This is a genomic window from Thermanaerosceptrum fracticalcis (genome assembly GCF_000746025.2).
Lineage (GTDB): Bacteria > Bacillota > Peptococcia > DRI-13 > DRI-13 > Thermanaerosceptrum > Thermanaerosceptrum fracticalcis.
In genome coordinates this window covers 3,012,844-3,070,514 of sequence record NZ_CP045798.1, presented here as the reverse complement: position 1 = coordinate 3,070,514, position 57,671 = coordinate 3,012,844, and the positions used below count along the sequence as shown (strand labels likewise).

52 protein-coding genes, 6 tRNA genes, 1 pseudogene, 1 riboswitch and 1 other annotated feature (2 of these 61 only partly in view) are annotated in these 57,671 nt (G+C 46.7%); of the genes and pseudogenes, 9 read left to right on the top strand and 50 right to left on the bottom strand.

Features of this window, described 5'->3' with window-relative positions:
- The 4 genes from BR63_RS15630 to BR63_RS15615 form a co-directional block, all read right to left on the bottom strand.
- Window positions 1-563 carry the 5' portion of an SPOR domain-containing protein gene (locus BR63_RS15630; protein WP_034425325.1) on the bottom strand. Its footprint begins 256 nt before the window's first position, so only the first 563 of its 819 coding nucleotides appear in the window; its start codon is at window positions 561-563; its stop codon lies off the left edge, out of view.
- A gap of 56 nt (window positions 564-619) precedes the next feature.
- Window positions 620-1,918 (bottom strand): bifunctional folylpolyglutamate synthase/dihydrofolate synthase, encoded by a 1,299-nt coding sequence (locus BR63_RS15625; RefSeq protein ID WP_034425323.1) that lies wholly within the window; start codon window positions 1,916-1,918, stop codon window positions 620-622.
- Window positions 1,919-1,922: 4 nt separating this feature from the next.
- Window positions 1,923-4,565 carry a valine--tRNA ligase gene (locus tag BR63_RS15620; RefSeq protein WP_034425321.1) on the bottom strand — a complete coding sequence of 881 codons (2,643 nt, stop codon included), beginning with the start codon at window positions 4,563-4,565 and terminating at the stop codon, window positions 1,923-1,925.
- 217 nt (window positions 4,566-4,782) lie between these two features.
- Window positions 4,783-5,000 (bottom strand) — a binding site (T-box leader).
- A gap of 90 nt (window positions 5,001-5,090) precedes the next feature.
- The gene (locus tag BR63_RS15615; RefSeq protein ID WP_034425319.1) at window positions 5,091-5,588 is read right to left on the bottom strand and encodes a TIGR04086 family membrane protein; all 498 of its coding nucleotides are present in this window, start codon (window positions 5,586-5,588) and stop codon (window positions 5,091-5,093) included.
- A gap of 186 nt (window positions 5,589-5,774) precedes the next feature.
- Between BR63_RS15615 and BR63_RS15610 the strand changes: the two genes are divergently transcribed.
- A complete protein-coding gene (locus BR63_RS15610) occupies window positions 5,775-6,815 on the top strand; it encodes an ABC transporter substrate-binding protein (protein ID WP_161781903.1) in 1,041 nt (346 codons plus the stop codon).
- Window positions 6,816-6,885: 70 nt separating this feature from the next.
- Complete coding sequence (locus BR63_RS15605) at window positions 6,886-7,746, top strand: DMT family transporter (RefSeq protein WP_034425317.1); 861 nt, start codon at window positions 6,886-6,888, stop codon at window positions 7,744-7,746.
- 201 nt (window positions 7,747-7,947) lie between these two features.
- Here the strand turns inward: BR63_RS15605 and yihA are convergent, their stop codons facing one another.
- The 3 genes from yihA to lonB all read right to left on the bottom strand — a co-directional run bounded on the left by yihA (window position 7,948) and on the right by lonB (window position 12,885).
- Window positions 7,948-8,568 carry a ribosome biogenesis GTP-binding protein YihA/YsxC gene (yihA, locus tag BR63_RS15600; RefSeq protein WP_034425315.1) on the bottom strand — a complete coding sequence of 207 codons (621 nt, stop codon included), beginning with the start codon at window positions 8,566-8,568 and terminating at the stop codon, window positions 7,948-7,950.
- On the bottom strand, window positions 8,549-10,891 hold the full coding sequence (lon, locus tag BR63_RS15595) for an endopeptidase La (RefSeq protein ID WP_243270007.1): 2,343 nt from the start codon (window positions 10,889-10,891) through the stop codon (window positions 8,549-8,551). Before lon ends, yihA begins: the two co-directional genes overlap by 20 nt.
- A gap of 296 nt (window positions 10,892-11,187) precedes the next feature.
- The gene (gene lonB / locus BR63_RS15590; RefSeq protein WP_081908306.1) at window positions 11,188-12,885 is read right to left on the bottom strand and encodes an ATP-dependent protease LonB; all 1,698 of its coding nucleotides are present in this window, start codon (window positions 12,883-12,885) and stop codon (window positions 11,188-11,190) included.
- Between the two features lie 298 nt (window positions 12,886-13,183).
- On the opposite strand from lonB, the gene BR63_RS15585 reads away from it, so the two are divergent.
- Entirely contained in the window at window positions 13,184-13,360 is a 177-nt protein-coding gene (locus tag BR63_RS15585) for a small, acid-soluble spore protein, alpha/beta type (RefSeq protein ID WP_081908308.1), read from the top strand.
- A 124-nt stretch (window positions 13,361-13,484) separates the two neighbouring features.
- On the opposite strand, the gene clpX is transcribed toward BR63_RS15585, so the two are convergent.
- The 24 genes and pseudogenes from clpX to BR63_RS15470 all read right to left on the bottom strand — a co-directional run bounded on the left by clpX (window position 13,485) and on the right by BR63_RS15470 (window position 33,814).
- The gene (clpX, locus tag BR63_RS15580; protein WP_034425311.1) at window positions 13,485-14,747 is read right to left on the bottom strand and encodes an ATP-dependent Clp protease ATP-binding subunit ClpX; all 1,263 of its coding nucleotides are present in this window, start codon (window positions 14,745-14,747) and stop codon (window positions 13,485-13,487) included.
- Window positions 14,748-14,759: 12 nt separating this feature from the next.
- Window positions 14,760-15,398, bottom strand: a complete 639-nt coding sequence (gene clpP / locus BR63_RS15575; protein WP_051966211.1) for an ATP-dependent Clp endopeptidase proteolytic subunit ClpP — start codon at window positions 15,396-15,398, stop codon at window positions 14,760-14,762.
- Between the two features lie 105 nt (window positions 15,399-15,503).
- Complete coding sequence (tig, locus tag BR63_RS15570) at window positions 15,504-16,796, bottom strand: trigger factor (protein WP_034425309.1); 1,293 nt, start codon at window positions 16,794-16,796, stop codon at window positions 15,504-15,506.
- 285 nt (window positions 16,797-17,081) lie between these two features.
- Window positions 17,082-17,156 (bottom strand) — tRNA-Gly (locus tag BR63_RS15565).
- A gap of 13 nt (window positions 17,157-17,169) precedes the next feature.
- Window positions 17,170-17,252 (bottom strand) — tRNA-Leu (locus BR63_RS15560).
- A 98-nt stretch (window positions 17,253-17,350) separates the two neighbouring features.
- Window positions 17,351-17,426 (bottom strand) — tRNA-Lys (locus BR63_RS15555).
- 73 nt (window positions 17,427-17,499) lie between these two features.
- A tRNA-Gln gene (locus BR63_RS19390) sits at window positions 17,500-17,575 on the bottom strand.
- A 191-nt stretch (window positions 17,576-17,766) separates the two neighbouring features.
- Window positions 17,767-19,004: pseudogene (locus BR63_RS15550) on the bottom strand (IS110 family RNA-guided transposase).
- Between the two features lie 277 nt (window positions 19,005-19,281).
- A tRNA-His gene (locus BR63_RS15545) sits at window positions 19,282-19,357 on the bottom strand.
- Between the two features lie 6 nt (window positions 19,358-19,363).
- Window positions 19,364-19,440 (bottom strand) — tRNA-Arg (locus BR63_RS15540).
- A gap of 174 nt (window positions 19,441-19,614) precedes the next feature.
- A complete protein-coding gene (locus BR63_RS15535; RefSeq protein WP_051965981.1) occupies window positions 19,615-20,085 on the bottom strand; it encodes a YfcE family phosphodiesterase in 471 nt (156 codons plus the stop codon).
- 8 nt (window positions 20,086-20,093) lie between these two features.
- Window positions 20,094-20,705: an XTP/dITP diphosphatase gene (locus BR63_RS15530; protein ID WP_034423733.1), complete on the bottom strand. Its 612-nt coding sequence runs from the start codon at window positions 20,703-20,705 to the stop codon at window positions 20,094-20,096.
- Window positions 20,695-21,426: a ribonuclease PH gene (gene rph / locus BR63_RS15525; protein WP_034423734.1), complete on the bottom strand. Its 732-nt coding sequence runs from the start codon at window positions 21,424-21,426 to the stop codon at window positions 20,695-20,697. Before rph ends, BR63_RS15530 begins: the two co-directional genes overlap by 11 nt.
- Before the next feature lie 15 nt (window positions 21,427-21,441).
- Complete coding sequence (locus BR63_RS15520) at window positions 21,442-22,221, bottom strand: MBL fold metallo-hydrolase (RefSeq protein ID WP_161781892.1); 780 nt, start codon at window positions 22,219-22,221, stop codon at window positions 21,442-21,444.
- Between the two features lie 222 nt (window positions 22,222-22,443).
- Window positions 22,444-23,253, bottom strand: coding sequence for a glutamate racemase (gene murI / locus BR63_RS15515; protein WP_243270006.1), 810 nt, complete (start codon window positions 23,251-23,253; stop codon window positions 22,444-22,446).
- Window positions 23,254-23,368: 115 nt separating this feature from the next.
- Window positions 23,369-23,914, bottom strand: coding sequence for a DUF2179 domain-containing protein (locus tag BR63_RS15510; protein WP_051965983.1), 546 nt, complete (start codon window positions 23,912-23,914; stop codon window positions 23,369-23,371).
- Window positions 23,915-24,092: 178 nt separating this feature from the next.
- Entirely contained in the window at window positions 24,093-26,006 is a 1,914-nt protein-coding gene (locus tag BR63_RS15505; RefSeq protein ID WP_034423739.1) for an N-acetylmuramoyl-L-alanine amidase family protein, read from the bottom strand.
- A gap of 274 nt (window positions 26,007-26,280) precedes the next feature.
- Entirely contained in the window at window positions 26,281-26,886 is a 606-nt protein-coding gene (locus BR63_RS15500) for a GerMN domain-containing protein (protein ID WP_051965985.1), read from the bottom strand.
- A 71-nt stretch (window positions 26,887-26,957) separates the two neighbouring features.
- Window positions 26,958-28,208: a Ger(x)C family spore germination protein gene (locus BR63_RS15495; RefSeq protein ID WP_034423741.1), complete on the bottom strand. Its 1,251-nt coding sequence runs from the start codon at window positions 28,206-28,208 to the stop codon at window positions 26,958-26,960.
- Window positions 28,189-29,289 carry a GerAB/ArcD/ProY family transporter gene (locus BR63_RS15490; protein ID WP_034423743.1) on the bottom strand — a complete coding sequence of 367 codons (1,101 nt, stop codon included), beginning with the start codon at window positions 29,287-29,289 and terminating at the stop codon, window positions 28,189-28,191. The genes BR63_RS15495 and BR63_RS15490 overlap by 20 nt, the downstream gene beginning before the upstream one ends.
- A complete protein-coding gene (locus tag BR63_RS15485) occupies window positions 29,282-30,994 on the bottom strand; it encodes a spore germination protein (protein WP_051965987.1) in 1,713 nt (570 codons plus the stop codon). Before BR63_RS15485 ends, BR63_RS15490 begins: the two co-directional genes overlap by 8 nt.
- 238 nt (window positions 30,995-31,232) lie before the next feature.
- The gene (gene lgt, locus BR63_RS15480) at window positions 31,233-32,003 is read right to left on the bottom strand and encodes a prolipoprotein diacylglyceryl transferase (protein ID WP_243270005.1); all 771 of its coding nucleotides are present in this window, start codon (window positions 32,001-32,003) and stop codon (window positions 31,233-31,235) included.
- 72 nt (window positions 32,004-32,075) lie between these two features.
- Complete coding sequence (locus BR63_RS15475; RefSeq protein WP_034423744.1) at window positions 32,076-32,507, bottom strand: ACT domain-containing protein; 432 nt, start codon at window positions 32,505-32,507, stop codon at window positions 32,076-32,078.
- A gap of 8 nt (window positions 32,508-32,515) precedes the next feature.
- Window positions 32,516-33,814, bottom strand: coding sequence for a phenylacetate--CoA ligase family protein (locus BR63_RS15470; protein WP_153802132.1), 1,299 nt, complete (start codon window positions 33,812-33,814; stop codon window positions 32,516-32,518).
- A 160-nt stretch (window positions 33,815-33,974) separates the two neighbouring features.
- Between BR63_RS15470 and BR63_RS15465 the strand changes: the two genes are divergently transcribed.
- Complete coding sequence (locus BR63_RS15465; RefSeq protein WP_243270004.1) at window positions 33,975-34,880, top strand: YitT family protein; 906 nt, start codon at window positions 33,975-33,977, stop codon at window positions 34,878-34,880.
- A 79-nt stretch (window positions 34,881-34,959) separates the two neighbouring features.
- Here the strand turns inward: BR63_RS15465 and BR63_RS15460 are convergent, their stop codons facing one another.
- The 17 genes from BR63_RS15460 to BR63_RS15380 form a co-directional block, all read right to left on the bottom strand.
- Window positions 34,960-36,630: an FAD-dependent oxidoreductase gene (locus BR63_RS15460; RefSeq protein ID WP_034423745.1), complete on the bottom strand. Its 1,671-nt coding sequence runs from the start codon at window positions 36,628-36,630 to the stop codon at window positions 34,960-34,962.
- Between the two features lie 115 nt (window positions 36,631-36,745).
- Window positions 36,746-37,402 (bottom strand): redox-sensing transcriptional repressor Rex, encoded by a 657-nt coding sequence (locus tag BR63_RS15455; RefSeq protein WP_034423746.1) that lies wholly within the window; start codon window positions 37,400-37,402, stop codon window positions 36,746-36,748.
- On the bottom strand, window positions 37,402-38,937 hold the full coding sequence (locus tag BR63_RS15450) for a 4Fe-4S dicluster domain-containing protein (protein WP_034423748.1): 1,536 nt from the start codon (window positions 38,935-38,937) through the stop codon (window positions 37,402-37,404). The genes BR63_RS15455 and BR63_RS15450 overlap by 1 nt, the downstream gene beginning before the upstream one ends.
- Complete coding sequence (locus tag BR63_RS15445) at window positions 38,924-39,187, bottom strand: NAD(P)H-dependent oxidoreductase subunit E (RefSeq protein ID WP_161781893.1); 264 nt, start codon at window positions 39,185-39,187, stop codon at window positions 38,924-38,926. Before BR63_RS15445 ends, BR63_RS15450 begins: the two co-directional genes overlap by 14 nt.
- A gap of 14 nt (window positions 39,188-39,201) precedes the next feature.
- A complete protein-coding gene (locus BR63_RS15440; RefSeq protein ID WP_034423750.1) occupies window positions 39,202-40,347 on the bottom strand; it encodes a SpoIIE family protein phosphatase in 1,146 nt (381 codons plus the stop codon).
- On the bottom strand, window positions 40,344-42,023 hold the full coding sequence (locus tag BR63_RS15435) for a [Fe-Fe] hydrogenase large subunit C-terminal domain-containing protein (RefSeq protein ID WP_051965992.1): 1,680 nt from the start codon (window positions 42,021-42,023) through the stop codon (window positions 40,344-40,346). The genes BR63_RS15440 and BR63_RS15435 overlap by 4 nt, the downstream gene beginning before the upstream one ends.
- Window positions 42,020-42,262 carry a (2Fe-2S) ferredoxin domain-containing protein gene (locus BR63_RS15430; protein ID WP_034423754.1) on the bottom strand — a complete coding sequence of 81 codons (243 nt, stop codon included), beginning with the start codon at window positions 42,260-42,262 and terminating at the stop codon, window positions 42,020-42,022. Before BR63_RS15430 ends, BR63_RS15435 begins: the two co-directional genes overlap by 4 nt.
- A gap of 133 nt (window positions 42,263-42,395) precedes the next feature.
- Entirely contained in the window at window positions 42,396-43,436 is a 1,041-nt protein-coding gene (gene cobT, locus BR63_RS15425) for a nicotinate-nucleotide--dimethylbenzimidazole phosphoribosyltransferase (RefSeq protein ID WP_243270003.1), read from the bottom strand.
- A gap of 74 nt (window positions 43,437-43,510) precedes the next feature.
- Window positions 43,511-43,689: riboswitch (cobalamin riboswitch) on the bottom strand.
- A gap of 139 nt (window positions 43,690-43,828) precedes the next feature.
- Window positions 43,829-44,662: a deoxyribonuclease IV gene (locus BR63_RS15420; RefSeq protein ID WP_051965994.1), complete on the bottom strand. Its 834-nt coding sequence runs from the start codon at window positions 44,660-44,662 to the stop codon at window positions 43,829-43,831.
- 346 nt (window positions 44,663-45,008) lie between these two features.
- Window positions 45,009-47,156 (bottom strand): L-lactate dehydrogenase (quinone) large subunit LdhH, encoded by a 2,148-nt coding sequence (gene ldhH, locus BR63_RS15415; protein WP_034423757.1) that lies wholly within the window; start codon window positions 47,154-47,156, stop codon window positions 45,009-45,011.
- A gap of 29 nt (window positions 47,157-47,185) precedes the next feature.
- The gene (locus tag BR63_RS15410) at window positions 47,186-47,776 is read right to left on the bottom strand and encodes a LutC/YkgG family protein (protein WP_034423759.1); all 591 of its coding nucleotides are present in this window, start codon (window positions 47,774-47,776) and stop codon (window positions 47,186-47,188) included.
- A 160-nt stretch (window positions 47,777-47,936) separates the two neighbouring features.
- Entirely contained in the window at window positions 47,937-49,064 is a 1,128-nt protein-coding gene (locus BR63_RS15405) for a DUF362 domain-containing protein (protein WP_034423761.1), read from the bottom strand.
- A complete protein-coding gene (locus tag BR63_RS15400) occupies window positions 49,054-49,554 on the bottom strand; it encodes a methylated-DNA--[protein]-cysteine S-methyltransferase (protein ID WP_034423762.1) in 501 nt (166 codons plus the stop codon). Before BR63_RS15400 ends, BR63_RS15405 begins: the two co-directional genes overlap by 11 nt.
- 107 nt (window positions 49,555-49,661) lie before the next feature.
- The gene (locus tag BR63_RS15395; protein ID WP_034423764.1) at window positions 49,662-50,081 is read right to left on the bottom strand and encodes a hypothetical protein; all 420 of its coding nucleotides are present in this window, start codon (window positions 50,079-50,081) and stop codon (window positions 49,662-49,664) included.
- Between the two features lie 168 nt (window positions 50,082-50,249).
- On the bottom strand, window positions 50,250-50,960 hold the full coding sequence (locus BR63_RS15390; protein WP_034423766.1) for an HAD family hydrolase: 711 nt from the start codon (window positions 50,958-50,960) through the stop codon (window positions 50,250-50,252).
- A 245-nt stretch (window positions 50,961-51,205) separates the two neighbouring features.
- Complete coding sequence (locus tag BR63_RS15385) at window positions 51,206-52,423, bottom strand: dicarboxylate/amino acid:cation symporter (protein ID WP_034423768.1); 1,218 nt, start codon at window positions 52,421-52,423, stop codon at window positions 51,206-51,208.
- A 322-nt stretch (window positions 52,424-52,745) separates the two neighbouring features.
- A complete protein-coding gene (locus tag BR63_RS15380) occupies window positions 52,746-53,021 on the bottom strand; it encodes a hypothetical protein (RefSeq protein ID WP_034423771.1) in 276 nt (91 codons plus the stop codon).
- Window positions 53,022-53,300: 279 nt separating this feature from the next.
- Here BR63_RS15380 and BR63_RS15375 point away from each other — a divergent pair, with 279 nt between their 5' ends.
- Window positions 53,301-54,800 (top strand): sodium-dependent transporter, encoded by a 1,500-nt coding sequence (locus BR63_RS15375; protein ID WP_034423773.1) that lies wholly within the window; start codon window positions 53,301-53,303, stop codon window positions 54,798-54,800.
- 3 nt (window positions 54,801-54,803) lie between these two features.
- A complete protein-coding gene (locus BR63_RS15370) occupies window positions 54,804-54,899 on the top strand; it encodes a methionine/alanine import family NSS transporter small subunit (protein WP_153802133.1) in 96 nt (31 codons plus the stop codon).
- 49 nt (window positions 54,900-54,948) lie between these two features.
- Here the strand turns inward: BR63_RS15370 and BR63_RS15365 are convergent, their stop codons facing one another.
- Complete coding sequence (locus BR63_RS15365; RefSeq protein ID WP_034423776.1) at window positions 54,949-55,200, bottom strand: DUF3243 family protein; 252 nt, start codon at window positions 55,198-55,200, stop codon at window positions 54,949-54,951.
- A 142-nt stretch (window positions 55,201-55,342) separates the two neighbouring features.
- Here BR63_RS15365 and rd point away from each other — a divergent pair, with 142 nt between their 5' ends.
- Window positions 55,343-55,504 carry a rubredoxin gene (gene rd / locus BR63_RS15360; protein WP_081908231.1) on the top strand — a complete coding sequence of 54 codons (162 nt, stop codon included), beginning with the start codon at window positions 55,343-55,345 and terminating at the stop codon, window positions 55,502-55,504.
- Window positions 55,505-55,552: 48 nt separating this feature from the next.
- Here rd and BR63_RS15355 read toward each other — a convergent pair whose 3' ends face one another.
- Window positions 55,553-55,795 (bottom strand): hypothetical protein, encoded by a 243-nt coding sequence (locus tag BR63_RS15355; protein WP_034423778.1) that lies wholly within the window; start codon window positions 55,793-55,795, stop codon window positions 55,553-55,555.
- Window positions 55,796-55,872: 77 nt separating this feature from the next.
- Here BR63_RS15355 and BR63_RS15350 point away from each other — a divergent pair, with 77 nt between their 5' ends.
- A complete protein-coding gene (locus tag BR63_RS15350) occupies window positions 55,873-56,586 on the top strand; it encodes a hypothetical protein (RefSeq protein WP_034423780.1) in 714 nt (237 codons plus the stop codon).
- A 226-nt stretch (window positions 56,587-56,812) separates the two neighbouring features.
- Window positions 56,813-57,671 carry the 5' portion of a hypothetical protein gene (locus tag BR63_RS15345; RefSeq protein ID WP_034423787.1) on the top strand. 29 nt of this gene lie beyond the right edge of the window, so only the first 859 of its 888 coding nucleotides appear in the window; it begins with the start codon at window positions 56,813-56,815; the stop codon falls past the right edge of the window.

The following is a 57,671-nucleotide window of genomic DNA, read 5'->3' as shown; positions in this document are numbered from 1 at the left end:
CTTTCCGGATAATCTTTTATATCGGTACTGCCGTATAATAACAATCCCTTCTCCAGGCAGATGCTGACCCGGCCCAAAAAAGGCGCAATTTCCTTTTCGGCAAAAGTATCTTCTGCTGCAAATTTAAAAGCGATAGAATTAACCTCACCTTTAACGACAATAGACTTTTGACCATTAACCTGTATACTGTTGGCGAGAGTCAGTAATTTTTCCTGATTGTTGACAAAGCCTAAACAGACCTTGTAAGGAGGCTCTCCGGTTATCACTACGGGCAAACTTTTTTCGGCCAGCTTCCTGCCCAAGGCCAGGGCTTCTTCCTGCTGGCTGAAAGCGGCGATTTGTACTGTATAATAATTAAATTGTTTTAGCCGCAAAACCTTTTTTTTACCCGAACTGTCCTGCTCCGCACTTTTAGTTGGGTTCACGGTTGCTATCTCATCTTTAGCAAGGTTAACAAGATAAAAGCCCCCAACAACCTGTCCTAATACTAAAGACGCAGCAACTACTGCACTAACAACTAGAAATATGGAGAGAAGTCTATTTAGATGAGGCTGTCGCTGCACATTAACACCTCCATCCCACCTTACATTTTATGTTGGATGGGATAGGGTTTAGAACTCTAGCTATTGAGGAGAATTTTACGCGCTTCGCCGATTAGGTATAAAGATCCTGTAATTAACACCAGATCACTTTCTCGGGCTTCCTCTAAACCCTGGTTTATAGCCCTGTTCAGATTTTCAATAATATAAACATCCCCCGGCTCCTTGCCGAAATAGGAGGCCAATTCCTGCCAGTTGCCGGCCCGGGGGGAGAGGGGTTTGGTAATGACCACTTTGTCTACCAGGGAAGCTAAAAAGTTGGCTGCTCCCAGCCGGTCTTTATCGGCCAGCATACCGATGACCAGGATGATTTTCGGATGATGAGGACGTTTATTCCGGAGCCAGCGGGACAAAGCCTCCATTCCCGCGGCATTATGGGCTCCATCTATGACCACCAGGGGATCATGACCCATGATTTCCAGGCGGCCGGGCCAGGCGGCGGCAGCAAAACCTTTTTTAATCTTTTCCCGGGTAATGTTCCATCCCTGGGCCTGGAGGACTTCCAGGACCAGGAGGGCTGTGGCACCGTTAACAAGCTGGTGGTCACCCTGGAGAGACAGATAAAGCTCCCCATAATCCTGCTCCTTCGTCTGCGCCCGGAAAGTCTGGCCTATCTCATCCTCACTGATCTTTTCCCACTGTACCTCTTTAAATACTTCCCACAAAGGAGCCCTCTTTTCCTGGGCTATAGAACGCAGTACGTTAAGTACTTCTTCATCCTGGGCGGCTGTAATCACAGGACGGTTCTTCTTGATAATGCCGCCCTTTCTTATTGCAATCTCCCGGGGTGTGGGACCGAGATAATCCTGGTGGTCCAGGGTCACATTGGTAATGATGGATAAAAGAGGCGAAGAGACCACGTTGGTGGAATCAATGTCCCCGCCCATGCCTACTTCCAGGAGGAGTATATCGACTTTCTCCCGGTAAAAGTAGAGGAAAGCCAAAGCCGTTAACACCTCAAATTCCGTAGGGTATTCACCGGTAGAGGTATACACTTGTTCAGATAAAGGAACCACTTCACTGACCAGCCGGGCAAACTCTTCTTCGGCAATAGGGTTACCATTGATCATATATCGCTCAGTATAGGAAATGAGGTGGGGGGAGGTATAAGCCCCCACCTTGTAGCCCGCTTCCTTTAACACCGCCGCCAGGATAGCGGTAGTGGAACCTTTCCCGTTGGTGCCTCCAATATGGACAACGGGAACTGCCTCATGGGGATTGCCTAACAAGGCCAGAAGTTTTGTTATTCTTGAGAGCCCCAGGTTGATACCGAACTTCGTAAGATTGGCTATAGTCTCCAGCGCTCGGGCATATTCCATAAAACTAACCCCCCAGTGAAGCCATTCTCTCTTCAATGGCCGCTTTCTTAGACTGGTAATCGAGGAGTTTGGCTTTTTCCTTTTCCACAACATCCTTGGGCGCTTTCTCCACAAAACCGGGATTATTCAGTTTGCCTGCCAGGCGGGCAACCTCTTTATGAAGGTTTTCCAGTTCTTTTTGCAGGCGGGCTAACTCCTTCTCCACGTCAACCAGGCCCTTAAGGGGCAGGTAGATTTCTACACCGCTCACTACAGCTGTAACGGCATGTTCCGGCTTAACGGGGTTAATTGGAACAACTTCCAACTGGGAGATCCCCGCTAAGGTCATGATATAGCTTTCCCCGGTCTGTAAGGCCTTGGTTATACTGTCATTTTGAGCCATAAGAATGAGTTCCGCTTTCCTTCCGGGTGGAACATTCATTTCGCTTCTTAAGTTACGGATGGCTTTAATAACCTCCATAATGACAATCATGTCTTCTTCGGCCTTTTCATCAAACTGCCCCTCTTCAAGGGCAGGCCAGGGGGCCAGCATGATGGTCTCTCCCTGGTGGGGCAGGTGCTGCCAGATTTCTTCGGTGATAAAGGGCATGAAAGGATGCAAAAGCTCCATAGTCTTACGTAAGACGTGAGCTAAGACCATTTGGGCCGTACGCTTGCTGCTTTCCGTCTCCTTGCCGTAAAGGCGCGGCTTAATGAGTTCGATATACCAGTCGCAGAATTCATTCCAGATAAATTCGTACAAGACACGGCCTGCTTCCCCCAGGTCATAACGTTCCAGGTTCCGGGTCACTTCTTTGGCGGCCCGGTTGAAACGGCTCATAATCCAGCGGTCGGCCAGGGTATATTCAGGCTGGAAGTCATCTCCTTCATAATCAGCCAGGTTCATTAAGGCGAACCGGGAGGCATTCCAGATTTTATTGGCAAAGTTCCTGGCTGCCTCCAGCCGTTCAAACTGGAACCGCAGGTCATTACCCGGGGTATTGCCGGTGATCAGCATAAAGCGCAGGGTGTCGGCGCCGTACTGCTCAATGACCTCCAGGGGATCCACCCCATTCCCCAGGGATTTACTCATTTTGCGGCCCTGGGCATCCAGGACCAAACCATGGATGAAGACTTCCCTGAAAGGAACATCTTCCATAAACTCCAGGGCTGAAAAGATCATGCGGGCTACCCAGAAAAATATGATATCACGGCCCGTCACCAGTACCGAAGTAGGATAAAAATGTTCCAGTTCCCCGGTTTTCTCCGGCCAGCCCATGGTGGAAAAAGGCCATAACCCCGAACTGAACCAGGTATCGAGGACATCGGGATCCTGTTCCAAACGAGAGCTTTCGCACTTACTACAGGATGTGGGGGGTTCCTTGGCGCAAATGACTTCTCCACAGTCCTGGCAGTACCAGACGGGAATGCGATGGCCCCACCACAGCTGGCGGCTGATGCACCAGTTACGGATATTCTCCATCCAGTTCAAATAAATTTTAGTGAACCTTTCAGGCACAAACCTGGTCCTACCGTCTAAAACGGCCTGGATGGCCGGTTCGGCCAGGGGCTTCATTTTGACAAACCACTGTTTGGAGATCATGGGCTCTACCACGGTATCACAGCGGTAGCACTGGCCTACGGCATGTTCATGTTCTTCCACCTTCACCAAAAGACCCATGGCTTTTAAGTCCTGGACAATCCTTTCCCGGGCCTCATAACGGCTCATGCCCTGGTAGTTGCCGGCATTCTCGTTCATAAAAGCCTCACGGTCCATGACCACTACCTGTTCCAGATTGTGCCGTAAACCCATTTCAAAATCGTTGGGGTCATGGGCGGGGGTTACTTTGACAGCGCCGCTGCCGAATTCTTTATCCACATATTCGTCGGCAAAAATGGGAATAGCCCTGTCCATGAGGGGCAGCATGACTTTTTTGCCAATGAGGTGACGGTAGCGCTCATCCTCTGGATGCACAGCTACGCCCGTATCACCCAGCATGGTCTCCGGCCTGGTGGTAGCCACCACGATGTATTCATCGGAATCGATAACAGGATACTTGATATGCCAGATTTTACCTATCTTCGGTTCATGTTCAACCTCGATATCGGAAATAGTGGTCTGGCACTTGGGGCACCAGTTGATGATATAGTTACCCTGGTAAATCAGTCCTTTTTCATAAAGGCGGACAAAGACTTCCTGTACGGCTTTGGAACACCCTTCATCCAGAGTAAAGCGTTCCCGCTGCCAGTCGCAGGATGTACCCAGTTTTCTGAGCTGCTGGGTGATGCGGTTCCCGTACTGGTGTTTCCAATCCCAGACCCTTTCTAAGAATTTTTCCCGGCCCAGGTCGTATTTGCTAAATCCTTCTTTGGCCAGCTGCTCCTCTACCTTGGCCTGGGTGGCAATCCCGGCATGGTCGGTACCCGGCAGCCAGAGGGTGTTGTACCCCTGCATGCGCCGCCACCTGGTGAGGATATCCTGCAGGGTATTGTCCAGGGCATGTCCCAGGTGCAAGGAACCTGTAACGTTGGGCGGGGGCATGACAATAGAAAAGGGCGTCCTGGTCTTATCAACCTCGGCGTGAAAATACCCGTTGTTTTCCCAGACCTTATACCACTTCTCTTCAACATTCTTAGGATCATAAGTAGTAGGCAAGTTTGTACTCATGAGTATTACCTCCTTGATTAGTTACTAGTTGCTAGTTGCTAGTTATTAGTGTTTATTGATGAATTCCCTAAAACTATTTACTAAGTTTGCTTTTTTTTGAAGAAAGTCTAATTCCGGAAAAATCTGGTGGTGAGAAGGGCTATTATTCACTAGTAATTAGTAACTGATAACTAGTAACTAGTAACTAGTAACTAAAATAGAAATCCCTTCCATTCCAAAAAAGGACGGAAGGGATGCTGTTCCGCGGTACCACCTTAATTCCCGGTAAAGGGCTCTCATCTTTTGCTGTAACGGGCTTACCCGGCGGTATCTACTGAAGTTCAATACCGCACCTTCAGGGCGACTTGGGCCTATACTTGCCTTAGTGAATCTTACAGCCGCGGATTCACCTCTCTGAAAGGATATAGACCTACTACTCCCTTGCGCCGGTTTTCTCTTGTTTTTGTCCTTGTTTCCTATGTTAGCGATTTACATATCTTTTGTCAAGGAACAAGCCCGGCAGGGTGCTCTCGTGAGCCTACACCTCTACCAGGCGCCCGGTCTTTTCTCCTTCCGGGATATGGATTTTTTTTGCGGCCAGTAGAGCAATAAACTGCCGATATAGCCACCGGTAAGACCCCACAGGGACCAAACCAGGAGTTGCCTGCCCATACTGGCCAGGGAAAGAAGCTGGGGTGCCAGTTCCAGATTAACGATAATCCCCAGCATACCCAAGAGCACCCCTACCCAGAGACCGTGGAGCCACCCTTTTTTATTGACCCGGCTGCCGGCGAACAATCCTCCTAAAAATACTCCCAGTAATCCCACCAGGTAGACATAAGCCCCAAACCAGTACGAACCTGCTCCCTTTAGCATAATCCATAACAAACCAAGACAAACGGCACAAAACCAGACACCCAAAGCCGTGGTGAAACCCAGCCAGACAGCCTTTAACTCTAAGCCGTATTCCGGTCCCTCATAAAACCTTTGTAAAGAACCGGGAACTTGTTTAATCTTTCGCCAAAACCTTAGGTCCCTCCTCATACCAATCCCCCTCCGGTCTAGAATACCTAGCTAATACTTATGCAGTTTGTGCCATGGTATGACATTTCCTTGCTGTACGGAGACTTGTGCCCTACGAATTTATACTTTCGGACTGGTATAAAACAGGCATATACTTTTTTCCTTGTAAATAAAAAGTATATTAAAGTCTATTTATCCGGAGGTGGTATGGTGTCTAAACACAGACTGGCCATATGCATTCTTATTCTCTTATTATTGTTAACAGCCACCTGCTCCTGCAGCAGTACGGAACCTGCCCCCTTACCGAAAAAAGATGTGCCGGTTGCTGATATAAAAGTAACGGAAGTGGTACATTCCCTGGTCTTTCTTCCCCTCTATACCGCCATAGAGCTTGGCTATTTCCGGGACGAGGGACTGAACGTTAGCCTGGAAACCGCCTGGGACAGTAATACGGGCTATACTAAACTGTTTAACGGGGAAACCCATCTCCTCCTGGCGGGACCGGAGCTAAGTTTTTATTATCTCCAGCAAAAGAAGAAGCAAGAAACCATTCATCTAGCCCAGTTAATACAAAAAAACGGTCATATGTTAGTAGCCCGGAAAGCAGAAGAACCTTTCCACTGGCAGAAACTAAAGGGCAAGGTGGTAATCGGTGAAAGCGCAGGCTCTCTCCCCGAAATGATTTTTGAACAGACGCTGCGCAAACAAAACCTCAAGCCTCTGATTAACGTTCATATCATCCAAAATCTAAATTACAAGACCTTCACCGGGACTTATCGGGCAGGAACCGGCGATTACCTCCTGGCCATGGAACCTTGGGCTTCTGGGTTAGAAAAAGAGAATGCGGGATTAGTGGTATCTTCGGCGGATGATTTTCCAGATGCTTTACCCTATGCTACTGTAATGGCCACTCCCGAATATGTGAAAAAACACAGTGCCCTCTGCCAAAAGTTTCTCAATGCCTACTGGCGGGGACTGCACTGGACCAACATGCATTCCCCCGAGGAACTCCAGGCAATCGCCCAAAAATATTTCCCCCAGGAAAAAGAAAGTACCCTTTTAAGGGGAATAAGCCGTTACAAGACCCTGGGCTTATGGCCGGATACTCCCCTTGTCAGTGAAACCGGTATGGAAAAAATCCAGAAACTCATGCTGGAAAGTAAAGAACTTAACGCCAAACTAAATATCAATGGTTTAATAGACAATACCTTTGCCCGGAAAGCCCTTGATAAGTACCGGACCAATTAAAAACCTTGTATCTTGACTCCCTCCCCGGCCTATGGAAAAATATATGTGTTAGCGAGGAGGGACAGAATAGATGACTAAACTTGCCCCATGGCAGGCTGATTTACTTTTACTGGGCGTGGCCGCTACCTGGGGAGCCACCTTTATTACCGTAAAAAATGCCCTGGGTGGCATTTCTCCCTTTGTTTTTATTACCATCCGTTTTACCCTGGCTTTTCTCTTTCTCCTTCTTATTTACAGGCCTGAAAAGGAACTTTTAAAGAGGCGCAATCTTAGGGCCGGAGTTATTATCGGTTTATTCCTCTTCGGAGGTTACGCCTTTCAAACAGTGGGACTCCAGTATACCAGCGCTGCCAACGCTGGTTTTATTACGGGTTTATCCGTAGTGCTGGTACCGCTTCTCAGTATCTTTATTAGCAAGAAATATCCCAATCTTTACGTGCTGGGTGGAGCCCTGGCAGCGAGCCTGGGACTGGGTCTCATGACTTTGGATGAACATTTAAGCTTTCATCCGGGAGACCTGCTGATCCTTCTCTGCGCCGTTTCCTTTGCCCTGCACATTATCACCATCGGTATCTTTGCCCCCCATCAGGATACAACCATCCTGACCGTTACTCAGATAGGCTTCGTAGCCTTATTAAGTTTAATACTTACTTTTTTCCTTCCCCAGGAAACCTGGCAGATCACCTGGCGAAAAGATCTCTGGATTGCCTTAGGCTTAACCGCCATCCCGGCTACTTCCCTGGCCATCCTTATTCAAAACCGGGTCCAGCAATATACCTCCCCCGCCCGTACGGCCATCATCTTTGCCACAGAGCCCGTCTTCGGGGCCTTCTTCGCGTGGTATTTCGGGGGGGAAATTCTTACCGGCCAGGCTGTATGGGGAGCTGCCCTCGTTTTAACGGGTATGCTCCTGGCCGAACTGAAGGAATAAATATGCGGCTGCGCCGCTTCGACTTCCGCTATCCGATTTCCGATGTTCTAATGATTAGTCTTACTGTTCTTTCTTGAAGCTAAGATATGTCATTAATATATTCTTAAAGAAAAATAAAAAAACAGGCGGGTTATTCATGTACCTGCCTGTTTCATTTATAGTGGGCAAATCCAGTAAGGATATCAGTACAGTAGTCGGAAGTCAGAAGTCAGAAGTCGCTCTTCGGTAATCGGCGCAGCGGTCCATCCGTTCCTCAACCCACCGGTGTAACTCCTCCAGCCCCGTACCCGTTTCGGAAGAAAAGACAATTAAGGGTACTTGGGAATCTAGTTTCAACTCAGTTTTAATTGTTTTAACATGGGATAACCATTGTCCCCGGGATATTTTATCGGCCTTTGTGGCCACGATTAAAGTGGGTAACTGGTAATGTACCAGCCATTCATACATGGCAAGATCGTCTTTAGTAGGAGGATGGCGGATATCGATAATCTGGATGACACCCACCAGTTGCCGGCGCTCTCTAAGATATTCCTCAATAAATTTTCCCCAGCGTGCTTTTAACTCTTTAGACACCCTGGCAAAACCATAGCCAGGCAGGTCCACAAAGTACCAGGCTTTATTGATGTGGTAGAAGTTGAGGGTCTGGGTTTTCCCTGGTTGACTGCTGGTACGGGCTAAGCCTTTTCTATTAAGAAACTTATTAATTAACGAAGATTTGCCCACATTGGAACGGCCTACCAGGGCAATCTCCGGGTCCTGAGATGCGGGGTACTGCTTAGGACTCACAGCGCTGATGGTAAAATCAGCTGTGGTTATCTTCATTTTTCTCCTCCAAAGCAATTTTTAAAACTTCGTCCATATTTTCTACCAGGACAAATTCTAAGCCACGCTTAATGTTAGCCGGGATATCCTCCAGGTCTTTTTTGTTTTCCTGAGGTAGAACGATGATTCTGCTTCCGGCTCTGTGGGCCGCCAGTACTTTCTCCTTGATACCGCCCACAGGCAACACCCGTCCCCTTAGGGTGATTTCCCCGGTCATAGCAATCTCCCGCTTGACTTTTCTGTTACTGAGGGCCGAGGCAAGGGCTGTGGCCATGCTAATACCTGCGGAGGGCCCGTCTTTGGGAATGGCCCCTTCCGGTACATGTATATGGACATCATACTTCTCGTGGAAGTTTTCTTCAATCCCTAGTTCCGCAGCTCTGGACCTGACATAAGTATAACCGGCCTGGGCTGACTCTTTCATCACATCACCCAGTTTTCCCGTTAACAGCAGTTTACCGGTTCCTTTCAGTACTGAAACTTCTATATTGAGAATATCTCCGCCTACTTCCGTCCAGGCCAGGCCTGTCACTACCCCAATCATATTTTCTTTTTCCGAAATACCATAACGGTAGCGGGGTATCCCCAAAAACTTGTCTAAGTTGCGGCTGGTCACAGTCACTGCTTTCTGGGAGCCTTCGGCAATGATCTTGGCCGCCTTACGGCAGATGGCCGCCAGTTCCCTCTCCAGGTTTCGCACACCCGCTTCCCGTGTATAGTGCCGAATAACACTTAAGATGGTATTGTTGCTGATATCCAGCTGGTCTTCTTTTAAACCGTGCTCCTTTAATTGTTTGGGGAGGAGATATCTCTGGGCGATGTGCATTTTCTCCTCCTCAGTATAGCCGGAAATATGAATCAGTTCCATCCTGTCCAGGAGGGGACGGGGTATATTGTAGGCCACATTGGCGGTAGTAATAAATAAGACCTGGGAAAGATCAACGGGAACTTCAATGAAGTGGTCACTGAACGTATTGTTCTGCTCGGGGTCTAATACTTCCAGCAAGGCGGCAGAGGGGTCGCCCCGGAAATCCATACTCATCTTATCTATTTCATCCAGTAGGAAGACCGGGTTCTTGGTTCCGGCATTACGCAGTCCCTGGATGATCCGGCCAGGCAGGGCACCCACATAAGTACGACGGTGTCCCCTTATTTCGGCCTCATCGCGCACACCTCCCAGAGACATACGGACAAATTTCCTCTCCAGAGAACGGGCAATGGATTTGGCCAGGGAAGTTTTACCCACACCGGGCGGTCCCACAAAACAAATGATAGGCCCCTTGATTTTCTCTGTCAATTTTCTCACTGCCAAATACTCTAAGATCCTCTCTTTTACTTTCTTTAAGCCGTAGTGGTCCTGGTTAAGGATCTCCTCAGCCCTTTTTACATCTACCCGGTCTTCTGTCTGTTTGTTCCAGGGAATGGCCAGGAGCCAATCAAGGTAATTGCGGATTACGGCGGATTCTGCCACCATCGGGGGCATTTTTTCCAGGCGCTCCAGTTCTTTCAAAGCTTTTTCCTCCACCTCGGGAGGAAGCTGGGCTTCCTGGATTTTCTCCCGGTACTCATCCACTTCTGCACCCCGTTCATCACGTTCCCCCAGCTCTTTCTGGATGGCCTTTAACTGTTCCCGCAGGTAATATTCTTTCTGGGTTTTTTCCATCTGCTTGCGGACCCTGACATTAATCTTCCTCTCAAGTTCCAGGATCTCAATTTCTTTGGCCAGAATGGAACTGAGTTTCTCCAGGCGGACTTTCACATCGAGAGCTTCCAGGATAGCCTGCTTTTCCGTGATTTTTAAGGTCAAATGAGTGGCAATGAGGTCAGCCAGGCGGCTGGGTTCCTCAATAGTAATAATAGAAACTACAGTTTCCGGAGCAATTTTCTTACTTAATTTTACGTATTGTTCAAAGAGATAGATGAGGTTTCTCATCAAGGCTTCTATCTCCGGGTTTTTTTCCACCACTTCGTCATACTCCGTAATTATCACCCGGTAGAAGGGCTCATCTTCCAGGTACTCCACAATTTCTCCCCGTCTTAAGCCTTCCACCAGAACCCTGATGGTCCCGCCTGGAAGCTTTAGGAGTTGTTTGACTTCCGCTACACTCCCTACTGCATATATATCATCATGGCCGGGGAAATCTGTCTGGGCATCTTTCTGCGTAGCCAGGAAAATTTCCCTGTCCCCAATCATAGCCTCCTCTAAAGCGCTAATGGACTTCTCCCTTCCCACATCCAGATGTATAACCATATAAGGAAAAACTAAAACCCCTCGCAAAGGCAGGAGTGGAATGACCCTTTGTCTTTTTTGCGGCATTTCCATTGTAGCGACACCTCCAACTGTATCATAAAACTATTTTCTCTCAGGCTTTTCTTTTATATTCTGTAGTTTCAATTTTTTAAAGAAAACTTGGCTTGCGCCATAGCGAGACTAGGAGCACCGCGACGTAGCGAGACTTGTGCCGTGGTGCAAGCCTTGGCGCAGGCGGAAGCCTTAGTTGCACTTATGCCTCCCTCAAACCTATACTTTCTTACTGGTACAAGGCAAAGTTTACCACAAAACGGGGTATTTCGCCAATAATTTAATGCACAAATTAAGACGCAAGCTGGGCTTGCGTCTTAGAGACACATAAAACTGTTTTGTAGAGGAGTGGGCGACTGCCACGTTGTGTGATTATTTTTTCCCGGTCGAGGACCGATTAAAGCTAAATCCAGTACTTCTTCAAGGTTCTCCACAGGAATAACTTCAATGCCCCGCATATCCCTAAAGATATGCTGCCAGTTATCCTTGGGGATAATGACCCGGGTAGCCCCCGCCAGGCGGGCGGCTTCCACTTTGGCCACCACACCTCCGATAGGTTTCACCGTGCCCCGGATGGAAACTTCCCCGGTCATAGCCACCTGGTTATCGATAGGGATATTGGTAATGGCTGAGTAAACAGCTGTAGCAATGGCAATCCCCGCCGACGGCCCGTCGGTGGGAATTCCTCCCGGAAAGTTGACATGGATGTCATAATCCCGGCAGTCCATCCCCAAATTGCGGCGAAGCACCGTGAGTACATTTTCCACAGAACCTTTGGCCATACTCTTCCGCCTCATGGTATGGCCCCCCATACCATGCATTTCCTCTTCTTCCACAATACCCGTCACGATGACCCGTCCTCTCCCTTTTCTTACGGGCATCACACTGACCTCGATTTCCAGGATCATACCCAGGTTAGGCCCATACACAGCCAAGCCGTTGACCAGTCCCACCTGGGGCTTGGGCGGTACTTTCTTTTCAGGCCGCGGTGAATACTGGCCGCTGTTGACCACCCATTCCACATCTAAGGCCGTAATTTCCTTTTTGTTGTTGGTAAAAGCCACACCGGCCGCAATCTGAATAATATTAACTGCCTCCCGGCCGTTGGTGGCGTATTTCTTCGCCACTTCTACGGCTTCTTTTTCAATGGGTAGCCCTATTTTTTTGGCGGCATTCTCCGCGATAATACCAATCTCGTCGGGTAACAGGGACCGGAAGAAAATCTCCAGACAGCGGGAGCGGATGGCGGGCGGAATCTCCTGGGGTAAGCGAGTGGTGGCGCCTACCAGGCGAAAATCGGCGGGTAGGCCGTTCTGAAAGATATCGTGGATATGGCTGGGGATATTCGTATCTTCCGAGGAGTAATAAGCGCTCTCCAACATCACTCTGCGGTCTTCCAGGACTTTTAGGAGTTTATTAATCTGGATAGGATGGAGCTCCCCAATCTCATCGATGAAGAGGATCCCGCCATGGGCTTTCGTCACAGCTCCGGGTTTGGGCTGAGGAATTCCGGCCATACCCATGGCACCCGCTCCCTGGTAAATGGGGTCATGGACAGAACCAATCAACGGGTCCGCAATGCCTCTTTCATCGAAACGGGAGGTAGCCCCATCTACTTCCGTAAATTTGGCGTCTTTTTTAAATGGCGAATGGGGATTCTTCTTGGCTTCCTCCAGCACCAGCCTGGCCGCTGCCGTCTTCCCCACGCCGGGAGGTCCATAAATGATCACATGCTGGGGATTAGGCCCGCAGAGGGCCGCGCGCAGCGCTTTAATCCCTTCTTCCTGCCCGATAATATCCTGCATCGTGGTGGGCCTGGTCCTTTCGGCCAAAGGCTCACTTAACCTGATTTGGCGCATTTTCTCCAGCTTATCCAGCTCTTTTCTTGACTCTTTTTCCACCGCTACTTTATTGCCCTGCTGCCCTCGCAGCAAATTGAGAAAGTAAAGGCCAATAACAATTACGAAAAATATTTGGATAAAACCAAACAAACTACCAAATCCGGAAGATTCCACTGGAAAATTCGCCCCTTTCCTGATGCTTTAACACGGACATTTTGGCAAGAAAGCAAGATACTTATAGAATCTTCCTTAGTTAACACCGCAAAGGTCCGATATTTAAGTTTGAGCAAATGGAAAGGTTATTATGTAGCAGTGACCCTGTTTATTTTAGCAAAAATATTATTTAATAATTCGTAATTTGCTTTACTTAAACACATATTTTGGTAAAGGGGTAAAATATTTAATAAATTAAAAACTAAACAGTGGTGACATAATAAGAATGAGCCTAAAAACCAAAAAGGGGGTTTTTATCATGGCGAGAAGACGTGGTATTATGTCAGATGCCCTTAAGATGGAGTGTGCAAGAGAATTAGGGATCTATGACCAGGTACAACGTGACGGCGACTTCGGTAATGTATCCTCCAGGAACTGCGGTTCTATGGTAAGAACGGCTATCGAGATTGCCGAAAGAGCCCTGATGAAACCTTAGAAACTCCCCGAAAGTTAGAAAGCTTAAAAAACAGCACCTCTCCGGTGCTGTTTTTTTATACCACGGCATAAGTGCAACTAAGGCTTCTGCCTGCGCCTTCGGCTTGGCACAAGCCAAGTTTTCTTTATGCTGTTTCTTCTTTTTTCTTCTTACGCTCACTGGTGGTTACCAGGAGAGGTTCTTCGTTATTTTTCACACATTCTTTTGTCACGATGCATTTATTTACATCGGTACGGGAGGGAATGTCATACATGACATCACGCATCAGGTTTTCCACGATGGCCCTTAAGCCCCGGGCGCCTGTGTTGCGCTTGATGGCTTCCACGGCAATAGCCTGTAAAGCCTCGGGCTTAAACTCCAGGGTAACATTATCTAGCTCAAAGAACTTCTGGTATTGCTTGACCAGAGCATTCTTGGGTTCAGTAAGAATACGTATCAGGGCTTCTTCATCCAGGGCATCCAGGGTCACAATGACAGGCAGGCGACCCACAAACTCGGGAATAAGTCCAAATTTTAAGAGGTCCGTAGGTTGAATTTGTTTGAGGATTTCCCCAACCTTCATATCCTGCTTGCTCTTGATATCGGCGCCAAACCCCATTACCTTTTTACCCACGCGGTTTTGAATGATTTTGTCGATTCCTTCAAAAGCACCGCCGCAGATAAAGAGAATGTTGGTGGTATCCAGCTGGATAAATTCCTGGTGCGGGTGTTTGCGGCCTCCCTGCGGGGGCACGCTGGCCACAGTACCTTCTAAAATTTTTAAGAGGGCCTGCTGCACACCTTCACCCGAGACATCCCTGGTAATAGAGGGGTTCTCGGATTTACGGGCAATTTTATCAATCTCGTCGATATAGACAATCCCTTTTTCCGCTTTTTCTACGTCATAGTCTGCGGCCTGGATCAGTTTGAGAAGAATGTTCTCCACATCTTCTCCCACGTAGCCGGCTTCCGTAAGGGAAGTAGCATCGGCAATGGCAAAGGGCACGTTCAAAATACGAGCCAGCGTCTGGGCTAACAGCGTTTTTCCGCTTCCGGTAGGGCCCAGCATGATGATGTTGCTCTTCTGGAGCTCCACATCCTCAATTTTGGCACCCAGCTTAATCCGTTTATAATGGTTGTAAACGGCCACGGAAAGGCTTTTCTTGGCCTCCTCCTGGCCAATAACATACTGGTCCAGGATAGCCTTAATTTCCTTAGGTTTGGGAATATCACCAAGCTCTAAACTGTTATCATCGGAAAGTTCTTCTTCAATGATTTCGTTACAAAGCTCAATACATTCATCACAAATATAGACGCCGGGGCCGGCCACGAGTTTCTTAACCTGATCCTGAAGTTTCCCGCAGAAAGAGCACTTCAATTGTCCTTTGTCATCCCCAAATTTGTACATGGAATCACCTCTTTACTTGGTTTTGGGGGCCTGGGTCTTCCGGTAAATCACCTCGTCAATAATCCCGTATGCTTTAGCCTCATCGGCATCCATAAAACGGTCACGTTCTGTATCGTCAGCAATACGTTGAATAGGTTGACCGGTGTTCTCAGATAATATCTTATTCAATTTCTTCTTAATGTGTATTATCCTTCTGGCATGGATTTCAATATCTGTGGCCTGACCCTGTGCTCCCCCAAGGGGCTGGTGAATCATAATCTCTGCATTGGGCAAGGCAAATCTCTTACCCTTAGCACCTGCCGCTAAAAGGAAAGCCCCCATGGAAGCGGCCAATCCCACACAGATAGTGGATACATCGGCTTTTATATACTGCATGGTATCATAAATGGCCATGCCGGCGGTAATAGAGCCGCCAGGACTGTTAATGTAGAGATTAATGTCTTTATCGGGGTCTTCCGCTTCTAAGAACAACAACTGGGCAATTACAAGGTTGGCAACATGATCATCGATAGCGCTTCCCAGGAAAATAATCCTGTCTTTTAAGAGCCTGGAATAAATATCGTAGGCACGCTCACCGCGATTTGATTGCTCTACAACCATTGGTACAAGGGTAGTTAAACTGGGTGGCGTTATAATCCTTCCGTTGTTCATATACTTTAGACCTCCTATTCGTAACCACTAAGGACTAAAAAGCCTTTAGATTTGGCTTTCAATGAATACCCGATAGGGAAAAACAAGGCGGAGCCCGCCCTGTGTTTAAGATATTTTTGCTTGTTCAATAATAAAATCTACTGCTTTATCTAACATTATACCAAATTTAAGTGAAGAAATCTGTCCCTGTTTTTCCATAACTTCACGAAATTTAGCGGGCTCTTGTTTATACCGTTCTGCCATTTTCTTAATTTCTTCGTCCAGTTCTTCCTCGGAAACAGTAATACTCTCGGCTTTAGCAATGGCCTCCAAGACTAAATCGGAACGGAGAGAAGCTTCCGCTTCTGTACGATAATTATTTTTTATATCGTCGATATTTGTATTAGTGGCCTGCATGTAATAGTCAAAGGAAATACCCTGCTGCTGTAACCGGTAGGCAAAATTTTCCACCATGGTGTTTACGCGGTTTTCAATCATAGACTGTGGTATTTCTATTTCTGCATTTTCGGTGGCCTTTTTCACCGCGGCAACCCTTAGCTCGCTTTCCGCTTTTTTCTGGGCTGCTTCTTTTAACTTATTCTCGATATCGGCTCTTAATTCCTGCAAGGTACTAAATTCGGAAACATCTTTAGCAAATTCATCATCAAGGGGAGACAGCTCTTTACGTTTGTTTTCTTTTACCGTTACTGTAAAAACTGCATCCTTGCCGGCTAATTCCGTGACATGATACTCTTCGGGGAAGGTAACATTAACATCTACCGTCTCTCCCGCTTTAACACCGATCAGTTGGTCTTCGAATCCCGGAATAAAGGTGTTGGAGCCTAATTCCAGCGGGTAATTCTCACCTTTGCCCCCCTCGAAAGGCTGCCCATCTACTTTACCCACAAAATCTATGGTTAATACGTCACCTTTTTCCGCCGGGCCTTCCACAACCACTAGTTTGGCATATCGCTGCTGCATTCTTTCAAGCTCATTGTCTACGTCCGCAGGACCAATTTCAGCAGATGGTTTCTCCAGTTCAAGGCCCTTATATTCACCAAGCTTGACTTCCGGCTTTAAATCAAATTTTGCTTTAAAGATGAAGGGTTTACCTTTTTCTAACTGGACAATCTCATATTCAGGGTCACTTACGGCTGTATATTCATCCTTAATCTGATCCAAAGCCTGGAAATAAGCTCTGGGGACGGCATGTTGGAGAGCTTCCTCGTAAAGTATTTCTGTTCCATACATATTCTCAATAATCCGACGAGGTGCCTTACCTTTTCTAAAACCGGGTACATTAACTTTTTTGCTTACAATGCGATAAGCATGCTGCAAGGATTCTTCAAATTTCTCAACAGGTACCTCCACTGTCACCTGCGCCTTTGTTTTATCTAACCTTTCTGCGGTTACATTCATGGGATGCTCCTCCTATTCATTTTAAAAAATATGTAATAAAGATTATTACCATCCTTTACCAGTATAACCAATTAGAATAAAAACACGTATGTGATTTTAATATATATATGTTGTGTTTTTATTTACAATAAAAGAGGCTTCGACAGGTTGCCGAGGCCCGAAAAAAGATACCTTCTCTTCCCTTTTTATAAACCCTCGACTTATAGAGCATAATCTCACAATATACCAAAAAGACTAGTGGCACTAGTTAGGATACTAGTCTTCTCACTAGTCACAAAAGACAAATGGAGCGGAAGACGGGATTCGAACCCGCGACCCTCGCCTTGGCAAGGCGATGCTCTACCACTGAGCCACTTCCGCATATTCATTTACTTGGTGCGGGAGAAGGGACTTGAACCCCCACGGTCTCCCACTGGATCCTAAATCCAGCGCGTCTGCCAGTTCCGCCACTCCCGCCTACATTAGTTGCTAGTTGATAGTTGGTAGTAAAAACCATCTGAATAGCTTGCTAGCCTAACTAGCAACTAGGAACTGGTAACTAGTAACTATATAAGTGGTGAGCCATGATGGACTCGAACCATCGACACCCTGATTAAAAGTCAGGTGCTCTACCGACTGAGCTAATGGCTCATACATAAGAGGTGAGAAGTGGGAGGTCGGATGTGTGGTCTCACCTCTAACTTCTCACATCACACTTCGCAAATGGCTGGGGCGGCTGGACTCGAACCAACGCATGACGGAGTCAAAGTCCGTTGCCTTACCAACTTGGCTACGCCCCAATAATGACAGGTTATAGTATAACCTTTTACTATGGTTTAAGTCAAGGGAAATATTTGCATTATTAGTACGAAAATAACCCTATCAAATAATCAATATGCTTGTAAGGCAAAAAAGACAATAACGAACTAGCAGATGCAAGTTCATGCATCTGACGGATTAATCCTTCTGGAGGATATAACTGTTAGACAGCTTACTGGACTTCTCTCACCTCCAGACCGAGTTTTTTAGCTTCGGCAATAATTCTTTTTACACGGAATTTTTCCTGTTTTTGTTTAGCTTTTTCAAAGGATGTCTCGTCGTAGTCAACATCTTTCTTCAATAAGTTGTAAATGATCACGAGGAGCTTTCTGGCTAATGCAATGAGAGCTTTCTTGGCCCCGCGGCGTTGTTTTATCTTCCAGTACCAAGACGATAAATAGCTATCGCGTATTCGGGTGATGCACCAGGCAATTTCGCAAAGGATTCGTTTTAGATAGGTGTTGCCATGGGTGGTACGGGTGGACTTTTTTTTCCTGCACTTTCATTATTACCAGGACTTAAGCCCGCCCAGGAACAGATATGTTCCGCGGTTTTGAATCGGCTCATATCAATGCCGATTTCCGCCAAGATTGCAGCAGCGGCGGTTTTGTCAATCCCCGGGATGCCGTCCAGTTGCTCCAGTTGTCTTTGATATTGCTTGAGTTTTTCCTCAAGCTTTTGCTCTACCTGGTGAAGATGCTCGTAGTGCTGATCCAGCCACCCTAGCAAAAGCTTGAGGAACTCCCTTTGGTGAACATCCATTTTACCATTGACAGCCTGTTTGATCTCATGGAGCTTGCTCTTAGCGCGCCCCTTTACAAATGTTTCTACTTCGCGGGCAGATATCTTCCCGTAGCAGCAAAGGTGATCTATAATTGCTCGGCCTGATACGCCGAATATATCGGTAAGAAATGTTGACAGCTTAAAGCCGCAGCTTTGTAAGTGCTTTTCAATCCGATTTTTCTGGGAAGTAATTTCCTCGACGATGCTTTTACGGTACCGGGTCAGATTACGGAGTTCCCGGATAGGTTTCGAGGGGATAAAACTTCCTTCTAACAATCCGGCACGCAAGAGAGTGGCTATCCATTCAGCGTCCTTCATGTCGGTCTTTTTGCCAGGAACATTCTTCATGTGCCGGGCGTTGGTAACAATCAAAACCATACTGCCGTCAAAGGCTTCTTCCAGTACGTTATATACAGGCTGCCAATAAACACCAGTACTTTCCATAGCCACATTCCGGCAGTTTTCCTCTTCCAGCCAGGCTTTTAGTTCATCAAGTCCAGCAAGAAGGGTGGAAAAAGTGCGGATGGTTTTAACTGGTTCCCCGTCAACATTGCCTTTTAATAAGCAGGCGACAACAGTTTCCTTGTGGACATCAAGACCACAACAAATTTCCAGAATGTCTTGCATACGACTCACTCCTGCTCCAATGGATTTCAGGGATGATTGCCCGAGAAAATATGGAGTTTAGTACCCGTGCTGTTCCCAAGTCCTTAAAAACAAGGGGCGACAATTGGCCGTGCTCAAAGGCAATCAGGTTAGGTTTTTAGTCGAGGTTATACCATCAAAATACAATCAACCTTTGTCCCTGATAATTCCAATGTAGCAGAAAATTAGACCATTGTAATCACTTCTACATATTTTCATAATTGGTTGTGCCTTCTAGGCATGGGTGGTTTTTAAGAAATGGGGTGACTGAGGGGACTTGAACCCCCGAGTGCCGGAGCCACAATCCGGTGCGTTAACCACTTCGCCACAGTCACCACGTATGGCGTGCCCACAGGGATTCGAACCCCGGACACACGGCTTAGAAGGCCGTTGCTCTATCCAGCTGAGCTATGGGCACTAGCAGTGCATCATCACCGCAGCAAAAAATATCTTAACAAAAATTTGCGTTCATGTCAACCATATCTGCCTGGTATTTACCGGCAATCCGTGGGTTTTTCTAATGAACTCATTGCTATCAGGTTTATTATATGAGCATTTAGTGTTCACATTTGCAAGATGAAAATACAGGTAATTAATAGTGGACAAACCGGCACTGCCAGGAATTCTCTTCGAGGCTTAAGAGTATGCCCGCATAGCGCCTCTCACTGCGGGACCAGGTCCAGCTGCCTGGGTTCAAGAATACGATATCATTGATTTTTTCGCAATAAGGTATATGGGTATGGCCAAAAATACAGTAGTGGGCGCCTACCTCAGAGGCGCGGTAGAATAAACGATGCAGCCCTGCTTTTACCCCATAATTATTTCCGTGGGTTACGAAGAAACGCGTGTCATAAATATCGAAAACAAATTCAGAGGGTGCAGGACCGCTGTCGCAGTTACCTTTTACGGCTAAAACCGGAATGCCCCAATTTTTTTCGATTAAAAGGCCATCCTGCCAGTGATCCCCCGTATGAACCAAGAACTGCACCTCGTTAAAAATCTTCCCCTGGTCACCTAACTCCTTAATAGAACCGTGGGTATCCCCAAAAATACCAAATTTCACTTCACACCTCATACTTCTGAATTCTCTAACAACCGGCGGAGAATAACAGTAGCTTTCCGCAAGGCCTCACCCCGGTGGCTGATTTTATTCTTCTCCTCCGTACTCAACTCGGCAAAAGTTTTTTCAAAAACCGGTACATAAAAAAGCGGGTCATAACCAAAACCGCCGTTTCCCCGGGGTTCATCCAGAATCACTCCCTCACAGGTTCCCATAGTAGTATATGTCTCTCCGCCGGGTACGGCAATAGCGATAACACTCACGAAACGGGCTTTTCTTTGCTCAGGAGGGACTCCCTTTAAACAGGCTAAAAGTTTTTCATTGTTACGTGCATCATCTGCGGGCTCGCCGGCAAAACGGGCTGAATGAACACCAGGCCGGCCTTTTAGATACTCTACTTCCAGGCCCGAATCATCGGCAATGGCAATAAAGCCCGTGGCCTCCGCCGTCGTCTTAGCTTTTTTGACAGAGTTGTCTGCAAAAGTAAGGCCGTCTTCCTCTACCTCCGGAAGTTCCGGGAAATCGGCCAAAGTTAAAATATCTACCCGTTGTTCTTCCAGAAGTTTCCGGAGTTCCGTGACTTTGCCCTTGTTGCGTGTGGCCATAATGATTTTAGAAGGCATATTCTTCACCTAAAACCAGCTGTTGGATATCAATAAGCTGCAAAATACCTGTTTTCGCCAGGTCCAGTAAGCTGTCCAGTTCTTCCCTGGTAAAAGGATACCCTTCCGCTGTACCCTGGATTTCTACGAATTCGTTTTTATCGGTCATAATCACATTCATATCTACGATGGCCTGGGAATCTTCCTCATAACAGAGGTCGAGAAGCAAGCTGTCCGCTACCTTACCCACACTGACTGCCGCCAGCCAGGCCCGAACAGGAATTCGTTCTAAAAGGCCCGCTTTCACTAGTTTATGCATAGCCAGGACCATAGCCACAAAAGCACCGGTAATAGAAGCCGTCCGTGTGCCGCCATCGGCCTGAATGACATCACAGTCGATAAAAATAGTACGCTCACCCAGGGATTCCAGATCAACGACAGCCCGCAAGGCTCGTCCGATCAATCTTTGGATTTCGTTGGTCCGCCCGCTGATCTTTCCTTTGACCGCTTCCCGCTGGGTTCGGATCTGGGTAGCTCTGGGGAGCATAGCGTATTCCGCCGTAACCCAACCTTTATTTTGTCCTTTTAAAAAAGGAGGCACTTTCTCTTCCACGGTGGCTGTACAAATAACTTTCGTTTCTCCCATCTCAATCAGTACTGACCCTTCGGCAAATTTTATGTAGTCTTTAGTAATTTTTACCGACCGCAGTTGTTCAGGTCTTCTACCATCAACTCGTTCCATGTCCAGACCTCCTCACTAGATTGATATTTTCAGGCCAGTTGTGGCCAGGGAAACCTTTCCGGCAAAAACACTCTGGGCTTCCCGCAGCAGTACGTAAGGGGGGAATTCGGGCCACAGGTGCGTAAGCATCAGGTGTTTCACCTCAGCCTTAGCCGCGAGACGGCCCGCTTGTCCCGCCGTAAGATGGCCTTTTTCTTCACTTAGAGCCATATCAGCATTTCGTAAACTCGCTTCACAGAGTAAAAAATCGGCTCCCCAGGCAAACTCCACCAGCGGTCCATACCAGCTTGTATCACTAGTATAGACAAATTTAGCATTCCCCTCTATAAAATTCATGGAAAAACAATCTTTAGGGTGTTTATTTTTTTGAAAATGAAAAACCAAATCCCCCAGACTCGCAGGAACTCTTTGATATTCTTCTATGGGGATCAAAATGAATTCATCCTGCCATTTGGCCATCTCATTCCAGGGACCTGTTTCCGCCCCCGGGGCATAGACCAGGAGAGGATTCTGACGGCTGCCGTCTCTGATGCTGCCGCCAATAGCATGCCTTACGCAGTGGTAATCGTGAAAATGGTCGGGGTGATAATGGCTGATAATGAGGGCGTGGAGTTTCCGAAAATCCAGGTGTTTTTGTAAGACAGCAAAGGACCCGTTACCACAATCCAGCATGATGTTAACACCGCCGGCCTGTAAAAGATACCCGTTACAGGCGCCGTCCGCCGGAGCATAAGGAGCATGACACCCTAAAACCGTGAGTTCCAATCCTTTCACCTGCCTTACTTGATACCACATGAGCATAATCGTGAACCGTTAACCGACTTCCGACAACCGACCACGACCAAACGACTGGACGACTTCCGATCGCCGACATCCGATTACCGACAACCGACCACCGACTCCGATAGTAATAGCAAATGCTCCGAAGATAATACACATTAATTCGGATATCGGAAAACGGATATCGGAAGTCGTATAAAAAAGACATCGGATAACGGAAGGCGGATATCGGTCGTCTTATGATAGTGATATTCCTCTTACATTTCCTAAATCCCTTCCCAAAAAACGGCTGCCAGTCTTTCGGAAGCTTTCCGGGTCACCACTGGCATAAAAAATGGGGGATTGTTTATCTTCATTGCAGTTAACCAGCCCCAGGTTTTGCAAGGAAAGGCCGGCACGTCTCACCGTTTCCCAGGCCGGGTCAATGATATTTACCCCCTTACCCATGATCCGCTCAATGACCGGACGTAAGAAAGGATAGTGGGTACAGCCCAGGATAAGGGTGTCCACTCCTGTTTCCTGCAAGGGTTTTAGATACATTTGTGCCGTCTCATCTACTTCCGGACCCTCTACCTGCCCTTCTTCCACTAAGGGCACAAAACGGGGACAAGGCACCGCCACGACTTCTGCTTGAGGGTTCTTCTTCTTTATTATCCTCTGATAGGCACCGCTGTTTACCGTGGCCAGGGTACCAATAATACCTATTTTCTCATTTTTGCTGACTTTTAAGGCTCCATCCACACCCGGTTCGATGACACCGATTATAGGCACGGCGAATCTACTTACCAGTTCCTCATAGGCCAGGGAGGTGCTGGTATTGCAGGCAATTACTATCATTTTACAGCCCTGCTCCACTAAAAAAGCCGTGATTGTCTGAGCAAATCCTTTTAACTCCTGGGGGTCCCGAGAGCCATAAGGAACATGGGCCGTATCGGCATAATAAATATAATTTTCTTGAGGAAGCTGGGTCTCCAGTTCCCGGATCACTGTTAAACCACCCACACCCGAATCAAAAACACCTATGGGGGATAGCTCCATCTCCTTCATGCTGCATCGCTCCTGTTGTCATTGTCTTGGCCGTTTTGACCCCAAAATATAATAAGTATTATATGTGATTATCTTATTCCTAATTACATGGACAACACCTTTGAATAATTATCCCTTACTTACCTTTCCTGTGAAATACCGACGCAGGGTAGCGGGTAAAAATGCCACCTTTGGTATAACGGGCATCGAAAATAGTCCAGAAGGCATCGGGATCCCACTCATCGATTTTTTTACGCAAAATATTAATACATTTCCTCTGTAAAATAATTTGCAGGATATAACGAGTGCCTTCCCGTCCTTGTCCCTCAATGACCGTAACCCCAAAACCTTGTTCCCGGAGGATTTCCGTCAGTTCTAGAGGTGCCTTCATGGTAATGACCTGAACAGTCAGTGTCCCAACGGCCAGTTTCTCCTCGATGAGGCTGCCTACGAAATTACCGGTGGCAAAACCTGCCGCATAAACAATTAAATTAATGGGATTGTTGAGATTAGAGAAGATCTTGTTTAAAGCCACAATATAAATAATTACTTCAAAAAAACCGATAAAGGCGGCGTATAATCTCTGCCCCCTTACGACCATGAGCATCCGCATGGTGGCCAGTGATACATCACAAATTCTGGCACAGAAAATGAAAAGATAACCCCCGAGTACACTTAGCACCACAACTCACTCCTAATTCTCCTAAGGTAAAAATCTATTGTTTTAACCCATCTTCTAATTATATTTTATTGTAACAAATATATCACCCCACAATTTTTAAAATATAATATTATTCTTTTTCAGAATTGGCAGTAAAAAAAGGAAAAGAAAAACCCGCATAAACTTGCGGGTTTACCTGTTATTCAAAATAGGCTTTGATTCCGTTGAAGATTCCTACTGCTAACTGGGTGCGGAAAGATTCCTGGCCTAGAAGGATTTCTTCCTGGGCATCGGAGATAAAGGCTGTCTCCACCAGGATGGAAGGAACTCTGGTTTCACGAAGGACAGCAAAATTGGCTTCTAAGACACCGATGTCGATTCTGCCGCCCATCTTTACCATTTCCCTCTGAACCAGGGTTGCCAACTTCTGGCGTTCGTATCTCTGGGGACCTAAGATTTCATCGCCGTAAGGTGCATAGAAATAGGTGGAGTGTCCACTGTACAAGCCCTTATCGGAAGAATTGGCATGGATACTTACAAAGATATCGGCATTGTTGACATTAGCAATCTCCGCCCTGCCAGCCAGGGTTAATTCTGTCTGGCCCATATGGGTCATAATGACCCGGGCTCCGGCCTGTTCCAGCATCTGTTTTACTTTAAAAGCGATGTTAAACACCACATCTTTTTCGTACAAATTGGTCCTGGGCCCTACAGCGCCGGGGTCCAGCCAGCCTCCCGGCTGTACACTGGCATGACCGGGGTCAATGACAATCAGTTTGCCCTGAAGTCCTCTGGTTTGTGCTGTTCCCACGTGGATAGTGGCAGTTTTGCTGTTCACGTCATAGGCCACGTTGTGGGTTACAGGAGAAGCAAAATCAAGCTCTACGATAGATTTATTGTTCTGGGGATAAACCTTTACCTGTGAGACACCCAGACGTTTGATCTCCCCTTCGTAATTCCTAGTGCTGTTTGCTTCCAGTTCCAGGACGAGCTTGTCTGCTGCACTGCCCTGTTTCACCTGGAACTGTCCATTAACCCAGCCTTCCAGGATTAGTTCAACCCTGCCTGCTAGTTCGGCAACCTTAAAGACCTGATTGTCGGCAATAGGCACGATCAGGACTTCGCTTCTCTGCGTTCCGCCACGGGAAACTCCGGAACCCTGGACAGGTTCCGTGAGCCAGCTGGCTACCCAGCCGCTCTGCCCGTTGGCCAGCTGCACCTTATACCAGTCACCCTGTTTCTCAATAACCACCAGGCGGTCACCACGATAAACCTTGCTCATAATAGCCGTCTCGGTACTTGTGCCTTGGCGCACATTAACCACATCACCCGTGACAACAACCACGAGAGAACCTCCAGGCACAGGGCTGGCAGGGGGAGCAGGCGGTGCAGGAGGGGCAGGGGGTTGTGCAGAAGACACACTGACAAGCCAGCCGGCAATCCAGCCCTGCTGCTTACCCACCTGAATCTTGTACCAGCCGTTCTTTTGATCAAGAATGGTATACTTGGCGTTCTTATATACCTTAGCCACCGTGGCGTAATTTGTGCCGGGTCCTTTTCTCACGTTAACGCCGTTTCCGGTAACAACTAACTGCTTAGTCGAAATGCTACCCCGGGAGGGCTGGGAGGAATCTTTAGAAGAATTTTCATCTTTCACCAGCCAACCGGCAATCCAGGCTTGTCCTACCCCGGCTACCTTTACGTTGTACCAGCCGTCTCTGGCTCCCAAAACAGGCAAAGTATCGCCTTGATTAACCTTGCCCACCACGGGGAACCCCGTGCCAGGACCCTTGCGGACATTAACGTTTGACCCTGTAACAACAACTTTCTTTTCCGCCACAGTACGGATATTGACCAGGCTTTCGGAAATCCAGCCTGTTTGTCCATTATGTAACTGGACCTTCAACCAACTACCGCTTCTATCAAGTACGGGTAACACTTGACCGCTCTTTACTTGGGTAATCACGGCATTTGATATCCCGGGACCTTTACGGACATTAGCAACACCGCTTTTCACTACACCCTCTTCCCCTGCCCACACGGGGATACCAGCCAGCAGTAACATGAGAATCAGGGACCAAAGGAACCACCTTTTGCGGGGTGTAATTTTCACCACATCACCTCCTGAATGTTATGTTTATTAAAGTTGTAAGTTTGACCTGTACTAAATTCGTCATCAATGTCGAATATCCTCTAAAAAAATTCTGGTAAATCATGGCCCTCAAAACCAGGCCATTGCTCGCGGGACCACCTCCCCTAAAATTAAGCAAAACTGCGTTTTAATTACTAGACGCTAGTTTATGTCATAAGTTTCGTCATTTTGGAAAAAATGCTTTAAAAGGAATAAAAAACCCGAGACGAATCTCGGGTTTTCTTACCATAAAGCATCACTTAATCAGACTGGTGTTTCTGGAAAGAGCGGTACTAACTTTTACGTAACCTAAGAGAGTATCCACTTTCTTGCCATCGACCCGCAGTTCCACTTTCTGTACAGTGGGGAACTGGGTTAACGTGTTCACAATTGAGTACACAGCCAGTTTTTCGGCGGTGGCAGATGCCGGCAGGTCTTTAATCAGACTGCCGCTGAAATCCACAATGGCCAAACCGTCAGGACGCACGTTAATATCCAGGACTTTGGTACTGGCGGGCAGTGTAGCCTTGAGATCAGCCTGGGTAGGCCCTTTCACTAACTCTTCCATACAGAGGCGGGCAATACCGGTCGCCTTGGGGATAACCCTTTCTTCCGCTACCAGCTTCTGCCCGGAAGCATCAGCGAAATATAAGGTGATTTTTTTGCTGTCCCCTGTAACAGTAGGCGTCGCATTTTTTGGGGCTTCGATAACCACTGTTGGTCCCGCAGGGTTGGGATCTTGTTTCTTCTCGGCCTTATTAAAGCCCTGTTTCAGTGAGGCAACCTTATCCAGAAGGCTGCACCCGGATAATAACGCGGAGACGACAATCAGAACAACTAACACAAGGGCTATTCTTTTCACTTTCCTGTCTCCTCCTTCCTCCACTCAATATCACTACATGATATTAGCGAGGAAGGAAATTATGACAACTATTATCTAGCCACTTTGCTGCTAAGTTTAACGGGGCGGATAGTCATACTGGAGGTTTCAATCACTGTGTCTACCTGGTAATTTACCTGTAGTTCCTGCCATTTCTGCTTCCAGTCAATCTTTTTCCAGCTGTTATAATCCTCCTTATAAAATTTTCCTTCAAAACCGAAAATATCACTTTGTAAAGTTCGGGCTTTTTCCACACCTTTCATGATTTCCCCTTTTATCTCGCTGGCCGCTAACTCCTGTAAGCGCTGCAAGGACCAGGGGTCTTCCAGGAACCTGCTGTCCTGCTGTTCCACCAGGTTTAGACTGGCTTTCACTTTAATCAGAGCCCCCGGCTTATTGGCGGCTAACTGGGGAACAATCTCCCCCCGGGCGTCCTTAATCTCCAGTGATACAAATTTATCTTTTTGCCAGGGACTTTCCACAGACAGGATTCCGGATCTAACCCCGCCCGTGGCCCAGAGTAACCCCCTTGTTTCTGCTTCATTGAGCCAGCCGGCAAACTTGTCTCCTCTAAAGGCCGCCCCTCCTCTTAGTTCCAGGATTTCTTTAGGCTTTTCCTCCTTCTTTTCTTCACCCTTTTTACCCTCGTCACTCCCTGCTTTCTGCTCTTCTTCCTTTTGCGGCGGTTCTTTAATGTGGACTTCTTTCTCCCGGGCTTCTATCTTAGGTAAGAAAGGATCTCTTCCCGGCGTGGAAAGGGTAATTAAAAGGTCATTGACGTTAACACCGGGAGCTATGGACTGGCCACCGCGGTTTTCTACCAGCCTGTTAAGAAAAACAGCAGTAATATTTTCCAGTTTGGGTTGGGCTTCCAGGACCTCCCGGGCTTTTCCCTTAGCCACGACAATCTGGTTCAAACGGCGAAATTCATGGCCCCTGGAAAAAAGATCAATAAAGGGTAGCATACCGTCCTTGGCAGCCTCTTCTCCGATGACAATGACATTGAGGTGGCCCCAGAAAGGCTTGCGGGGTGAGCGGGTATTGATATCACGGATTGCCTCAAAAATCGTCTTTCCCTGGCCGCTCACTACCCAGACGGGAGGCTCTTCACCTCCCCCGCCGCCTTCTGCCAGTTTGGCAGGCAAGGCCAACTGGGTCGTTACCTGGTAGAGCTTTTCTGCCTTGTCCACACCCAAACCTACGGCAAAGCCAATTTCGTTAATCTCCTGCCGGTTCCAGCACCCTGTAAGGAGGAAGGAAAGGATTAGGACAACCAACAAAAGTTTACCGATTCTTTTCTGCACCAGGCTCCCCCCTTTTCTTGATACTGCTTACCAGAAACAGCAGCAGGGGAATACCCAGTGTGATGACAAAGCCGTAAATCTCCAGGTAATGGTAAATATTGAGTACCTGAATCAAGCCGGGAGGGAGAAGCGTAATCACCACAAAGATACCCAGAACAGGAAGAGTGATTTTCCTATAGCTGTAGCCCAGCAATTGGGAAGTGCCTTCGAGAAAACAGAAACTCAGGAGACTGGCATTAAGAAAAGCGGTGCTCAGCCAAACAGCCAAAAAAAGAGCATCCAGTCTTTCCAGGAAACTGCTGATTCTAACCATACGGACCATTTCCAGTACAGGCCAGGCCATCCGTGCCGTTTCCTCCACACCAAAAGTGGTAAGGAGGGAAAAATAAGTGACGGCACTGATGACGCCACCGATAATTACTACAAACAGGCCCATTCTGGCCACACGCTCATAGGGTTTAATAAAAGGAAAGAGCATTAACAAGGTTACAACAAGACCAAAATAAGAAACAGTACTGAGAATCCCGCGGCCTATCTTCCGCCACTCGGTAAAAACTATAGGTTTTAGACGGCCTATATCGGCATACTGGATATTGCCCAAAAGGGCTGCCAATATCAAAATAATAATAAAAGGCGATAAAAATTCCGTGACGCGGGCAATGTCTTCCAGGCCATTTTGTACTACCCAGTAAACCAGCAGTACCAGGCTCCCAATCAGGACGAAACGCGGCGTTTCCGGTAAAAGGGCAGAATGCAGCATTTCGGCAAAAATTCTGAGACTCCCCACGGCAAGCATGGCAAAGTAAAGAAGGAGCACCAGGGAAATAGGGTACCCCAGTACCTTACCCAGGATCAACGGGGCATACTGCACAATGGACTTGTCCGCATAACGCCGTCCCAAACCCGTAATAAAGCCAATTATGGCGATGGCCGCGCCTACACCCAGCAAAAGGGCCAACCAGCCCATAGAACCTACCTCATTGACAAGCTGGCGCGGGAGCATTAGGTAAAATATCCCGTTTAAAAGGATGAGAATGAGGAAAAAAGCCTGACGCGGGGAAATATTGCCGATTTTATTCATTTTTCTTCCCCTCCTTGCCCTGATCTTCTCCTTTTTCCCCCTGCAGGTATGGCTGTTTCACCATGGTAGGAGGCGGGGCTTCTTGGGGTTTTCTAAACTGGGGCGCCGTCATCATCTGCCAGCGCGGTCCCCTAACCAAAACATCTTTCAATTCACTGACCCTGAGGGGGGCCAAGGGAGCCATGTAGGGGAAACCGAAAGATTTTAAGGAAACCATGTGGATTAAAACGGCTATCCAGCCCAGCATTACCCCGTAAATACCCAGTACGGCGGCAATTATCATCAAGGGGAAACGTACCAGCCGGAAAGGGATGGCAGCGGCAAAACTGGGCACCACAAAAGAACCGATGGCTGTCAAAGCCACCACTACCACCATCACCGGGGCCACCAGGCGAGCCTCCACGGCGGCCTGGCCTACGATTAAAGCGCCCACGATACCCAGGGTTCCTCCCACTGCACCGGGCAAACGGATACTGGCCTCCCGTAAGAGTTCCAGGGAGATTTCCATAATGAGGGCTTCTACCAGGGCGGGAAATGGCACTCCTTCTCTGGTACCGGCAATGGTAATGGCCAGAGGTGTGGGAATCATCTCCGGATGGTAAGTCGTAATGGCAATGTATAGTGCCGGCAGTGTAAGGGCGGTAAAGACGCCCAGATAACGTATCCAGCGGACTGCAGTACCTACAAAGATTCTTTCATAGTAATCCTCCGGTGACTGGAGAAACTGGACAAAAAGGGCCGGAACGATAAGACACTGGGGAGTGCCGTCAATCATGATCACTACCCTACCCTCCAAGAGATAGGCCACAACCTTATCAGGACGTTCCGTATACTGCATTTGGGGAAAGGGTGACCAGGGATTATCTTCAATATACTGTTCAATACAGCCGCTCTCCAGGATAGAATCTACCTCTTTAATTTTGTCCAGGCGTTTATGTACTTCTTTCACTATTTCAGGGTTAACTATACCGTCTATATACAGTACCGAAACGTCCGTTTGGGTCTGTTTACCGATTTTGCGGGCTTCAATTTTAAGTTTATTGGAGCGCAGGCGGCGCCGCACCATGGAAGTGTTAATACGGATCGTCTCCGTAAAACCTTCCTTGGAGCCCCTGATGGTTGCCTCTATATCGGGTTCGGAGATTCCCCGGGTGGCCCACCCCTTCGTGCCGATTAAAAGGGCTTTGGTGCATCCCTCAAACATGACTGCAGTATCGCCGGAAAGAAATCCGCTCATACAATCATCCATGTTTTCGATTTCTTTCAGCTCGGCATTATTCATGGCCCCGTCTTTAGCCCAGGTGAAAATATCCTCTGGCTTGGTTAGACCCGGAGGAACACTACGGGCATGGAGGTTTAAGGAACGAATCACGAAATTCTCGATAGCAGTTTTATTTACTAAGCCATCCACAAAAACAGCGGAGGCAGGTAAACGTGCCGTTCCTATTTTGAATTCCCGGTAAACGATATCACTGCAGCCTTTAAAAACATCTTTGAGGAATTTCAGGTTATCTTGCAGGGAAGGGCTGATTGTAACCTTTTCCTTTTCTTTTTCCTTCTCCTTTTCCTCCGGTTTCTTTTGTTCCTGATTTTCTTGGTTCTTCTCTTCCTTCGGCTCCTTGGCCCCTTCCTTTTCAAGCCGCAGCCGGGGTTCCTGGTTACGGGAAAAACGATTTAATTTCAAGGGTTTCTTTGTTTCTTTCATAAACCATACCTCAACCTTTATACTGCTAATAGTTATTTGCCAGCAGAGGTCGAGATATGCAAAGAAAACTTGGCTTCCAACGAGAGCAACGAAGTTGGAAGCCTTAGTTGCACTTGTGCCTCTTAGAAGATACACATGCAGTCTGGTGCAAAGAAAACTTGGCTTCCAACGAGAGCAACGACGTTGGAAGCCTTAGTTGCACTTGTACCAGTGGTGCAGGAATAAAAAACCGGAAGCATCAGCTCCCGGCTTTGATTGATTCTCTCTTATGGCGATAGTACATCAAACCGCCTGCTATCAAAATTGTTACAAGACTAACCACCTGGGCTGCCCTTAAGGAAGTAGTAAGCATGAGGCTGTCAGTCCTTAATCCCTCTACAAAAAAGCGGCCCAGGGAATACAGGATGGCATACGTTAAAAAAACATCACCCTTTATAAGATTAGGTTTCCTTCTAAACCAGAGGAGAAAGAAAAAAACACCAAGATTCCAGAGTGATTCATAAAGAAAGGTGGGATGCCGGTAAGCCCCGTCAATATACATGGCCCAGGGAACCTTTGCCGGGTCCACTTCATACCCGTAGGCCTCCTGGTTAAAAAAGTTTCCCCACCTGCCGATGGCCTGCCCCAGGATAATACTGGGAGCGGCAATATCGGCAGCCTGCCAGAAACTAAGTTTAGCATAACGGGTATAGAGGTAACCTACGATAAACGCGGCAATCAGGGCACCATGAATAGCCAGTCCGCCATGCCACACGGCAGGTATTTCTTTGGGGTACTGGCTGTAGTAGTCCCAGTTAAAGATGACATAATACAGGCGAGCGCCGACAAAAGCCGCCGGTACACAGTAGAGAATTAGGTTTAAAAAGTGATCAGGGTCCCATCCCTGGCGTTCACTTTCACGAAGAGCTAGAATCGTACCAAGTAAAATGGCCGTTGCGATTAAAATACCATACCAGCGTACGGAAAAAGGTCCTATGGTAAAGGCAACGGGATCGATTGTTAAGAACACCCTGAAATCCTCCTTAAGATTTAATCCTATATGGTAAAGTATAGCTTATTCAGGGTAGTTACTCAAGCCAAGTTATAATGAATAGACCTCTTCTCCTTCCAATACTTTGACGTTGGCCGCCTCTAAAGTTTCTACAGCCCCGGCGATATTTTCTACCCGCAGGATGACCAGGGCATCCTGGGAGGTTGTGCCAAGGAAAGCATACATGTACTCAACATTAATATTCTTCTTTTCCAGTATTTCCAAAGTCCCGGCCAGTCCCCCCGGCTGGTCAGGAACCTCTACAGCAATAACTTCTGTAATATCGACGACAAAACCGTTTTGCTTCAGAATATTATAAGCTGTATCAGGCTGGTTTACGATGAGACGCAGTACTCCAAAGTTGGAGGTATCGGCAATAGAGAGAGCACGGATATTAATCCCTGCATCTCCCAGGATGCGGCAAACCCTGGCTAAACGTCCCTCCTTATTTTCCAAAAAGAGTGAAATTTGCTTAACCATCATCATCCCTCCTACAGACTTCTTTTGTCTATAACCCGTTTGGCTTTCCCTTCGCTGCGGGGTATGGAATGGGGTTCCACCAGTTTCACTTTCGCTGAAATTCCCAGCAAAGATTCGATACGATGGTGAATCGTCTTTTCTAAGGTTTCAAGGCCCTTAACCTTATCGGAAAACATAGCCTGGGATACTTCCACCTGTACCTCCAGTTCATCCAGGCTGCCCTTTCTATCAACGACTAAGAGATAATGCGGTTCAGTATCGCCTATCTCCAAGAGTACTGATTCAATTTGGGAGGGGAAGACATTGACGCCCCTGATGATGAGCATATCATCAGTTCTGCCCATAACTTTCTCCATGCGTACATGGGTCCGGCCGCAAGAACACACTTCCGCTTTTAACGTGGTGATATCCCGGGTCCGGTAGCGGATAATGGGAATACCCTCTTTCGTTAAGGAGGTAAACACCAGCTCGCCTTTTTCCCCGAAAGGCAGGGGTTTTTCCGTAACCGGGTCGATAACCTCGGGCAGGAAGTGGTCTTCAAAAATATGAAGCCCCTTCTGCTCCTGGCATTCGCTGGCCACACCGGGACCTATGACCTCTGACAATCCGTAGATGTCGATGGCTTTGATGTTCAGGCGCTTTTCAATCTCCTGGCGCATCCGCTCCGACCAGGGTTCGGCCCCAAAGACACCATACTGCAGTTTAAGCCTGTTCTTGTCCACGCCCATCTCTTCCATGGCCTCCGCCAGGTAAATGGCATAAGAAGGCGTACAGGCTAAAACTGTGGTTCCGAAGTCTTCCATCAGCATGATCTGGCGCTGGGTGTTCCCGCCGGAAATGGGAATAACGGAGGCGCCTATCCTTTCTGCCCCGTAGTGTACCCCCAGCCCCCCTGTGAAAAGCCCATAGCCGTAGGCTACCTGGATGACGGAATTTTTGGTTGTTCCCCCGCAGGTAAGGGTACGGGCCATTAGTTCGGCCCAGGTATTGATATCAGAACGGGTATAACCCACCACGGTGGGTTTTCCTGTGGTGCCGGAGGAAGCATGTACTCTCACGATTTCCGACATGGGTACAGCAAACATGCCGAAGGGATAGTTATCCCGCAAGTCCTGTTTAGCAGTGAAGGGCAGTTTCTGTAAATCGTCCAGGGATTGCAAGTCACCTGGTTCAAAACCGGCTTCTTGCAACTTCTGCCGGTAGAAAGGTACGTTATGATAGACTCTCTCCAGAGTTTTTCGCAGACGTTCCAGTTGTAGGTCTTTTAACTGCTCCCGCGGCATACATTCATAATGCTGGTTCCAGATCACTCTCTCCACTCCTCATAGCGATATTTAAACTTAAGTATAGGCCTTACCTCAAGATCTTTCAAGAGTTCCGGGCAAATCTTTTATATAGAACATTTTAGAGATTCAGACCTGTTATATAGCATGAGTAGAGATAAATTTCTCTTGTGGCGGTCATTGCCTAATGCTGGTATTTTATGCCATGATTAAAGAAGAAGTTGGTAATACTAACGGAAGGCACGGCCTTTGGAGGGATAATGTGAGAACGATATCCACATATTTGGGGATTGCAGCAGGTTCATTCATTTTTGCTTTTGGTTTAAATTATTTTATTATTGCCAACGGCCTGGCGGAAGGGGGTTTTACCGGTATCGCCCTGATTATCCATTATCTTGCCGGTTGGCCCGTAGGCACCGTACTGTTTTTGCTTAACCTGCCCCTCTTTTTTATCGGCTGGAAAATGTGGGGTAAAACCTTTGTGCTGAAAACCATCCTGGGGGTAGCGGCAGTTTCCGTAGCCTTAGACCTGACTCAAGGTTTTGGTCTCAAGACCCATGACCTTCTTTTAGCGGCCCTTTATGGGGGTGTTTTATCAGGAGTAGGCTTGGGCCTGGTACTGCGCTTCGGCGCCACTACCGGGGGTGTGGATATCATTGCCCGCTGGATTAATGAAAAAAGCGGGATCAGTATGGGAAAAATCTACTTCCTTTTTGACCTCTTTGTCCTCTCTATGGTTGCTTTTTTATTCGGCCTGGAAAAGGCTCTTTATACCCTGGTGGCTGTCGGTGTTTTCAGCCAGGTGATAGATCGTATCATAGAGGGTTTTGATGAGGCCAAGGCTGTCATTATCATCTCCCAGGCCGTACCCCAAATATCCCAGGCCATTATTAAAGAACTGGACCGGGGAGCGACCATCCTCAAAGGGCAGGGGGCCTATACAGGTCAGGATAAAGATGTACTGTACGTTGTTGTAAGCAGATACCAGCTGCTGCGTCTGAAGAACATCGTGCAGGAAGCTGATCCCCGGGCCTTTGTCATTGTCAATGATGTGCGGGAGGTCCTGGGGGAAGGCTTCCGCCGGCCGGGGTAAAATAGTTGGTAGTTGTTAGTTGATAGTTGATAGTTGGTAGTTGGCAGTGATTAGAAATAATCGCCGGGTACCCCGGCGATTATTTATCCAGCCTTGCGCCAAATTGTCTCAGTTTCTCCTGGACCCAGCGTATCTGCGGCGTACTAAACTCAGAGGGGTCTTCCCCGTAGAGCACGGCCCTGGCCGCAGCCACACCGGCGGCATCCCCCAGCACAGCCAGGTTGGGCAAAACCCGGAGCTCTGCCCAGGCAAAGGAGGAACAGCCCGTAGCATAGCCGGGCACCAGCAGGTTTTTTACGCCTTTCACCGTAAGCATCCTGTAGGGAAGGTAAACGGGGTTTTTGGGTTCTCCCCCTCTCTCCCACCAATCGGGCCTTAACCAGCGGGTAACAGGCCAGTCGTATTTACCGCTAAATTTTAGATCTTGCGGGAGGTAAGCGTTAATATCCATCATATAATAGCCGAGCCCTATACGGTCCGGGTAATTTTCCCGGTCCCCACCATCTTCCGGGCCACTGCCGGCAAGCTGAGTCTCCCGGGTCGTTACATCATAGTGAATATTCTCACCGTCCGAGGGCATGACAATTTCTCCGCGCTGCCCGTGGACTGATTCCCTGATATACATGATTTCTCCTACCACAGGTTTACCCTGCCTGTCTAAAACCAGCTCAGCTTCACCGAAACCGTATTCCTGGCCATCTTCCACTACTTTAAACTGGCGAAGGGTTGTTAAAAAGTCTGGATTTAAGAGAAAATCGCGGGCTTCTACCCAGGCCTGGTCTGTAGTACGATGCCCGGGTATTGTTTCAGAGGGATAATTGGCAGTATTTTTATCACGGTCATGGGCCCTGCCGTCCACGTTATAGACAAGCAAGGTGTTGATCCACCATTCCTCACTTCCTGCCCCGTCCTGGGCAGCGTTGATAGGTTTAACAGAGAAGCCCCTGCTCTGGTATTTTTCATTAAAACCGGTGACAACCGGGTTGGTGGACCAGGTTACTTTTCCCCCGGCCAACCCCCAACTCCCTTTGGCATCCCTGGTAAAAACCCATTCGCCTATAGCTTTGGGAACAGAGGGTGTCTTGATACCTTTTACTTTAAACATGAGCGTAGCGGCCTGCTGCCGTACCCAGCCTGCTTTGCGTTCTTCCTCCGGCAAATATTCCGGAGGCCAGTCCTGCCTGCCTACTGTTAGCGGTGCCCCTGCCAGGCGGCTCAATCGCCCGTCGTCGGAAGCATCAATAAAGATTTGCGCCTTTACGATACGCCTGCCGTTACGCCAAACCACCCGGCCGCTCTCGTCCCTTTCAATGGCTGCCAGTTTAAGTCCTTTGATTTCTCCGCCGGCGGCATCCAGAGATGTGAGATCAAAACTGTACAGGACCTTAAGATTAGGAAACTGGGATAGGTCTTTTTTAATTGTTTCGACCAAACCCTGTGTACTGTAAAATTGACCGCTTTCCGCAAACCAGCGGCCAAAAGACCCCCGGGTTACCAGTTCATTCTTCCAAAGTCTGATGTCGGCAAAATTCTGTCCACCCACTGTTCCCAGGCCACCCAGGGCACGGACAGGCTCGGGTACCACCAGTAACACTTTCTTGTCAGGGGCAGCGGCCGCAGCATTACGGGCCGCGGCACAGCCGGCCAAACCTCCGCCGTAGACAACAATGTCCTGGTAACTGTAATGCTGGGCCGTGGGAACCAAAAGATATATAAAAAGCGAGAGGATATAGAAAAGTATCCGCGACATTGTTCCACACCTTTGACCAAAGTTTATCTTTAACAATTGTAAATGATTATCAAAGTTGTGGCAATCTTATCAGGGGGAAAGGTAAAAAATAAGAGGCTGGATATAAACCAGCCTCTTATTTTAATTCCAGCCTCTCCTGGTGTTTCATTTTAAAGAACAAACTGAGTAATCCATCACCGATATGGGTATTCTCTACGATTACATCCTCCAGCGTGCTGATATGCTGCGGGGCAAAATTCCAGATACCCGTCACCCCTCCGGCAATTAGAATATCCGCTATTTCCTGGGCTGCTGAAGCCGGTGTGGTAATCACACCGATCTGAATCCCTTCTTTCTGTAGATAGGGTCTAAGCTCTTCCACGCTGCGCACAGTGAAACCGTTAATATTCTCTCCGATAATGGCAGGATTATTGTCAAAAATCCCTTTGAGATTTAAGCCCCTGCGGCTAAATCCCTGATAGTTGATTAATGCTCTGCCCAGGTTACCTACCCCTACCAGCACAGTCTTATACTGTTTCTCAAGGCCCAGTATTTCACAGATGGCCTGATAAAGTTCAGTTACCTTGTAACCATATCCCTGCTGTCCAAACTCCCCGAAGTAGCTTAGGTCCTGTCGCAGTTGAGACGAGGTAATACCCATTAACTGGCTTAATTCCCGTGAAGATATCCGCTCCAGACCTTCATCTACCAAGACCTGCAGGTACCTGTAATACATGGGTAACCTTTTAATAACAGCAGCGGGCACTACAACGGGCCCAGTCCTGATTGGCATTATACATCACCACTTTCCTTGTCATTATTCCGGTGAAGATAATGGGGGTGTCTGGATATTATTTCACGGGCTCTAGGGTTTTCTAAGCAGGAGATCATACCCTGTTTACTGCACCTGGTGTACAGGAATTTCTTAGTTAAACGGCTGTCTACCAGCACTCCCGGACCTCCCAGGCAGCCACCCTGGCAGCCCATGCCTTCCAGAAAGGTAGCCGTAATTTCGCCTTTTGCAAGCTTCCCTAAGACCTGGGTACATTCCAGCAACCCTTCTGCCTTGAGGGGCTTCACATGACTTCTTTTTTCCTCGGGTAAAGAGGCCAGAAGAGCCTGGGTGACGCCGCCGGAGGATGCAAAGCCCTGCCCATGAGCCGAAGCCTGGGCTTCATCTTCCTTCATTGTTTCAATACCGGAAACATTGATTCCCACTGCCACAAAGAGAGCCGCTAATTCTTCGTAAGTGAGAACAGCATCAATACAGCCTGCCTCCAGGGCTTCACGTTTTTTGGCCATACAAGGACCAATAAAAACGGTCTTAACCTCAGGGTCCCACTCTTTCAGCATAGAGGCCGTGGCGGCCATGGGACTCACGCAGCTGGAAATATTCTTTTCCAGATCCTTGAAATTATCTTTAACTACTTTCACAAAAGCAGGACAGCAGGAGGAAGTTAAAAAGGGAATCTCCCCGGGTACCCTTTTTAGATACTCCTCTCCTTCCGCTATAGCTATGATATCGGCGCCAACGGCTACTTCCACCGTTTTGGCGAAACCTAGCTGCTCCAGGGCCGCAAAAATGCTGCGGGGGTCCTCTTTCTGGCCGAATTGACCAATAATGGAGGGAGCAACCAGGGCGACGACCCGGCTTTTACTCTTAAGAAGGGTGATAACTTTCAGGAACTGGGAACGGTCAGATATAGCGCCAAAAGGACAGCTGATCACACAGGCACCGCAGTCTACGCATTTATTATGGTCAATAACAGCCTTCCTGTCTTCCCCTGATTTAATGGCCTTGACACCACAGGATTGTTCACAAGGGCGGTGAATTTCCAGTATGGCGCCGTAACGGCAGGATTTCTTACATAAGCCGCACTCCACACAGCGATTCTGGTCGATATAAGCCTGGTTCTGGACAATGGAGATAGCTCCCTTGGGGCAGCTTTGCTGGCAGGAATGGACCAGGCAGTTTCTGCAGGCATTGGTCACAAAAAATTTATTAATAGGACACTGATCACAGGCAATATCAATAACTTCAATCTGTGATTTAGTATCATTTTCAAATTTTAATGCCTTCTCCGTCAAGGTACCCAGGGGTTTCTTATGATTCTCCGCAGTTAAGGAAAGACCCATGGCTAGCTTTATTCTTTCTGCATAAATAGCCTTTTCTTTATATTCGCAGCAGCGATAGCGCTGTTGGTGCTGTTCCACCAATTTTTCCGGCAGGTTGTCAATTTCCTCCGACAACTTACCCTGCCAGTGCAGACGTGCTACTTCTGTAAAAACACGCCGCCTGATTTTAGTTATTTCACTAACGTGATTCATTCTCCTTCTCCTTCTTTCGCAATAACTGTATAATTTCGTTTCTCAATTCCTCCGGAGTTATTCTCTCTAAAAGTTTCCCTGCCAGCAACACATTGGGACCCTTCCCGCACTTGCCCAGGCAGGTACGGCTGATGATTTCCAAACGTTCAGGATACTTCATATTTACTTCCTCTATTACTTGGGCTAGATCCAAAGCTCCGTAAAGATGACAGGATGTCCCGACACACATTTCTACCGTAATTTTCTCCATTACAACCATTCCCCTCACACCCATTTTATATGGACTCTTTTACCCCGTTCAGACAAGAGGCCTGCTAAACGCTGCAAAAGAGTGGCCCGCAATCCTAAATGAAAAGGCAGATCATCTTTCATATGGGCCGGATTTACTCTAAGACCCACCATAAGTTCAATTTCATCGCATTCCAACAGCCACCTAAGTAAGCGGCTGGCCCCATCTTTTTTATTTTTAAGATGAACAGCTCCCTTTTCCAGGAACTCCACAACTTTAGTCAGAGTAATGATTCCTTCAGTAACCAGGTCAACTCCGGGTAAAGAAGCCGTAGGCGGGATAAGGGGATCATCGTAAAAACAATCAACAACAAGATCCGCTTTCCTTTCCCTGGCCACAATATTAGCCGTGGTGCCGCCGCACACTACCCTTCGTCTTTCTCCTGTAAAAAACTCTTCAACCACAAGAGAATCATCTTTTTCCGAAAGAGGAGGGCCGCTCAACATAATGCCCCGGACAGGTTTCCGCAGTTTGAGCACTACTACCGTAATATCATCCCCCGGTTCCAGGGCACTGAAAGTTTCACAGTGTTCCAGTATCTCCTCCGCTATTTCTTGGGCGTTGGCCAGCAGGTTGATCTTATTATGCAGCATTTTAATCAACCCATCAATCCCCAACCCCAGAGGAAGCAAAGCTCCTATACCGGCATGGGTTACACCGTCGCTGACCAGAATGATTATATCCCCTTCTGAGAGCTTCAGGCTGGTCTCCATGATATTTCTTCCCGCAATATTTTTCACCTTGCCTGTGAGAGGAATAATCTCAGATTTACGCACCAGTAAAACAGGGGGATTATCTACCTGGGTGGCTTGAAATCCACCCTCCTCGTCAATCTGGATCACTGTAAAAGTACTGTAGGCAATTTTTCTTTTTTGACACACCGGCAGCGTTTCCGTAATGGTATGCACAACTTCCGGCAAAGAAACTCCTTTGGCCAGAAGATTGGCGGCTATCTTACTGGTGAGAGTGGCCAGGATGTTAGCTTTTACGCCGCTGCCCAGGCCGTCAGACAGTACAACTACCGTTGAATTCTGCCCTTTTTTTATTTCCACCACATCACCGCATAATTCTTCACCTTTTTTAGCCAGCCCGGCGATACCGGTATCTAATGCAAATTTCAAAATTCTTCACGCTCCAGATGTTTTAACAGTTCCATTAGCGTAGCTTTTGTTTCGGCAGTGGTTTCTCCCAACAGTCCTGCAATGGTCTGGGCTACCATCATCTGCTGGTTAATGACTTCTTTGGCCTTGACCATAACATCCTCTTTCATCTTCTGATACTGGACTCTATTTTCTTCACTTTGGGTAATATCTGTAATGATGACCATGACAAAACCATCCTCCTTGAGAGGTGTGGCGATCTGGCGGGTAAAAAGGCCCCACTCCGGATAATAAACTCTTTGTTCCGTAAGGGAACTCCTTCCTTCCAGCACCAGTTCATAGTGCTGTGTATTCATATAATCCGATAACTTTAAACCAATCTTTAAAGGGATAGAGGAAAACAATTTTTGGGCTGCAGGATTGAAATCACGAACAACCATTTCCTTATCCAGCACGAGAATACTATTGGGTGTGCTTTGGACAATGGTGGAGGCCAAAGACTCGGCCCGTTCCCGCATATAAGGAATGCACATTTCGGGTACAGCCAGCCCGGCCAACACAGCCGCAGCTTTATCACGACAGCTTTTGTAGCCGCAGCCTTCGCAGTTGCGTTCATCACCCTTGGTAAACTTGCCCATTTTAACCAGTACAGATCTAATTTCTTCCTCGGTGAAAACTTCTTTTCTCACTGCTTTACTGGAAAAGCTTTTTCCCATAACCAGGTTGTCCAGCAAAGGACGGGAAGGAGAATGAAGATGCCGCTGGTAAAATTCCTTGACTTTTTCCTTTCTTTTATAAAGGCCATAAGGTGAATCTATAGCTGGCCCGCCCACACAGCCCCCTTGGCAGGCCATCATTTCAATAAATATTGGCTGGACATCTTTTTTGCGTAAAGCATCTAATATTTCGCAGCAATTCTCAATACCTTCGATAGACCAGTATTCTTCCTCCAGTCCCCACTGCCCTTTCATGGCATACAGTACACCGTTGTGCACAGGAAACATTCTTGTCTCCATTCTTTCGTGAAATACTTTAAGAGCCTCCTCCCCTTGTATCGGAACCTGGTCTAAAAGGGTTTTTAGCTGGGTAAAAGTCATAGCAGCATCAAGACCATTTTCCTCCGCCTCCCGTAATTTAGCAATACAGGGACCGGCAAAAACAACTTTAATCCCGTTGCCGTAGCATTCTTTTAAATGCCTGGCATGAGCCACCATAGGTGAAAGAACGGGCAAAAGATTCTCCCTTAGTTCCGGGTAGTATTTCTCCACAAGATTTACAACAACAGGACAGCAGGTTGATATTTTCGTAATTCCGTTACTTTTGGCAATCTCTTCCTTATATGCCTTAACCGTATACCGGGCCCCTACGGCTGTCTCCTCAACTTTAGTAAAACCCGACTTTTCCAAGAGCTTCATAACTCCCTTTGCCTCTTGGGTGAAACTTGCCGGAAAACTGGGTGCCAGGCTTAAATAGACAGGTTCCTTTCGGCTAAAATAGTCTTTTATTTTAAAGGTTTGATTTCGCACGATCTTGGCCTTTTGAGGACACTCAACCACACATCTGCCGCAAAGCACACAGCGGTCCGGTTCTATTTTTGCCTGGTTGCCTTTAAAACTTATAGCCTTAACCGGGCAGGCCCGCAGGCAGCGATAACAGTCCTTACAGTCTGCCTGTCGCGTAGAAATAATATCAGTCACCGTATCCCACATCCTCCCCGGTGCTTTTCTACGAGAGAAGGTACATCATCGGGCGACACTCTTTCATAAATCACACCATCTATAGCAACGATAACTCCTTCCGTGCAGCGTCCCTGGCAAAAGCTAGCCCCTAGTTTAATCTTTACCGGTGCTTCACCGAGCGCCTCCTGAAACTTGTTAATGACAGCATGGGCGCCTTTCAAATGACAGGAACTTCCAACACACACGTTAACTTCCATCGTCAGTTCCTCCTAACCCATCTACTATTCCTCTTCAAGCATAATCCTGCACCTTTACTTTGTCAATATTTTAACAATCCATTCCGTAATTTGTATTTCTTTTCTCCATAATAAAAAGAGGGATTAATCCCTCTTAAGCTAAATCAGCAAAGGAGCCCATCTCGTTAATTATTTTTACGGCGGCATCAATCAGGTTGAAAGCCAAAGCAGCGCCAGTGCCTTCACCCAAACGCATATTCATGTACAGCATGGGTTCCATATTTAAGGCCTGGAGCACTACCTGAGCCCCTTTTTCCGCGGAACAGTGGGAAGGTATCATATATTCCTTCACTAGTGGGTTTATTTTTGCAGCCACTAAGGCAGCAGTTCCAGCGATAAAACCGTCGATCACAACAGGTTTTTTGTTTGCTGCAGCAGCCAGGTAGCACCCAGTTAAAGCAGCGATATCTAGGCCCCCAACTTTAGCCACCACATCAATAGGGTCCGTTGGGTCAGGCCGATTCACGACCAAGGCATTTTTCACTGCCTGCAGTTTTGCCTGATAAGCCTTTTCATCGGCACCTGTCCCTTTGCCAACTACAAGTTCAGGGTCAGCGCCAGAAAGGACAGCTAGGACAGCTGCACTGGTAGTGGTATTACAGATTCCCACTTCTCCGGTCCCTATGATGTTAATACCCTCATGAATCAACTTATTAGTCACGTCTATACCGACTTCAATGGCTTGTTCCGCTTCACTGCGGCTCATGGCCGGGCCGCATGTGATGTTGTCAGTACCATATCTTATTTTTTTCTTAATAATGTGCTGCCCCTCCACCTCGTCTTTAATACCTACATCCACCACTACCAGGCGGGCCCCCGCATGACGTGCTAAAACGGCCACGCCGATAAGCCCGGCTCCTGCCAATTCCGCCACAGCCTTGGTAATCTCCTGGGAGTAACCGTTGAAACCTTCCTGGTAAACGCCATTATCAGCAGCCATCATCACGATGGCCTTGGAGGCTAAGGGAGGACGAGGCTGTCCATAAATGCCGGCCAGACGCACAGCAATCTCTTCTAATTTTCCCAGGCTGCCCGGCGGTTTTAATAAACCATCAAGTCTTTCCCTGGCTAAATTCATTGCTTCCTGGTCCAAACCCGTAATTTTTTCCAGTGTTGTTTTCAGTAAGGTACCCAAGATAAACACCCTCCATTTCATATTTGTATAAATTAAAAAGCCCACGGTCAAAAAACCGTGGACTTTTCCATCGTCCAAGTGGTCCTTAACTGGCAGGTCTCCTGACTCTGTTTCACCGCATCTATAGCCTTCCCGGAGTACCAGTGGCCTCTTTATAAATGCTCCCCAGTTACAGTGGCGGGTCCGTTGGGGATTTGCACCCCATTCCCTATTCTCCTCCCCAGAAGGAGGCACCAGATAAGTTCATCTATATTTTGTCTTTATTATAGAAAAAATTATTTAAAAATTCAACTACCCTGGACTAAGGAAACTTTTTACTGAATTGCTCAGGGAAAATATACATTAAACAGAAACAGACTTTCCTCCTCGTCATAGTTTGGCAAAGGCAGCCGCTAGTTACCTGCGCACAGTGCCTTCACCAGTCTTATCTCCTTGGCATACCCCTCATGATCATTGGGCGTCTCCAGGATAAGAGGAATCCGGGTAAAATCTTTGTCACAGGCCAGTTCTTTGATAACATTTAAACCTACGTACCCCTCTCCCAGCTTGGCGTGCCTGTCCCGGCGGGAACCCACCGGAAACATGCTGTCATTTAAATGAAGGACTTTAACTCTGTCCAAACCAATTTCTTCGTCTATTTCTTTCTTCACCTCTTCCAGTTTAGTCAGGTCATAGCCCGCTCCGGTAAGGTGACATGTATCCAGGCAGATGCCTAGCTGGGGATGCCCGTCACACCGCGCAATGATATCACCCAACTGGCGAAGGGAATAGCCAAGTTCCGTACCTTCACCGGCCATTCCTTCCAGTAAGAGGAAAGTGTCCTCAGGTATGGAGGCCAATATTTCCCCCAGTCCCTCACAAACCAAGTTAATACCTATTTCTTCCCCCTGCCCGCCATGGGTGCCTACATGAAATACCAGATAGGGTACACCCATTTGTTTTATCCTGTTCAAGTCCTCTTTTAAAGTTCTGATACTAAATTCTCTTACTTCCGGTTTGGCCGAGGCCACATTGATGGTGTATGGGGTATGGGCCACCAAAGGGCCAAAATTGTGTTCCTCCAACAAAGTGTGGGCACGTGAAATATCCCGGGGGTCCAGCTCCTTGGCCTTCCCGCCCCGGGGATTTCTTGTGAAAAACTGCAGGGTATTGGCTTCCATTTCTATGGCTGTTTTTACGGCGGCAGCCAAACCTTTGGAAATAGAAACATGAGCGCCTATAAACATATAAAGTTCCAACCCTTTCCCGTTATTTCATTTCTTTCGGCGAAATTTCGTTTTCAGTATATCATATCTATATTTCCTTCGTCATATTTCCCGGGAAATACCCATATTATTTCTATTACCCAAGACTTGTGTCGAAGGGGGTAAGATTTTACGGTCTGTTTAACTACGCTTCCCTTGGGACGGTTATGGCATGTCCCTCATTTCGTTCACTGTCAACTACGAGCTACAAAAATCCGATGTCGGAAAGCAAATATCGCTAAAGGGGCTCCGGCTACTGGTTACCGGTCACACAATTCGGTTTAATAGAAAAGGTGCTGGTTTTATCTTGCCAGCACCTTTTTCTATGTTATTTATCATTTAATATTTCTGCTGTATGTTTCACTTGAATCTTGCTTCCTTTTTTGTCCAGACCGCCCTTAATATTGAGTATACAGCCGGGGCAATCCACGGCCACAATGTCGGCACCAGAATCAATAATGTTTTGAATCTTCCGCTCCAAAAGCTGGCCGGCTATTTGCGGCATTTTAAGGGAGTAAGAACCGCCAAACCCGCAGCAGCGGTCGGAATCTTTCATTTCCACCAGTTCAAGGCCTTGCTTTTCCCCGAGAAGTTTTCTGGGTTCTTCCCATACACCCAGGCTTCTCTTCAAGTGACAGGAATCATGATAGGTGACCTTTTTCTTGGACTGGGCTTTATCAGACGTTTTGGCACTTGTCTCCCCTTTTACTTCAGCTACAAATTTGGCATAGTCAAGGACCTTATCGGATACGGCTTTGGCCCGTTTCAACCAGCTTTCATCATCTTTCAGGAGTTCCGCCCAATCATGTTTTATCGATTCGGTACAGGTGGGGCAGGCGGAAAGAATATACTGAACCTCGCCGTTTTCCAAAGCCTCAATATTTTGCTTCGCCAGAACCTGTGCCACTTTGGTTTCACCCATATAACGGGCCGGAGCGCCGCAGCAGCTTTGTTTTTCTGGGAAAACAACCTCATAACCCAATTTATTCACGCTTTCTACCAGCGACTCCCCAATTTCGGGGTAAGCAAAGTCAATAAGACAGCCCGAGAAAAATGACACTTTTCCTTTTGTGGCCTGCTGCTGTTTGATCTTGGGGAACCTGTCACGAAAAGGTACCTCGGCGATAGCCGGCAAACTGCGCCATTCTGCCATTTCCGACAGGAAGAAAGGCAGGTGCCTGATGAACTGGGTCCCCTTGCTGAAGGGTTTTTGGGCCCAGGAAGCCTGGCGCAGCATGGTATGGAAAAGTTTTCGGTTTGTGAGTACATTTTCCAGTACAACGCGCTGAGTAAAGGGAAGTGACTCCTTATCCACAATCCGCTTTCTAAGCTCCAAAATCAGTTTCGGTATATCAATTTTACCAGGACAAAACTCGACGCAGCGCCGGCAGCCAATACAAAGGTTTTGCGGGTTTTGCGCATCCTCCATGCTGTTAAAGAAGGCTGTAAGAATTGTGCCAATACCCCCCGTATAAATATGACCATATACGTGACCGCTTACCAGTTGGAAAACGGGACAGACATTGAGACAGGAGGCACATCTTATACACTGGGCGGCCTCTTTAAACTGAGGATCTTCCATCATTTTTCTTCGCCCATTGTCGATGAGGATGATGTGGAATTCTTTCTTAGCTATTTTATCGTCTATCAGTGTTTCCACGGGACCTGTGATCATCGTGACATAACTGGTTAAATTCTGGGCGGTAGCACTCTTGGGCAGTGCTTTGGCAATGACCGGTACATCGCTTAATTTTTCAACCAGCTTTTCATAACCTACCAGGAAGATATGAATCGGGGGAAGTGTGGCTGTGAGCCGGCCATTACCTTCATTTGTAAACATACAGAGTGTACCTGTTTCAGCCACCGCAATGTTGGCACCGGAAATCCCCATATCAGCGGTTAGGAATTTATCTCTCAACTCAGCCCGTGCAGTTTTTACCATTAAAGGAATATCAGGAGCAATTTCTCTCTTCAGGGCGGCTGTAAAGGTCTTAGCTACCCGCTCTTTAGGCATATGGATAGCAGGCATAACCATGTGGGATGGTTTTTCCCCCGCATGCTGGACAATCCATTCTCCCAGGTCTGTTTCTATCATTTGTATTCCTTGCTTTTCCAGGTACTCATTGAGGTGAATTTCTTCCGAGACCATGGACTTGGATTTGACAATGGATTTCGCATTATGCTTTTTGGCCAGCTCGGCGATATATTTTTTAACATCCTCTGCTGTGCTGGCCCTGTAAACAACGGCCCCCCGTTTGGTGGCTTCTTTTTCAAAACGGTCGGCTAACTCTTCTACCTTAGTTACTGTATTACACTTAATATCCTTGATTTGCCGGCGTAAATCTTCAAAATCTATACCCTTATATACATTAGCCCTGGATATAGGGAACTCTTCACCAAATTTACCTAAGGCCCCTCTTAATACCGCATCATTCAGGGCACTAGCAATTCTTCCCCGGAAGGTAGTTTCCGCCATCTGTCTCTCCCCTTTTTTAATTCTCTTAGTTAACCGATACAGATGATAAATACACGCTCAGGTCCGTGTACTCCAATGGCCAATACCCGCTCAATATCTGCAGTACGGCTGGGACCGGATACATAGGCTACATAGCCCGGCATTTGATTGCCATTGGCTTTGTAGAGTACATCTAGAGCATCGGCAAAGGTAGCCACGATGTGCTCGGTTTTAACAAAAGCCAAATGATATGGCGGCAAAGAGGAAATAAGCCTTTTATAAACATCTGTGGCATCCTGAGCCAATGATCCAGTTTCGGCGACAGCCAGTTCAAATTCGGTGATACCGAGTTGAGCTTCTTCAATAGTTTTGCGCAGTGGCCGTCCCGTTGCCAGATTCACGCCTTCTGCTTTCAGAGCTTTCGCCAGTTTCTCCCCATCTACCAGGCTTAAAGGTACGCTTACGGCCTTTTTAATACCCAGTTCTTTAATAATTTTTCGGGCAGTCTCCACAGCTTCATCCGCCGTATTTACCCGAAAAACTTGTGCGTTGACAGCTGTGGCTTTGGTGTAGAAAAGGTCATAACACTGTAAGCCGGCATTTTGCGGTAAGTAAGATTTTACCTTGTCGAGCTCACCCATTCTCCTCAACTCCTCCTTTAATGAAAAGTCAATATAACTGTTTGAGTCATAAATCATTTATATAGTACGCTCAAATGTCAGAACATTCTTTGGTCTGACCACCTAACCATATAGTAAAGCAATTTTGGGAATTTTTCAATATGTTCTGACGTATTTTATTTTATCGTTCTAACAATCTTCCCAAAGGATTCCTCTTGATATCGATAGCCTTACGCGGGCATAGTTCCTGGCAGCAGAAACAACGGATACATTTCTCCAGATCAACTACAGGATAACCGTTCTTTATCACCAGGGCCTGGGGAGGACAGTTTGTCACACAGTCGGCACACCCAATACAAGGGTCCTGCAGGAAGACGGGTTTGGGCCGTAAAGCGTTGGTGATGAAGTCAGGGATGGGAAACTTTACATTACCGCTAATTTTAGGGGCCACAAAACCCTTCACCTGCCATTCAGCCACGTCCGTTCCGTAAATCTCGACTTGCGACAGATGATAAACCAGGTCTCTGGCTTTGGCCCTGGCCACTGTGGGTACAGTCTCCGGGACAATACCAACCAAATTCAGAGCCACAACATCCAGGGCAAAGGGATCATCGCTCATGAGAAGAGCTCCCACCTTGCGGGGCTTACCTCCGGAAGGACCCTTCCCTTCCATAGCAATAATACCGTCCATGATGTGTAATACGGGCTTAACACAAAGGGCCAGATCTATAAGCATGTCGCAGAAATCCTTTGTTTTTGGCATTTTTAGGTGATAATCGGCTTTACGCAAACCGGGAATGGTACCAAAAAGATTCTTGACGGCTCCTGTATATTTAGTCATCATATGAGTTTTTAATTTGGAAAGGGAGATTACATAGTCTGCCTCCGTAACCGGTTTAATCAGGTGAAAAGACCGGGTGACACGCCCCCCCGGAAAAGGAACCAATACTTCAGAGACATCGTAGTTAAGGATAGCGCCAGTTCGCAGAGCCACATCCTCAAGACCGCAGACACGATAAATGCTTTTAAGGCGGCCCGGTAAATAGGGGCCTCCCGGACTGTCCCCAATAATGACAATGGCCCCTCTCTCCTGGAGGAGACGGGTAACGGCTTCCACCACTGCAGGATGTGTAGTTACCGCCTCCTCAGGCTTTTTCTTCATGAGAAGGTTCAGCTTTAAAAATACTTTGGAACCCTGTTGTATTCCCGCCAACCACCGGGGATTGTTTTGTAAAGCATGTTCTAAAATCTTGTGCAGCTTTTCTGCATCATACTCAGGACATCGTAAAAGTCCTACCTTACTTGGCAAGTATTTTCCCCTCCTTAAGAATCCTTTGTTCCCATTGGAGAAGCCAAACTTTTTTATCCAGTCCTCCGCCGTAGCCTATTAAATGTCCGTTTTTTCCGATTACCCGGTGACAGGGAACTATAATCGCCAGAGGATTACGATGGTTAGCCTGTCCCACCGCCCGGCAAGCCCGGGGGTGATTGATTTCCCGCGCCAGCGCCTCATAACTCAAAGTTTCTCCATAGGGTATTCTGGTCAGGGCCTGCCAGACTTTCTTCTGAAATTCTGTTCCCTGGTAGGCGTAGGGCACGGTAAAAGAGGTTAGAGTGCCTTGAAAGTAGGCCGTTATCTCTTCTTTCGCCTGCTCCAGGACCTGGTTAGATCTATAAACTATCCCTGCTAACTCAGTTCTGTCATTAACCCCCAGGAAATCTACTTGCGTGAGGAAATTTTCCTCAGCAACTAACAAAATATCGCCAATGGGCGAAACCACTATCTGATAGCATCTCATCTTTACCCCTCCTTTACTCTCATTACTTCGCTTCTAAGGAAGACAATCCTGCTAACTATAATCCATGGATAAAAAGAGTAATGGGCACTGCCCGTGCCCATTGCTCTTTAACTGGATATTTTATATAAAAGATAGGTTATACACCATAGCATGGCCGGAGGTAAGGCCCATTTTAGCCATCTGATACCTTGTCCTGTCCTGGCTAAAAAATGATACACGGCAGCAATCCCAAAAGTAACCGCAACACCTAAGGACAGGGTCATAAAATACGCCCACATGCTGGGTTCGTCAAGTCCCCACTTGACCCCCATACTGCCGGCTATGAATACTACACTAAAAAGCAGGACCACGCCCACGAAAATTCTTTTGTTTTTTCCCCTCTTTTGGTAACAATATTCACAGATATATTCAGCCCGGTAAGCATTATTCCAAGGATTTACCTTATGGCTGTGGGTCTCACAAGCAATAGTTTCGCAAAGGCCGCACCTTCTGGTTGCAGTCTCCTCGCAAAAATAACACTGCGCCATTTATTACCTCCCCGGCGTTTACCCATTTGTTTTAAGCCACCTTTTCAAGGCCAACCTTGACTTCTAGTTCCCCTGCGTCACTGATTTGCAAGGGAATCACGATGACATTTCTAATTTTGGAAGAAATCTTCACATCTTTTCCCTATTGACTTGCCCCTCTCATTTTACTTAATTTAGCGTATCATTTTCAACAAATACCCAAAAATCTTGGAGGGAACCCTGGTAGTCGGGGACTTGTCCACCCTTCCCTTTATCAATCAAGAAATCTGTTACCAGATAAGTACGAAATCCCAATTTACCAGCGACTATATCTTCTTCCATATCGTTACCAACCATCCAGCACTGGGCAGGATCCAACTGCAATTTATCTATTATTTCTTCATAATAACGTAACGAGGGTTTACTGCTCCTGCTGTTTTCGTAAGTAGTGATGTAACGCCAGGGTAAACCGTCAATTTTTGCCCAGCGCATGCGCTCTTCAATGGCTAAGCGCGGGAAAACAGGATTAGTTGCCAGGACGATATCCCAACCCCTGTCAACTACCTTTTGCACGATGGATTGGGCCAAAGCTGAAGGTTCGATATATTTTTGCAATTTCCCAAATTCTTGAGTATAGAATTTCTCAAGCAGAGGGTAAACTTCTTCTTTATTTTTCTTAAGCTGGGCCAGGAAATGCTGCATAAATATCTCTTCATTGGTGCCATGTCCCTCATTCTGTAGCATTTTATCTGTAGAAAACCACAGGGCCCGGGTAAAAGCACGGGGTTCTACCAGTGGTGCACAAAACTTTGAAATAGCGTTTATGTATTTTTCGATAAATAGATCAATATTTAATGGGAGCAAGGTACCGTCCAGATCAAAAAGAATCGTTTTTCTCACACAAATGCACATCCCTTTACAAGTTGCCTGTTCACTTTCTAATTTAGTATAAACTATAAATAGTGGCTTAGTCACGCCTTTTATCATATATTAACACGCAATTATTTACGTATCTAAACAGCTTTATGCTAGTATCTCCTTTGGGGATAACGGACGGCTGCATCTATCAACACCTAAAAAGCACCCCAGAAGAGGGGTGCTTCTATTCTCCTTATTTTGTTAATTTTAATTAAACGCTTAACCTCTTATGACGCGAAAGAACCAGTTTTACCCACAACTTTCTTTTCGGTATAGTCAACAATCACAGCAGCGCTAGCATCACCAGTGACGTTAAGCGTAGTCCGGGCCATATCCAGAACACGGTCAATACCGGCAATAAGAGCAATACCCTCCAAAGGTAAATTTATTGACTGGAGAACCATGGTTAACATGATCAAACCCGCTCCCGGTACGCCGGCTGCTCCAATGGAAGCTAAAGTACCGGTAAGTATAACGGTCAATTGCTGCCCTAGGTTAAGGTCTATCCCAAATACCTGGGCAACAAAAACGGCACAAACACCTTGATAGATAGCAGTTCCATCCATATTAACCGTTGCACCCAAAGGCAGCACAAAACTTGCTACGTCCTTATCTACCCCCAGGTTTTCCTCCACAGACTTCATGGAAACGGGAAGCGTAGCGGAACTGCTGCAGGTAGTGAAAGCAATGAGCATGGCAGGAGAAAAGCCTTTGAAGAACTTAAGGGGACTCATCTTGCCCAGAGTTTTAACTGCCGTTGAGTAAACAATGGCCGCATGCAGGATACAGCCAATGTATACAGCAGCAATAACTTTAGCCAATGGAATTAATACTTTGGGGCCATTGGCTGCCACAACGGGTGTAATTAAGGCAAAAACGCCTATGGGAGCAAACTCCATGACTATACCCGTTATTTTGTACATAACCTCGGCTAAACCGTCAAAAAAATGATAGATAGGCTTAGCTCTTTCACCTACCAATGTAATACCTATCCCTAAGAAAAGAGCAAAGACGATGATCTGCAGCATGTCTGCACGGACCAGGGAATCCATGGGATTAGTAGGGAAAATATTTAAAAGAACCTGTGCTAAAGGTGGTGCCTCTTTCCCTGCATACTTCGCGTCGGCAGGGAGTTTCATATTGAGGCCAGGATCAATGATATTTGCCAGGACTAAACCAATGGTTACGGCAATAGCGGTAGTTATCAGGTAGTAACCCACCGTCTTACCGCCCATACGCCCCAGCTTCTTGACATCGCCGACGGATGCGGCTCCCACCACCAGGGAAGATAGGACCAGAGGTACAATAACCATTTTGATCAGATTAATAAAGAGGTCACCAAAAGGTTTAATCCATGTTTTAATGAATCCAGTGTAACTACTTAACAAAACACCTGCAATGATACCAAGGATAAGACCGATTAAAATTTTGGTAGATAACTTCACAACCCTTCTCCTTTCTTAAATAAAATTATCTTTTCTACCGAATAATGCATATTCGTTATGATATTTACTTTTCCTTTTACATGACAACAAAGTATACAAAATACATCTCTACTTTACTAACTGATTATATCTTGGATATGAAAATGAAATATAGTTGTAATTATTGCCATATAAAATATGGCTCAACGACCTTCCAAGGAAACATTTTTGTTACTCACTACGGGAACTAATACATTAAGACCTACGGTAATATATCAAGTAATAACATATTATACGAGGGATATAGTTTCCTGCTCGTAAAAATAAGCCGTCACCAGACGACTTATTCCTTATTGTCTTCGATTGTTTGCCCTCTTTCCACTTTAGAGGGGAATTCATAAATCCTGCATTCCTGTTTAGAAGATTCGTGAAGCTCCTGTTTTTGGACGGTTTGTTCAAACACATCACCACTTAAAATATTGATGATGCGAGTGGTCTCATTATTTCCATCCACATCACTCTCTACCAGAAATTCACTGGCCGGAGTTCTCAATTCCGTCAGGTTTGCTAATAAAGCCTGAAGCATTTCCTTGGATAAAGTTATTCTGACATAGGACATAACATCCCCCCTGTAAAAGAAAGGTACCTAGTTCATTATAGAAAAAAAGGGCTCAAATGCTACTTAGAGGACAGGAAATCCCCAAAAAATGTATAGGGACTAATTATCGTTATATTATTTTGATAGTTTATTGATTTAATTTTTAGAATTGTTCTTGGTGGGTATACAACACCTGGTATATATTTTTTCTGTACTATGTCATTTTATAATAGACAGTGTTATTGTTAGGTGTTATAATACAATCGTTCAGAAGATTGTATTCTTAAAGGGGTGGTTCAAATGTCTCGAGATCAATGGGGTACCAGGCTGGGTTTTATCTTGGCAGCCGTGGGTTCCGCAATCGGTTTAGGAAACATCTGGCGTTTCCCCTACGTAGCTGCCTCTAATGGCGGTGGTGCTTTCCTGTTCCCGTATTTTTTTGCAATCATCACTGCCGGGATTCCTATTTTGATCCTGGAGTTTGCAATGGGACATAAATTTAGGGGTGGTGCTCCCATTACCTTTTCCCGTATGAAAAAACAATGGGAATGGTTAGGATGGTTTCAATCGGCGGTGGCCTTCTTCATTACAACTTATTATGTAGCTGTTGTTGCCTGGGCTGTAAGCTATATCTTTTTTGCCATGACTCAGGCCTGGGGAACTGATACCAAAACATTCTTTTTCGCTCAGTACTTAGGTTTAACAGATAGTCCCTGGAAGTTCGGCGGATTACGTATGAACATTCTATTACCGTTCATTTTTGTCTGGACTATTAGCTATTATATTCTTTCTAAAGGTATTAAAGGCGGAATTGAAAAAGCCAATAAAATCTTAATACCCGCTTTAGTAGTATTAACCGGTGTTATTGTTATTAGGGGCCTAACTCTCCCGGGAGCTATAGACGGTTTGAATTATCTCTTTACTCCTCAATGGGACAAGATCTTGCAGCCTAAGGTTTGGGTGGCTGCTTACGGTCAGATCTTCTTTAGCTTGAGTATTGCTTTTGCCATCATGATTGCTTATTCCAGTTACCTGCCCCCAAAAACTGACATCGTAAACAGCGCCTTTATTACGGCTTTCAGCAACCACGGTTTTGAACTCTTTGCAGCCACCGGTGTCTTTAGCGTTTTAGGTTATATGGCTCACACCCAAGGCGTACCTGTTTCAGAAATAGCCAGTGCTGGCGTAGGACTTGCCTTCATTGTATTCCCCAAAGCCATCAATGCCCTGCCGGCTCTAAAAGGCTTTGTTGGCGCCACCTTTTTCACTGCTCTCTTTTTTGCAGGTATGACTTCTCTGATTTCCATTATTGAAGCATTCCTCGCCGGGATAATGGATAAGTTTAACTTACCAAGACAAAAAGCCCTTAACATTTGTATGGGTGCCTCTTTTGTCATCAGTCTAATTTTTGTTACCGGCTCAGGCCTTATGGTGCTAGATATTGTTGACTACTTTGTCAATAACTTCGGTATCGTTATCGGCGGGCTTATAGAAGTTATCCTTGTTGGCTGGTTCTTTGACCTGGAAAGCTTGCGCAAACATGCCAACGAGTATTCGGACTTTGCTATCGGTTCATGGTGGAATCTCATGATTAAATTTATTACGCCGCTGTTCCTTGGCTTTATGACCTTCCAAAACATTATTGAAAACATCAAGAAACCCTATGAGGGCTATCCGCTTAGTGCTCTCTTAGCCATGGGTTGGGGCGTCTTTGCCGCTTGTTTCATCCTTGGTATCGTCTTCTATTCCATGAAGGGAAATAACGACGTAATGCTTCAGCCTACTAAGGAGGTAGCTTAACTAATGAATACCAGTGCTATAATCATGTTTCTCATAGGTGCAATCATGTTGTGGGGCGGGCTGGCAGTTTGCCTGACTATAGCCCTTAAAAACAAATAGATGAAGAAAAAACTACTACCTGTATCCAGGTAGTAGTCAGTGTTTCCGCTTAATGGATTCTTTTTTTACCGATCCTAAGTACAAGACCTGCGATCATTTCCTTTTCTTCCGGGGTTGCTTCGTCCCACATCTCTTTCATCAGAGCTTCTTCGGGTGTATCAGGTTTTACAAACTTCTGCATCAGATTACCAAGGCTGATCATGCCTTTAACCATTAATTCATCGGAAACACCATGTTTCTGCCCATCGCGGATGGTCTCCGCAAGTTCATGAGGAAAATCTTCTAAATATCCTTTTTCCATAGCAGCACCTCCTATTTTATTTTTACCCCGTTTCCTCACAAACTATCCCGTAAATATTGATAAATTCTATTTAGGATAGTTTTGTACTAGCAAATACTTTTTGCTATAATCAGGAATATAAACTATAGGAGGTGTACGCATTATGTCTAAAAAATGGCAGTGTACCGTTTGTAATTACATATATGATCCGGCAGAGGGCGATCCGGTGGGGGGCATCGAACCAGGGACAAGCTTTAATGATTTACCTGATGACTGGGCCTGCCCTGAATGCGGTGTTGGTAAAGAACTGTTTGAGGAAATATAACCACTTTTCGAGGAATACCAAAAGGTATTCCTCTATATTTTTCTCTTCTCAATCCATTATTTGGTTTTCAATCACTACCATCTCTGTTAACAAATGAAAGGGTGTATTCTGGTTAATCTCTTCTATCCATTGGACAATATCTTCCGGTAACCCCTGCTGGCTTATCAATGAAAACAACCCCTTTAGCTTTACTCTATTTTTAAGTATGATTACTTCTCTTTCCTCGACAAAATTTCCTTTAAAGACCGTGAAACAACCTCCCTCTTGTCCTAATTCTGCGATTTCTAACATATCATGTAACCCCTCCTTCCACCAAATCATATGATAGGGTAGACGAATTGGTTTACTCTATTTTAAGGAGGGATATTATGCAAGACATCAATTCCCAATGGTTTTTTAACTGTACTCCCGTGATTATGGAAAAGGTTTGTGCGACGGGTAGAAAATGCTTCCACGATATTCACTATTTATTCGAAACAGAAACAGGATTGCCCATACCAGCGGACGCATGTCCTATCAACTGTGTAGTAAGCAACTTAATCATCTTCGGTGTTTGTTCAGAACCTCTGCCCAAGGGAGTATTCCCCCCCCGCAGAGTGGGAGGATGCGTATTCTTTACTGTCCAGTACCGGGTTCGCGTATGGTTTGAATTCTTCGATCCTGTAACCAATACTACGGAGGTTGGCGTAGCCAGCGCTGTTTTTGACAGAGAACTGGCTGTACCCATCAAGGATGTGGACGGTGGCTGCGTCCTTTGCAATCCCGAAGCAACGGAATTGTGTATCAGGAGATTACACCTGGATTGCATCCGTGCCGTCGTTGTGCCAAGACCGCAAGGATTCCCCCACACCTTCCCGCCCTTTGCCATTGAGGTTACGGTAGAAAAAGAATTTTTCGTTATGGAATCCGGCCGCTCCATTGTTTGTATTCCCACCTGCTTCAAAGACTGCATCGACTTACCTTTCCCCGTCTTCCCCGGTCAATGTATTCCTTTTGAACGTGAGCCCAAATGCGAAAGCTTCTGTGAAGAAACAGACCTGGAGCCCGGGCGCTGCGCCCAGTGCCCACCCCCGCAGCCTTAAACCGTAATTTAAGAAAACCGCTGTGCGGCTTCGTTAACCGTTAACCGTAAACAGTTTTACTTAAAATAAAAAAGGGACTTACCAGAGCCTATAACTTCTGATATATGAGCAAACACAACGTACCTAAAGATAACCGCTGGGGATTAATTTCCCCAGTTTTTATTTTTTCATTAACCTCTCTCACCTTTGTCACATAAAATAGCTTAGGTATATGGAGGTGTTAGTTATGATTAAAATTTTGCAAAAGGATTTTACTTTACCCCTGCCTACTAAGCACTTAAAGATCATGGGAATTCGCGTGGAAACCGGCCCCAATCCCCACATAGAGATAAACAAACAACAGCTTACAGTAAGGGATAACTGGAATATCCAACTTGTCTGTACTCCTCTGGGGGAAAAAGACTATATTGTGAATCCTACCCTGATGGAATACCAGGTAGAGTGGGTAGACACTTTGGATTTTACCGAAGAACTAAGGGAATCTTCCGTAAATTACAAAAAAAAGCCCCGCAGTATCGCCAGCTGTATTCAGGAGAGCCGGGACTATAAAGCTACTTTATACTTAACCATGGAAATAGTCATTGAAATAGAAGCCAGCTTTTGCAAGAACACACCCCAAGATTCCAGAGCTGTTCCTCCCCGAGTTGAAGCACCTCCCAAACCTTCTGCAATCTCTCCCAAGCCCCAACTTCCTCCGGAGCCTCTTTCGGTTTATGTAACAGGAGACCAGCTTAAGATTTTCGAAGAAAGACTGAGTAAATTGGAAAAGCAGGTTCAGGAGTTATTATCCTTCAAGGATTCTGCCGGAACCCCATTACATGATGATAAAAAACCAGAGTCTTCTGTTAAAGCATGCAAAATGTCGGGGAAGATCATCGATGCTTTCCGCTTAACCCCTGTAGCCAAAGGAATCATAGAGTTTACCTTGTCGGGTCAGGAAGAACCTGTATATAAAATTGCAGCTGATGAACGGGGGGTTTACTCCCTGGAAATCGAACCCGGCGTGTATGATATTAAAGTAAAACATCCCCGCTATTTGCTTCTTTCTCTTAGAAACTATGCCTTAAAAGAGACGGATGAAAAAG

Coding starts and splice junctions, on each gene's coding strand:
- BR63_RS15610 (WP_161781903.1), top strand. CDS start 5,775: ATGGTGTCTAAACACAGACTGGCCATATGCATTCTTATTCTCTTATTA.
- BR63_RS15460 (WP_034423745.1), bottom strand. CDS start 36,630: ATGTCGCGGATACTTTTCTATATCCTCTCGCTTTTTATATATCTTTTG.
- BR63_RS15375 (WP_034423773.1), top strand. CDS start 53,301: ATGTCTCGAGATCAATGGGGTACCAGGCTGGGTTTTATCTTGGCAGCC.
- BR63_RS15355 (WP_034423778.1), bottom strand. CDS start 55,795: ATGTTAGAAATCGCAGAATTAGGACAAGAGGGAGGTTGTTTCACGGTC.
- BR63_RS15420 (WP_051965994.1), bottom strand. CDS start 44,662: ATGTTTATAGGCGCTCATGTTTCTATTTCCAAAGGTTTGGCTGCCGCC.
- BR63_RS15370 (WP_153802133.1), top strand. CDS start 54,804: ATGAATACCAGTGCTATAATCATGTTTCTCATAGGTGCAATCATGTTG.
- tig (WP_034425309.1), bottom strand. CDS start 16,796: ATGAATGTAACCGCAGAAAGGTTAGATAAAACAAAGGCGCAGGTGACA.
- rph (WP_034423734.1), bottom strand. CDS start 21,426: ATGGAACGAGTTGATGGTAGAAGACCTGAACAACTGCGGTCGGTAAAA.
- BR63_RS15465 (WP_243270004.1), top strand. CDS start 33,975: ATGCTGGTATTTTATGCCATGATTAAAGAAGAAGTTGGTAATACTAAC.
- BR63_RS15615 (WP_034425319.1), bottom strand. CDS start 5,588: ATGAGGAGGGACCTAAGGTTTTGGCGAAAGATTAAACAAGTTCCCGGT.
- BR63_RS15350 (WP_034423780.1), top strand. CDS start 55,873: ATGCAAGACATCAATTCCCAATGGTTTTTTAACTGTACTCCCGTGATT.
- murI (WP_243270006.1), bottom strand. CDS start 23,253: ATGAAGGAGATGGAGCTATCCCCCATAGGTGTTTTTGATTCGGGTGTG.
- BR63_RS15490 (WP_034423743.1), bottom strand. CDS start 29,289: ATGAATAAAATCGGCAATATTTCCCCGCGTCAGGCTTTTTTCCTCATT.
- BR63_RS15620 (WP_034425321.1), bottom strand. CDS start 4,565: ATGAGTACAAACTTGCCTACTACTTATGATCCTAAGAATGTTGAAGAG.
- BR63_RS15455 (WP_034423746.1), bottom strand. CDS start 37,402: ATGCCAATCAGGACTGGGCCCGTTGTAGTGCCCGCTGCTGTTATTAAA.
- yihA (WP_034425315.1), bottom strand. CDS start 8,568: ATGAAGATAACCACAGCTGATTTTACCATCAGCGCTGTGAGTCCTAAG.
- BR63_RS15395 (WP_034423764.1), bottom strand. CDS start 50,081: ATGGCGCAGTGTTATTTTTGCGAGGAGACTGCAACCAGAAGGTGCGGC.
- ldhH (WP_034423757.1), bottom strand. CDS start 47,156: ATGGCGGAAACTACCTTCCGGGGAAGAATTGCTAGTGCCCTGAATGAT.
- BR63_RS15625 (WP_034425323.1), bottom strand. CDS start 1,918: ATGGAATATGCCCGAGCGCTGGAGACTATAGCCAATCTTACGAAGTTC.
- BR63_RS15475 (WP_034423744.1), bottom strand. CDS start 32,507: ATGATGGTTAAGCAAATTTCACTCTTTTTGGAAAATAAGGAGGGACGT.
- BR63_RS15410 (WP_034423759.1), bottom strand. CDS start 47,776: ATGGGTGAGCTCGACAAGGTAAAATCTTACTTACCGCAAAATGCCGGC.
- BR63_RS15485 (WP_051965987.1), bottom strand. CDS start 30,994: ATGAAAGAAACAAAGAAACCCTTGAAATTAAATCGTTTTTCCCGTAAC.
- BR63_RS15445 (WP_161781893.1), bottom strand. CDS start 39,187: ATGGAGAAAATTACGGTAGAAATGTGTGTCGGGACATCCTGTCATCTT.
- BR63_RS15400 (WP_034423762.1), bottom strand. CDS start 49,554: ATGAGATGCTATCAGATAGTGGTTTCGCCCATTGGCGATATTTTGTTA.
- BR63_RS15520 (WP_161781892.1), bottom strand. CDS start 22,221: ATGTGGTATCAAGTAAGGCAGGTGAAAGGATTGGAACTCACGGTTTTA.
- BR63_RS15605 (WP_034425317.1), top strand. CDS start 6,886: ATGACTAAACTTGCCCCATGGCAGGCTGATTTACTTTTACTGGGCGTG.
- rd (WP_081908231.1), top strand. CDS start 55,343: ATGTCTAAAAAATGGCAGTGTACCGTTTGTAATTACATATATGATCCG.
- BR63_RS15530 (WP_034423733.1), bottom strand. CDS start 20,705: ATGCCTTCTAAAATCATTATGGCCACACGCAACAAGGGCAAAGTCACG.
- BR63_RS15585 (WP_081908308.1), top strand. CDS start 13,184: ATGGCGAGAAGACGTGGTATTATGTCAGATGCCCTTAAGATGGAGTGT.
- clpP (WP_051966211.1), bottom strand. CDS start 15,398: ATGAACAACGGAAGGATTATAACGCCACCCAGTTTAACTACCCTTGTA.
- BR63_RS15365 (WP_034423776.1), bottom strand. CDS start 55,200: ATGGAAAAAGGATATTTAGAAGATTTTCCTCATGAACTTGCGGAGACC.
- BR63_RS15450 (WP_034423748.1), bottom strand. CDS start 38,937: ATGAATCACGTTAGTGAAATAACTAAAATCAGGCGGCGTGTTTTTACA.
- lon (WP_243270007.1), bottom strand. CDS start 10,891: ATGGAAATGCCGCAAAAAAGACAAAGGGTCATTCCACTCCTGCCTTTG.
- BR63_RS15380 (WP_034423771.1), bottom strand. CDS start 53,021: ATGTCCTATGTCAGAATAACTTTATCCAAGGAAATGCTTCAGGCTTTA.
- clpX (WP_034425311.1), bottom strand. CDS start 14,747: ATGTACAAATTTGGGGATGACAAAGGACAATTGAAGTGCTCTTTCTGC.
- BR63_RS15430 (WP_034423754.1), bottom strand. CDS start 42,262: ATGGAAGTTAACGTGTGTGTTGGAAGTTCCTGTCATTTGAAAGGCGCC.